This is a genomic window from Geomicrobium sp. JCM 19055, assembly GCF_000698185.1.
GTDB classification, from domain to species: domain Bacteria; phylum Bacillota; class Bacilli; order Bacillales; family Marinococcaceae; genus Geomicrobium_A; species Geomicrobium_A sediminis.
Genome location: NZ_BAXL01000015.1, coordinates 1 through 56,601 on the forward strand (window position 1 = coordinate 1; position 56,601 = coordinate 56,601).

The window sequence follows — 56,601 nt, forward strand, 5'->3', positions numbered from 1 at the left end:
AATGTTCAAGTCAGAATTAATGTTGCCGGAGTCGTTTCCGCTCCCGTTCAGCACATCGTTAAGAATTTGCGTAATGTCGTTCATGGAAAACACCTCCTTATTGAAATTCAATTATTATTTAAAGGATGTTCAAATCAAGGCCAATGTTGCCAGAGTCGTTCCCGCTCCCGTTTAGCACGTCATTAAGAATTTGTGTAATATCGTTCATGGAAAGCACCTCCTTTGTCAGGGTCGATTTTGTGATTTTGTTTCAACTAGAAAACTTTGTAATCTAGATCGAAAGTAGCTGAGTCGGTGCCACTCTCATTAAGCATCTCGTTCAAAATTTGTGTGATATCGAACATGAGAATCATCACCTCCATCGCATACTCTATTTTTTTCTTACAGAATACTAAGAGAAATTGTTACATTCCCAGATTCATTTCCACTCTCGTTTAATACATCATTTAGAAGTTGCGTTACATCTAAGATGGAAAACACCTCCTCAACTAGAGTACAGGCTCTGACTTGCAAACCGTTGTGTTTGTTTTTTTTGTGATGTTTCAAAGCCTAGTTGCCAAGCTAACGTTTCCTAAAATGATTTGGATCACTTTTTCCGTAATTTTTTTTAAAAGAATTATTGAGAGACGATTTCAGATGGCTCAGATTCAGTGCCACCCTCGGTCACAGATGTTACATAATAGTCAAATTGAGTAAGCTCTTCAACGGTATACGTTTTTCTTTCATTTTGTGCAATGCTGGCAACATGTTCGTCGCCATCTTCACCCACTTTGTAGATTCGATAACTGTCGATATCGTCATCACGAACGGCGTGCCAAGTAAGAAATGTACCCGTAATCTCCACTTGTTCTGGTGCTGGCGGAGTTTGTTCCCGTGATTCTGACTCATCGAGTGCGTCATCAGTTGAGTCACCTTCAGCTGATTGCTCGTGTACAACCTGACTGTCTTGAGGCTCTATTGAGTCTGAAGCAGGGTCGTTTGTTGTAACGAACGAAAACGCAACAAGAATGATAAGAAAACCAGTGAGAGTAAAAAGCGTCATCACTTTCATAGATATCGCCTCAATTATTTAGTTATCAATCTCATAAGGATTGAGAAATGCATATACCGTAGCTAACGAAATGGATACACGTTTGGATCATTTAAATCGTAATTTTTTAGGGAAAGGGACATCCAGATGAGGGTAAGGAAGTGAAACACCTGCGAGTAAGCTAGCTTGTGAAGGTATGAATAAATCGCTAAAAAGTAGATGCGAATTAAGAATGGTAGTGCGCGTTTTAAGAATGGTAGTGCGTGGATCAAGAGTGAGAGAGCGCGGATCAAGAGTGAGAGAGCGCGGATCAAGAGTGAGAGAGCACGGATCAAGAGTGAAGGAGCGTGATCAAGACTAAAACTATCCGCCTCCGCCCCCAACCTGATTACACAAAAAAAAGAGCAGCCCGCAGGCTGCTCTTTCTTTTATCGTTAGCTAGGTCACAACTTTCTCAGCGCCAATCATGAGTGCAAGGTACACACAAAGGACGAACATGAGTAGATATACCGGTACTGCCCACACGCTTTGACCATTTCCAACGTGGACGACGAATAGTGTAAGCACGAACAGTCCGGCTGCGAGTAGCAGGGCGGTTGGAATGGAGAGGCTCCAGACGATTTGATCGTCACCCCAGAATTCATCTGTAATCCAGTACATGCCGAGCTCTGACTTTTCTTCGAAGTATAATGTTTGTGCGACTTCGTGTGGTGGTTCTTGCTCGACCATACCTGCTGTTACGAGGAAAATCGCCACGAGTAGCACACTTTCCATGCGCATTGATGAGCGAACTTTGTTGTCGCTTAGTCCGTTGTTGATTCTTCGTTTCATTAAGAATCCGTGTGCGAATCCGTACAGGACGAGTGGGATGAAGAGCATATGCTTGAGCAGTTGCATCTGACCGTAGGTCATGAGCCAGCTGTTCGTGTATTCTGGCGTGATCAGGAGCATCATACCAATGCCTGTCCCAATCATAACGAGGACAACGCCAATGGCAAATGGGTGAACCAATTGAAAAAGGAATGCCATCCGTCATGTTCTTTTACCGAAAAGAACCCGACGATGAGTAACGTTCCTGCCCAAAACGCCGCGGCAAGGAAGTGCAAGGTGTTCAAATAAAACCCAGTATCAGCAAGTGAAGCAGCATGGGAACTCCAGCTTGCAGCGATGAATAATCCGACAGTGGGAATCATTTGCAGCCATGCTAATAAGTTGTCGTTACGTACCGCATAGCGCCAAATTAAGGCGACCAACACGAGTGCGACGGTTGCGACGAAGCTTTGACCGATTCGAAAGTTGAATAAAACGTCCCATAAGACGACTTGGAACGGTTCTCCGAACATTTGTGACGTCGACTCCACGATTAATCCGACTGGGATAAAGCTGAAGACGATAATAATTACGCCTAAAGCTGGTGCTAAAAACGACGGCACTTTGATGGGTGGCCGTCGTTTTGTCCCCATCGCTTCACTTAAGTGGAGTCCTGACCACAGGGTAAGTGCGATAAAGATCACAATGTTAGAGAAAATGACGAGTGTCATTATGAGCGGTTACGACGAGTAATTAAGAACACTACAGCACCTAGTACGACTATACCCGCGACAATGCCGACAATAAGACCTGTGTTGTTGTCAGATGTGTCTTCATCAGCCGTTTCAGAGGCGTTTTCTTCTACAACATCGTCTTCTTCAACGGCTTCTTCAATTGCGTCTTCCTCAATTGCATCTTCTTCTGTGACTTCTTCTTCTTCAACGACTTCCTCTTCAGGTGCATCAACAGAGAAATTAAATTCACCTTCAGTGCCGTGACCGTCAGCTCCGAGTGCTTGCCAGAAGACGTTGTAATCGCCACTTGGAAGAGGCTCTTCAAGCTCAACGATGAAATCGTCGCCTTCAACGTTTTCATCTTGAACGGCAAATTCTTCACCATCTTGGTCAGTAATTGTGACCGTTGTTGCAGGCTCAATTCCTGCATCAAAATGAAGCGTTAACGTCTCGACAGGTTCTTCGACCGTTTCGCCATCTGCTGGGATACTTTCATCCACGTAAGAGTGGGCATAAGTATTTGTAGCCATTGCAGCTGATCCCATAACGACAAGCAGACCTGCGAGTAATTGTTTTGTTTTTTTTCATAAAATCCTCCTACTAGAAATATCAATAGAATAAGTACAACCATAGTTAGTTTACGTGACAAAGGTACTGCAAGCAAGGAAGAACGTGTGAGGTGATTGTGAAGGAACTGTGAGGGAATCTTTGCCTGTCCTTTCCAACTTCGGTACACTATACTAGAGAAGACAATGAATTATGCATGATACGTCATAGAAAGAATAACTTCACGATAATAGGAGAAGAGTATCATGAAAAAAGCGAGATTAATTTACAACCCAACTTCTGGGCGAGAACAAATGAAAAAGAATTTACCATATATTCTAGATCGGCTTGAGCAAGCAGGGTACGAAGCTTCTGCGCATCAAACGAAACAAGAAGGATGTGCGAAAGAAGCGGCACATGAAGCTGGACTTCGTGGTTATGATCTTGTTATTGCTGCAGGTGGTGACGGGACAATCTTTGAAGTAATCAATGGTCTTGCGGAACTCGAGAATCGCCCAAGACTCGGTCTAATTCCTGCAGGCACAACGAACGATCTCGGTCGAGCGTTCAAGTTGCATGATCTAGATATGGAAGGCATTTGCGACGTGTTAACGGGAGATCACGTATCACCACTTGATGTCGGCAAAGCAGGTGATCAATATTTTGTGAACATTGCCGCAGGTGGAAGCCTCACCGAGTTGACTTATGATACACCGAGTCGTTTAAAGACGATGATGGGGCAAATGGCGTATTACGTGAAAGGCTTTGAGAAATTGTTCTTCTTAAAACCACGTGAAGCGCGGATCGAGTACGATGGCAGGCTGTTTGAAGGGAAGATCATGCTGTTCCTCATCGCGAACTCCAACTCTGTCGGGGGATTTGAGAAACTAAGCCCCGATGCGAAGCTTGATGATGGTCTATTTGATATGATTTTATTGAAAAAAACCAACCTTGCTGATTTCGTTCGAATTGGTAGTCTAGCACTGACTGGTCAGCACATTTACGAAGACAAAGTCATTTACATTCAGGCAAATCGAATTAAAATTGAAATTGAAGGCGAGATGCAACTGAATCTAGACGGCGAACACGGTGGCACAATCCCGAAAGAGTTCGTCAACTTGCATCATCACTTTGAAATGCTCGTACCAAAGCCAGAGGAAGACGAATAAAAAACACGATGGCCTCAGACCATCGTGTTTTCAAAAGAAGTTCTAGTTTTTGGCAACTACAATATTGAAGATCGACCATGCGACCACGCCTGCAGCGAATACTGCAGAAAAAAATAGCAAACCAATGCATCGTGCACTTCATCCTTCCTTATACTGTTAGATTCCTAGAAGCAACAGCCTATGTATTGCGCTGCAACGTAGAAGAAGGGTAACACTCTTACTAAAATCATACGAGTTTTCCACAATCACGTCAAGAGAATAAACTGGACAAGTCTCTAAAGGAGGAACAAATGGTACACCTCGTTATTGCACCGGATTCGTTCAAGGAAAGTATGACCGCTGAAGCGGCGGCCCATGCACTCGCTCGCGGTTTTCGCAACATTCATCCTAATCTAACGACAGACCTTATTCCGATGGGGGACGGCGGCGAAGGCACGATGGAAGCACTCACCGCAAGTCTTGAAGGAACGACGATCAACGTTGAGGTTGAAGGCCCAAACAAACAGACAGTCACTGCGACATACGCCCTTTCAAAAGACGGCGAAACAGCAATCATGGACATGGCATCTGCGAGTGGCATTCATTACAACACGAAAGAGAACCGAAATGTATTGGAAGCGTCTACATATGGTACCGGTGAACTGATTCGTCACGCTCTTGATCAAGACATTAAGAAACTGATTATCGGAATTGGTGGCAGTGCGACGAATGATGGTGGCGCGGGCATGATTGAAGCGCTCGGTGCAACGCTACTTGATCAGAACGATGCACCGATTAACCGCGGCGGTGCAGCTTTACAGCAGCTTGTTCACATTGACACGGAAGGATTGGACACACGGTTACAAAACGTAGACGTCGTTGTCGCCTGTGATGTGAAGAACCCACTTCTCGGACCCGAAGGTGCAAGTGCAATTTATGGACCGCAAAAAGGCGCAACAGACGAAGACGTCGAGCAACTCGATGCCGCATTAGCCAACTATCACAATTGCACGGTCTTAGCGACCGGAAACGATGTCAAAAACATTCCCGGCGCCGGTGCAGCAGGAGGACTTGGAGCAGGGCTACTCGCCTACTTAGATGCGAAGCTCGTCCCTGGCATAGAGCTCGTCTTAGAAGAAACGAACTTTAAAGAACGTGTCCAACACGCCGATCTCGTCCTCACTGGCGAAGGAAAAATCGACGGCCAATCGATCTATGGGAAGACCCCCGTAGGTGTTGCACTTGCTGCAAAAGAAGCGAACAAACCCGTGATCGCCGTCTGCGGAGCACTTGGCGAAGGATATAAAGCGGTTTACGAACATGGCATCGACGCGGTGTTTAGCATCGTCCCCGGTGCGATTAACCTCGAAGATGCACTAGCAAACGGTGAACAGTATTTAGAAGAAGCCGCTGAGAATATTGCGCGTGTGTGGAAGAAGTAAAATTGTAAAATTCTTCCTTATTGAAGATGGTCGATGATTCCATGTTCCAAGGCATTCTGCCATCTTCAATAAGTTATATTTGTAAAATCAGCTATTTGTTTTACAAATAGTTCCTATGCTACACTCAAGGTATAAGCAGGGGTGAAGTAGATGAGAGATTTTGAGGCGAACTTGATTGATAAGAAAGTAAAGCGAACGACATTAGCGCAACATGTTGAAGAAAGCATCGTCGATTTGTTAATGACAAATAAACTAAAGCCAGGAGATAAGTTACCTCCTGAGATGGAATTAATCGACATGCTCGGTGTAAGTCGACCGGTTTTACGAGAAGCAATTACTTCTTTAGAATCACTCGGTATTGTAAAACGGAAAACGAGAGATGGCACGTATTTTACAGAGCGTATTAGCAGTAAGCCTTTTAAAACAATGCTTTCATTAATGAATGATAACATTGAAGGCATTATTGAAGCGCGAATGACATTAGAATTAGGACTTGTTACGTTAGCTGCTGAGAAGATTACCGATGAACAATTGGAGGCTTTACACGAGACGATCATCGCAATCGAAACAAAAGAAGATAATGATTACGGGCAATATGATCTAGAGTTTCATCACATTATTGCGTCGAGCGTCGATAACCCCATCATGCAAGGAATGATGGATTCTTTATTGTTAGCGCATGAAAAAGTGAATAAGCAGATTCAATATCGCGAGAAAGAGAAGACGGTTGCTCATCATCGTGCCATATATGAAGGGCTCAAAGAGAGAAATCCACAAGCAACATTTCAAGCGATGTATCAACATTTAACATTTGTACGTGATAAAGTATTACATCGACAGTAGTGTGTGTCTTTTGATGCACACTACTTTTTGTGCAATTTCAAATTGACTTACAAGTTTATTTGTCTTACAATTGAACAAAATATCAAAGAGGTGATTCAGATGACCGAAATGTGCAAAGGAATTTTAGGATTTCCAGTAGCGCCACTAACGACAAATAATGAACTTGATGAAGATGCACTGTTTAAAAATATTGAATATTTAATCGACGAGAAATTAGACGCAATTTTTATTGCTTGTGGTTCTGGTGAATACCATGCGTTATCAACGGATGAATATCGTCGTATGGTTGAAGTTGCAATGAGTGCAACAAAAGGCGCTGTGCCTGTCTATACGGGTGTTGGTGGAAACATATCTCAAGCAAAAACGTGTGCACGAATATCTGAAGAGCTTGGTGCGAGCGGTTACTTAGTCTTACCACCTTATCTAATTGAGGGAAATCAAGAAGGATTACAACAGTACATTCAAGAGTTGCTTGAGTGTACAGATTTAAATGCAATCGTGTATCAGCGGGCGAATGCCGTCTTACAGAAACACACGTTAGAAGCGTTACTAGATTACCCACATCTTGTAGGTGTGAAAGATGGCATTGGCAATATGGATTTAAACATTGAGCTTACACAATCGTTTGGAGATCGACTCGGTTGGTTAAATGGAATGCCAATGGCTGAAGTAACGATGCCTGCGTATATACCACTTGGGTTTGATACGTATTCTTCAGCTATTTCAAACTATATTCCTCACATCTCCAGAATGTTTTATAATGCTTTGCTCGAAGGAGACGATGCAAAAGTTCGGGAGCTTTACCGTGATGTAATTTTACCGATCAATACGATTCGTAAGAAAAAGCCTGGGTATGCGGTATCGCTAATTAAAGCGGGAATGGAGATTATCGGATTGCCGGTTCAAGGCAAAGTTCGACCACCTATCACACCGGTAGCACCTGAACATTACCGTGAGTTGGAAGCAATTATTACACACGTTCATGATAAATATCCAAAAATTAATGCGTAAAGGAAGTGAAGAGATGATTACAGTAACGCCATATATCAATGCAAAATGGGAGACAGAACAAAAGCCAGAGCATACGGTTATCAATCCTGGCAATCTTGCCGATACGGTTGGGCAAGTAACGATTGCTACAAAGGAAGAAGTGAACGAAGCCGTACTTGCTGCGAAAAGCGCTCAAATGCAATGGGCATCACTCGCAGGTGCAGAGCGGGGAGAGTACTTGTATAAAGCTGCTGATGTGTTACGTGCAAATGCCGAAGAAATTGCACAGTTAGCAAGTCGAGAAATGGGCAAGACCATTGCTGAAACGAGAGGTGAAGTTCAGCGGGGCGTTGCGATCTTACGATACTACGCAAATGAAGGAATGAGAGCAGTTGGTGATGTAATTCCAGCCTCAGATTCTTCAGCGCTTATGTTTACAGCAAGAGCACCACTCGGAGTGGTTGGGGTGATTACACCTTGGAATTTCCCTGTAGCCATTCCTATTTGGAAGTTTGCGCCAGCACTGATATATGGAAACACGGTCGTAATCAAACCTGCCATTGAAACGAGCATCACATGTTCAAAAATCATGGAATGTTTTGAACATGCTGGTTTACCGAATGGCGTTTTGAACATGATTTGTGGCGGTAAGGAAGTCGGTAACCACCTTACAACACACGATGACGTATCCGGGATTACGTTCACTGGATCGAACGTAGCAGGAAAGGAGATCGGTGCAAAAGCGCTTGAACGTGGGGCGAAGTATCAACTAGAAATGGGCGGAAAGAATCCTGTTATTGTAAGTGATGACGCAGACCTTGATTTAGCGGTCTCAGCGACGATCTCGGGTGCATTCAAGACAACCGGTCAAAAGTGTACCGCAACGAGCCGAGTCATTGTTCTTGAGAACGTATATGAAGTATTTAAAGAGAAGCTGATTGCTGAAACGAATCGTATTGTCGTCGGAGATAGCCTTGATGAATCAACGTGGATGGGACCCTTTGCTTCTGAGCCACAACTTAAAAAAAGCCTTCGCTATGTTAAGCAAGGGATTGCAGAAGGCGGGCACCTTCTAACTGGTGGTAACCAAGTCCTTGAAGATCGGGGGTATTACTTGCAGCCAACCATTTTTGAGAATGTCGCCCATTCAAGTCGTCTAGCTCAAGAGGAGATTTTTGGACCTGTCATTACGTTATTTAAAGCCACAGATTTAGATGAAGCGCTCGAACTTGCAAATGATAGTGCATACGGATTAAGCGCATCAATCTTTACGAGTGACATCGGTGGTATGCTTTCATTTATAAAAGACATGAACGCAGGTCTAGTGAGAATTAATGCTGAAAGTGCTGGAGTTGAGTTACAGGCACCATTTGGTGGAATGAAAAATTCAAGTTCACATTCAAGGGAACAAGGAGAGGCAGCAAAGGAATTTTTTTACGAACATCAAGACGGTATTCGTTAAAGCATAGGTGGGGCTTAGTTGCCCCTTTTCTAATCCTAAAGAGGAAGTGATTTAATGCTTTCAGAACGAAAAAGCAATGTAATCACAGGTTGGTGCTTTTTGATCTTATCCATTGTTGTGTTTTTCTTATCACTAAATATGAATACGCTTTCAATTTTATCGATTGGTGTTAGCTCGAGCTTTTTTCCGATTGTTGCTTCAGTGGTTATGTTTGTTATTAGTGTAGCGTTGTTGCAGCTCGCGAGAAAGCAATCAAGTGGTGAAGAAGTTGCATCCAGTCAAGAACATGATGAGAGTAAATCGAAGGCAAAGCAAATGAATGTAGGCGTAACTTTTGTACTTATTTTATTCTATTTGTTACTCCTACCGATCTTAGGTTTTATCTTAGCAACGACCTTTTATTTAGTCGTTCAAAGCTTCTTATTGGCAACCAAAGAAAAACGGAATTTGCTCGTGATTAGTAGTTTGTCGTTAACGGCATCTGTCGTCATCTACCATGTGTTCCGAAGTGGCTTTGATTTGATGTTACCAGTTGGAGTATTGGGGTAGGGGGATCACAATGATTGATTTGTTTATGAATGGGTTCGCAAATGTTCTTAATCTAGAAACGCTCTTTATCATTTTAATTGGCGTTGCGCTAGGGCTCGTCTTCGGAGCTATTCCAGGGTTGACCGCGGTTATGGCGATTGCGATCTGTCTACCGATTACATTTGGCATGGAGCCATTAAATGGAATGGCGTTATTACTTGGTCTCTATATTGGTGGCGTTTCTGGGGGCTTTATTCCAGCCATGCTTCTCAATATACCAGGGACCCCGTCAAGTATTGCAACGACGTTTGATGGCTATCCAATGGCGCAAAACGGTGAAGCAGGTAAGGCATTTACGTTAACGATTATCTTCTCTTTCTTAGCAGGGTTATTAAGCTTTGCGATCTTAATTTTTGTTTCGCCGGTATTGGCTGCCGTTGCAATTGAATTTTCACCGTTTGAGTACTTCGCAGTGACAATCTTTGCACTAACGATGATTATAAGTTTGTCAGGCAACTCGATATTAAAAGGTGTACTAGCAGGTTGCTTAGGTGTAGTCATTGCCATGATAGGGATGGCACCAATCGATTCATATCCCCGGTTTACATTTGGCTTTAGTGATTTGGATGCTGGATTAGATGTATTGCCAGTATTAATTGGTTTGTTTGCTATCTCAGAAATCTTGAAAGCTGCGGAAGACAAAGATGAACAAAAGAAAAAACGAATTGAAGTGGCGTATAAGTTAAGAGACATCGGCATTTCGTTTCGTGAAGTGTTTCAACAAAAGTGGAATTGGTTACGCTCGACGTTAATTGGCGTCGGTGTTGGCATCTTACCAGGGTTAGGTGGATCGACGGCGAACATCATTGCTTACGCATCTGCTAAGAATCAATCCAAAACTCCTGAAAAGTTCGGGAAAGGAACTCCTTATGGCGTCGTTGCTACGGAGTCGTCGAACAACGCATCCATTGGAGGAGCGTTAGTTCCCTTACTTTCAATTGGGATTCCTGGTGATGGGGTTACGGCCCTGCTCATTGGAGGATTAATGCTTCATGGGTTAAACCCAGGTCCGCTATTGTTTGAACAACATGGAGACGTCATGTACGGGATTTTTGCAGCGTTATTAATTGCGAACGTATTTATGGCGTTGTTATTGATTATCGGAATGCGTTTCTTTATACGTATATTAAATGTTCCACAGTATTTGTTACTACCGATTATCATTGTATTGTGTGTCGTGGGTGCATTCGGAGTGAATAACCGACTCTTTGATGCGGTAATTCTTGTTGCGTGCGGTTTACTAGGCTATCTACTTATAAAATTAAAAATCCCAATCATGCCAGTCGTATTAGCATTTATTCTAGCACCAATTCTAGAACTAAACCTTCGTAGAGGTTTAATGCACTCGAATGGAGATTGGACGCCTTTTGTGACGTCCCCAATTGCATTTGTATTTCTTATTGTCGCGTTAATTTCAGTCATTTTTGCGATTCGAAATAACATGAAGCGAAGAAGAATAGTGGGTGATCAATCATGAAAACATCAGTAAAGTGGACATGTATTCTGTTACTCCTAACCTCAATTCTAATGATTGCATTTACAACGAGTGTTACTACACCGACTTTTGGAGAGAGCCAAGCGGTCGTCTCACAAGCAGCTGTTGAGTCATACCCGAACCAAACGATTGAAGTTGTTGTCCCGGCGGGAGCAGGTGGCGACACCGATTTAGGAGCAAGGTTATTAAGCCAATATGTTGGAGAAGAATTAGGTGTGAATATGGTCGTCTCCAACATTGCGGGAGCTGGTGGAAGCGTTGGTTCAAGGGAGATCCTAGATGCCAGACCTGATGGTCATCAAGTGTTGTTTTTTTCACAATAATCTATTAATCAATCAATTGTTCGGAGTATCGGACTTTGATCATCGCGACTTCAAAATTGCGGCCATTTCTACTTTTGATATGGGAGACACATTTATTATCAATGCAGATGCACCGTATCAAGATGCCAGTGAATTAGCAGAGTTTGCGACACAAAACCCTGATGAACTTTCTTTCGGTACGGAAGTTGGTGGTTACACCCACCTTCAGATGATGGCGTTTGAGCGTGAGACAGGCGCATCATTTCGCTTGATTGACGTTGGAGGTGCTTCGGATAAGATAGTCGCTCTCTTAGGAAATCAAGTTGATGTCATCCCGATTGCTTATGGTGTAACAACCGATTACATCGAAAATGGTGACTTCAGTTCAGTTGGTGTACTAGCAGAAGAAAGTAGAGAATTGTACGACAACACTCCATCCATGATTGAACAAGGGATTGACGTAGAATTCGAGAAGTTCTTCTTCTTTGCATTTCCTAAAGAAACACCAGATGAAATCGTGGAGACGTTCTCTCAAGCGGTTAAAGAAGTTGTCGAAAACAATGAAGAATATCAAAACCGTGCGGAATCTTACTACACCATTCCAGAGTATCTCGATGGAGAAGAGGCGTTTGAACATATGGAAGACGTAAGAGAATATTATACGGAATTGATTCAAACATTGGAGGCAAATGAAGAGTCATAGAATTAACAAAAATCCCTCGTACCGATCCGGTACGAGGGATTTTTGTTATGAACCATGAACTTCTGTCATCGCGTTAAGGAGTGCTCGAATATACCCGATCGAGTAGGCAAAGCCAACACTTTGGTAGCTCCAGCCTATGTTCGAGTATTGCCAATTTGTATCGAGATCAGGAACATCGCCTTGCATGACAGGAACATGATCTGGGTTTAGGCAACCTGAGAATCCAGTTTTCTTTAATTCATAGAGAACTTTATACATGTTCATGTCTCCATCATCTAATAAAGCTTCTTCAAATGCACCTGCTGTAGGAAGTGCACCACGAACATTCCTAAAGTGGATAAGGAATAAGCGTTTTTTTCCTACCGTATTGATTTAATTCATCCAGCACTAACGAACTGCCACCTTCTTCGGCGCGTGTTCCTGTACAATAAATGTATCCGACTTTTTTTACTTGGAAACTCGTCTATAATTCTTCGGTAGCCAAGACCTCCAAATGGTGTACCTTGTAACGGAGAATCAGATGGATGCATGCCTAGGAGGACGTTAGCTTCTTCACAAGCAGGTACAAGCTGTGAATAAGCATTCGTAAAGCGCTTCCAGTATTGCTCATGATCATCTAATGAATGAACTTGATACGGCTCATCACTAAACACGAGACTTTCACCTCGCGCGAGGGCACCTCCACGTTGTGTTGCTTTGTAGCTTTTCGTGAGATGATTAAATGTATCCCCAGCGAATCGCTGACGAACAATATTAACTCCAGCCTCTCCGAAGACTTTTACAGCTTTAACAGAATGCTCTAATCCAGTATTATCGTCACCACTCATATAGGATTCTGATAGATCTGGAAGAGTGACACGATTGATGTCTAGACCAAACGATTGAATACGTCGTCTTTCTTTAAGTAGTGCATCAAGGTCCGGAAACCCATCTTCTTTAACCCCAGGAAAAGAAGCACCCGTTCCAAAATCGATATAATCTACACCTAACTGTACCATTTGCTTTAAGTCATCATCAGATAAGTGGAAAGTCGTTGTAGTCACCGAAATATCCATGTATTCAACTCCTTATGTTTGTTAGTTTTATTGTAAGACAAATTAAATATTCGGTCAATTGAAATCATTGAATATTGCCTTTATATCGTACATAAAAGATATCAGCCTCAGTTCCGACGATCGACATAGAATTTTCTCTTCGCATTGTGTACAATAAGACTCTAAGACTATATGAAGACAGTGGAGTGAACCTGATTTGGCAAAGAAAATAAAAGCACCTGTAACGAAAAATGAATACCATCATGTCACCTTTGAAGATCTAACCCATGAAGGGGCAGGTGTCGCCAAGATCGATGGATACCCACTCTTCGTTCCGAACGGATTGCCTGGAGAAGAGGCAGAGATTAAAGTCATTAAAGCGGGGAAAGGCTTTGGCATCGGTCGACTCATCGAACGACACACGACGAGCGATGACCGTGTTGAACCGCCGTGCCCAATTTATGATCGTTGTGGGGGTTGCCAGTTGCAGCACTTGTCTCTTGATGCGCAAAGCAACTTTAAACGCCAACAAATCGTCAACGCGTTGCACAAGTATATGGGCAACAGTGACATTCCGGTCCATTCGACGCTCACGATGGACGAGCCATGGAGCTACCGCAATAAAGCGCAAGTGCCTGTCGGTGTGAACCGAGACGGTGAGCTAATCGCAGGCTTCTACGCCAAGCGCTCTCACCAAATTGTTGATATGGATCATTGCCTTATTACAGGTGAGCAGAATGATCAAGCCGTCCAAGTCGTAAAAGGATTGCTCAAGAAATTCAACATCCCACCTTATGATGAGAAAACCGGTGAAGGCAATGTCCGCCACATCGTTGCCCGTAGCTCTCACCATACTGGTGAAGTAATGGTCGTTTTCGTCATTAACAAAAAGCACTTGCCACATATCAATGAGATCATTGAAGAGATGCAAGCACAAATTCCGAAACTACGCTCCGTCGTGAAGAACGTCAATCGCGAAGATACGAACGTCGTTTTCGGTGAAGAAACTGAAGTGCTCTGGGGCGAGCGGACCATTGAAGATAAGATCGGCGACGTACGTTTCCTCATCTCGCCACGATCGTTCTTCCAAGTGAACCCAATGCAAACCGAAGTGCTTTACAACAAAGTGATGGAGTATGCGCAGCTGACAGGAAAAGAAACGGTGATCGACGCATACTGCGGCATCGGTTCCATCTCTTTGTTCCTTGCACAACAAGCGAAACACGTCTACGGCGTAGAAGTCGTTGGAGACGCAATCCGCGACGCGAAGAATAACGCAGAACTGAACAACATGAAGAACGTCGACTTCGTCGTAGGTAAAGCCGAAGAAGTCGTCCCATGGTGGCAAGCTGCCCACGGCATCCAAGCCGACGTCTTTGTCGTCGACCCACCAAGAAAAGGCTGCGATCCCGCCTTACTAGAGACGATGATTCAAATGAAGCCCGAGCGCATTGTCTATGTATCATGCAACCCAGCGACACTCGCTCGTGACTTAAAAGTTCTCGCTGAAGACGGAGGGTATGTAGTAAAAGAGATTACACCTGTGGATATGTTCCCGCAGACGACACATGTGGAGAGCGTTGCTTGGTTGGAACGGGTTTAGTCGAAGAATAAAGTTATACCAAAGGCTCGTATTTTGTGAGAATAACTTTCTCATAAGTCGAGTCTTTTTTTCTTGTCTAGACCACTAAGATGTCGCTAGCTTAAAAGTAACAAGAACAATGTATAAGCTTATTACTCTTAGAGTATAGGGGATTATACGTTGTTCTTATTTATTTGGAAGGTTAATCAAAGTGAGATCAATCTAAAGTTAAGAAAATTCTAAATAATAATTGTTATTTATATAAAACTATTGTATCATATCATATATAAAATATTTTTTTTGTATATAAAATGATAAAAGCATTATTGAAAGCGCTTACTAATGGAGGGGGAGAGTATTGAGGTACATGACTCGCTTTTTTACGAAGTTGATGAATCGCTATTTACCGGATGCTTTTGTAATTGCCATCATTTTAACAATGGTTACCATTGCTTTAGCAGTTACGTTACAAGGGGCAAACTTAATAGAGGTCACGTATTTTTGGGGTAGCGGATTTTGGGACTTATTAGAGTTTGCAATGCAGATGGCAATTGTTCTTTTGACAGGTTATGTGCTTGCAAAAGCGCCTATTGTTGATCGTGTAATCAATGCAATAATCTCACCAATTAAAAAAACCTTCTACTGCAATTGTAATTGCAACATTGGTCGGTGGTATTGGTAGTTTAATTAACTGGGGGTTTGGGCTAGTTGCAGGGGGAATCGTAGCACAAAAGCTTGCCATACGGGTAAAAGGGTCCATTATCCTTTAATTATTGCTGCTGCTTTTAGTGGTTTTTGTCTTTATCCGTTAGGAATTTCAGGTCCGGTTGCTTTGACGTTATCGACTGATGGACATTTTATCGAGGAAATTACAGGTGTAATTCCTTTAACAGAGACTGTTTTTTTCAATGCCAATGCTACTGACGACCCTGGTTATTTTAGTTACACTTCCTTTATTAAACGCTCGATTACATCCAAAAGATAAGCAACAAATTATACCAATCCATCAAAATATCGTACAGGAAGTGTCTGAAAATGTAGAAAGTGCATCTGTTATTGAGCAAGATCCTACACCTGCTAATCGTTTGAGTAATAGCAAGGTTCCTGGGGTGCTGATTGGTGTACTTGGTTTGATGTTTATTATCATCTATTTCAGCCAAGGTGAAACCTTAAATCTTAATATTATTAATTTTATTATGTTATTTCTAGGAATCATGCTTATTGGTTCGCCTGCGATTTACTTAAGAATTGCTGGGGACGGAATCAGAACGGTTACAGGTATTGTGCTGCAATACCCATTCTATGCAGGAATTATGGCAATTTTAGTAGGAACAGGGCTCGTAACCACTTTCTCGAATTGGCTAATTAGCTTTGCTAGTGAACAGACGCTACCACTGTTTACATTAATAAGTGCCTATTTTATTAATATCTTAGCACCTTCTGGTGGAGGGCAATGGATCGTGCAAGGACCAGTTATGATGCAAGCAGCATTAGACCTCGGTGCAGCATTTCCGCCGACTGCAATGGCTGTTGCATTAGGTGATTCATGGAATACGATCATTCAGCCTTTTTGGATATTACCGGTGCTTGCAATTGCGAAGTTACATTTAAGAGATGTAATGGGTTATCTTGTGACTATTATGTTTTGGGTTGGAATTGTGTTTGTATCAACATTTTTACTCTGGGGGTTCCTTGGATCTTAACTAGGAGATGGTAATTATGAAGATTACAGAAATTGAAGCGATACCTTACAGCATTCCTTATCATAAGCCATTAAGTTTTGCGACTGGTGTGTTGACGCATGCGAATCACGTTTTAATCAAAATCCACACGTCAGAAGGCTTTGTTGGAATAGGTGAAGCAGTGGAGCGTCCGATGATTTATGGTGAGTCTCAACAATCGATCGTAACTGCAATCTATAAATGGTTTGCTCCTTTGCTTGTAGGGATGGATCCATTCGCAGTTGAAATTGTTCAAGGGAAGCTCGGACAAATTGTAGCGAATAATACTGTGAAAGGCGCACTAGATATCGCTTTGCACGATCTGCGAGGAAAGGTGTTGCAACAACCTTGTTGGCGATTGTTCGGTGGGGACGGCGGTGAAATTCAAGTAACAGCAATGCTATCAATCGGAAAACCAGAAGAAGTTGCTCAGGAAGCACTTTCGATCAGAGAACAGAATGGCAGTAACGTGTTTAAAATTAAGGTCGGCCTTGATGAAGAGAATGATCTTGCGGTTGTCAAAGAAGTAAGGAATGTACTTGGGGATGATGCTAGACTTTATGTCGATGCGAATCATGGATACACGGCTGAGCAAGCATTGCGCATACTTCCGAAAATGATTAGCGAAAATATCGAGTTCGTTGAGGAACCGAACCCTGCAGAAGATTTTATTGGAAGAGCAAAATTATCAGCGATGCTCTCTGTACCTATTATGGCTGATGAAAGTGTCCCAACTCTTTCCGATGCTGTGCGGGAATTATACAATGATGCTGCTAGGATTATAAGTATCAAAACCACACGTACAGGATTTACAGAAAGTAGAAAAATCGTTGCGTTAGCTCAAGCACTTGGAGTTCGAACTGTTCTTGGAAATCAAGCCGATAGTGTTATAGGAACATCCGCTTCTTTGCAATTTGGTGGGGGATATCCATGGGTGAAACGTGAAGCAGGAGAATTTGACCTGTTCCAATTAATGAAGGATCAAGTTGCAAACGAAATGCTACACGTCCAAAACGGGAAGTTACAGGTTCCGAATAGTCCAGGAATTGGCGTATCTATTAACGAAGAAAAGTTAAAGTACTATCGGATCGATGACTAACTGCGTGCTCAAGTCATGTCCTGATCGTATAGCGAAAGGTATCTTCTTAAGTATTTACATTATCCTTTATGTTCAATTTCAGTTGTGACTTTGACTTAAAATAATTTCCACGAAGAGCCTCATACATATGTGGCTCTTTTTATATTGATCGAGTGGATTAATTATCATAATAGTCTATTATTTGACTTTGAATTATATAATAGTAAAGTATTATTTAAATATTTATTATATAGAGAATTATAATTGTATGTGTATGCTTGGTGTATTGTGTACGCAAGGGGGTCTTGGATAGTGAAGACGACGCTACGTGTTGCTGGGGTGTATGTAGGCGCGGTTGTTGGTGCGGGATATGCTTCAGGGCAAGAGATGTTGCAATTCTTTGTTAGTCACGGTGTGTGGGGAATTGTCGGTACTGCCGTTACGATGATTCTGTTGCCGATTCTCGGTTACCACCTCGTTAGACTCGGTGATCAGTTAAATGTGAAGAACCATAAGAAGGTTCTTTATCATCTGTGTGGAAAGTATCTTGGACCGGTGATTGACCTTGTATTAACCTTTTTCTTGTTTGGATTAGGCGCCATTATGATTGCTGGGAGTGGTTCGCTATTTGAGCAATCGTTCGGTCTTGCGCCAATTTGGGGTTATCTATTTATGAGTCTTGTGCTCATCTTAACTCTTGTGCTTGATACGAATAAAATCATTACCATTATTAGTTCGTTAAGTCCATACATACTCGTGCTATTGTTTATTATCGTTATTTATTCAATCTTTGCGAGCCAAGCCAATTTTTCGACTCTCGAAAGCTTAGCAAGTCAACAATTGACGGTATCCCCACATTGGACGCTGAGTACGTTGATTAGCGTATCCTTTAACTTTATGGTCGGGTTTGCTATTATGGTTGTCGTTGGTTCAGTTGAAAAAGATAAGCGAGGCGTTCGTAATGGTGCCATCTTAGGTGGGGTTGCCCTAGGGGTCATTGCGATTATTGTCGCCTTAGGGGTGTACTTGAACTTAGACCGCGTTCACCAAGCTGAAATGCCAATTCTCTTATTGGCTAATGAATTCAACCCAGTTGTAGGGTTCTTCATGGCACTTGGCTTACTCATGATGATTTATAGTACAGCAGCTACTTCTTTTTACACGTTCCTAGTACGCTTCTTTGAGCCGAAAACGAATGGTTACAGAGGAGCGGTCGTGGTTACATGTATTCTCGGTTTAAGCTTTGGGTTTATCGGCTTTGTTGATCTTGTGAATACGGTCTACCCGTTATTAGGCTATATTGGATTTATTGTGATTGTGAGTCTCATTGTTAATATTGTGAGATCGAGTAAGAGAGGACGTCAGACGTTGCAACCCTAGTTTAATCTTGATGGTTAAAATTAATATTCATAATCTGCCATACTCCCCAAAAGGCTTGACCTTGAGGGAGTATGTTAAAGGGGGACAGTAAGTTCAATGCACAAGCAAAGTATCATATAACTGCTACTGCTACATATCTAACCCCCTGATTTTTTTCCTTTTCATTAGTACTTTTATTAGTGGGATAAGCAGTATTGTCGCACTCATGAGTAAGAAAATTAACGAAATGGGCCTAGTAACAAAAATGTTTAATCCTTCGCTAGACATTAATAAGGACTGCGTAAAGTTTTCTTCTAACATTGGTGCAAGGATTACTGCTAGAACAAGAGGTGCGAGCGGGAAATTATATTTACGCAAAATGTATCCGAGCAAACCGAAAAAGATCATAAGCCCAACATCAAGTAGGCTGTTGTTTAACATGTAAATACCAATAATACACAAAACCGCAATAATCGGGTTAAGGTATGTGTTAATTTTTCGAATCATCGTAGCCAATAGTGGTACAAATGCTGTATTTACAATAAGCAACAAAATGTTTGCTAAAAACAATCCTGCAATTGTTGCCCAAATGATTTCGCCCGATTCCTGAAACATACGTGGTCCAGGTTGAAGTCCAAGCATCATTAGTGCACCTAAGAGAATAGCAGTGGTTCCAGAACCAGGTATTCCTAAACTGAACAATGGGATGAGGGCACCTCCCACGGTTGCGTTGCTTGCTGCCTCAGGACCACTAAGTCCTTTTGTTGCTCCTTTTCCAAATTCTTCGGGTTTCTTTGATAGTTTCTTCTCGATATCATAGACAATAAACGTTGTGATGGTTGCTCCTGCTCCTGGCAATGCTCCAAATAAAAATCCAATTAATGAACTTCTAGTGATCGTCCAAAAATCTTTCATAATTTCACTAAATTTCGGAAAAAGATCTCGCAATGCAACATTACTGTTTTTGTTGTCAATACTTAATTTCTTCTCAAGTCGGATAAATACTTCTGATAAGCCAAAAGCTCCAACAGCTACGACTACGAAATCAATACCATCCCAAAGTTCTAAAAAAAACCAAACATAAACCGTTCTGTACCCATGACCGGATCTGCGCCTACAACAGCGATAATGACGCCAATGAGCATTGCAATTAACGGCTTTAACGGACGGTTACCAACGAGTCCACTAGTAGCGATAAGCGCAAAAACCATTAAAGCGAAGTATTCAGGTGAACCAAATACTAAAGCTAATCCAGCAATGGGAGCTGTAAGGAAAACAAGACCGATAAATCCAATGGTTCCTCCAACAAATGAAGCAAAAGCACTTAACGTAAGTGCGTAACCCGCTCGTCCTTGTTGTGTCATTGGATAACCATCAAATGTGGTCACAACAGCGGGTGCGTCACCAGGAACATTTAATAAAATTGAACTAATTCGTCCTCCATACATTGCTCCTTGATAAATTCCCATAAGGAAGAGAAGTGCACTAATGGTATCCATACCAAATGTCATTGGTAATAAAATCGCCATTGTCGTAATTGAACCTAGACAGGTAATGCACCGGCAATTGTTCCTAACAGAACCCCAATTAGGCACCACATGAGCAATTCAGGTGTGAAAATGGTTACAAATCCACCGAATAATTCTTGAATTGGTTGCATGACTGTCCCCCTTTCTATCCACCAATGACGAATTCGAAGACCCCTGCAGGGAGTCTAGCATCTAACCATAATTCAAACGAAAGATAGATACCAATTGTCATAATCACACTAAAGGCGAATGACATAACAATTGATTTTTGCTCGATATAACGCATTGAAGCAAAAAGGACCAAGCCTATCGTGAAAATCATTCCAAACACATTAATTAAGGGAATTGACATAATTAATATCATCAAAAAAACTAAGCTGTTTTACAATTGCTTCACGACTGACCTTTCGATCTTTATGATCAACCTCTTGGCTCGAATTCATGGAATTCTTAACCAATAAACCAATGGAGAGAAACAATAATGTGCCTGCAGTTATAATTGGGATAAATCCCGCACCAACAACGCTATAGGATGAAAACATTGGATATTGTAACGCCGTTATAAAAATAAATACCGAGATGAAAAGGAAAATAAGTGAAAATGTTTTGTCTTTATAGAACATGTTCATCTCTCCTTTCATCATTTATGAGAGTAATCAAAGTGATCCAGTTATGAGATCTCCTCTTGAATCTTTTCGTAGAATTGTTGATAGGATTCACCGTCTGCAATAATTTGTTCTCGATACTCTTCTTGATTTTGGAACTCTGGTAATAAGCCTGATTGTTCTACATATGTTTGCCACGTCTCTGTTTCAACCATCTCTTCAAGTGCTTCCTCCCAAAATTCAACATAATAATCGGGTGCATCGCCGTTAATCCAGAATCCTCTCGGTCGATAATAGGTTACGTCCAATCCCTTTTCTCGTAAGGTAGGTAATTCAGGGAATTGCTCAGTTCGTTCATCTGTTAATACGGCTAACGGGCGGATGTTCCCTTCATCAATGTGTGGTTGTGCTAATTGGGGTACAACAAAGGTTGCGTGTGCATCACCCGCTAATACGTTTGTTAGTGCTGCATTTGACCCTTCTAATGGAAGCATCCGCACTTGTCCATCTATTCCATAATCATCAAATATTTCTTGCCAGCCCCAAGCTTCCATACCAACAATTGTTCCACCGACGCTAACAACATGTGATTCAGGATTCTCTTTAAGAGCATCTAAAAGTTGTTCAATGGTTTCATACGGCGAGTCTTTATGGACTGCGATTAAGTGATAATCTTGAGCTACTTGAGCAATCGGTGTTAATTCAGATAATTCTACTCCAGCTGTCCCATTCCATAAAACATCTCCAAACTCAGGTACTGCAGCTAATGTATGCTCATCACTTTCTGCAAGTTGTCTTATTGCTAAGGCACCCCCTGCTCCGACCTTATTTTCTACAAAGAATGATTGATCGATCACACCTTCTTGAGTCAGTGCTTGAACCATATTACGTGCTGATAAATCTGTCCCTCCTCCTGCACCATAACCTACAAGGATTTCCATTGTTCTTTCAGGATATTGTTCACGTATGTCTGCTTTTTCAGTTCTTAGAACTTCAGAAGACAAGTAAGAACCTGAAACAAAGAGAAGAAGAATGATAATCATAAGGATGACTGGTTCTTTTTTTTCTCATACGCACCACCTCGTTTGTAATCGCTTACATTTTTTTGGTTCGTAAATTTTTGTTCATTCATATCACTTACTACGATACTGCGCTGGATTAAACTTTCAATTTGACTTTTGCTGTAGCCTAGATTTTCCAAGATTAAATGGGAATGCTCGCCGAGTAATGGGGGAGCTGTTCTGGGTTGACCGGGTGTTCTTGATAGATGTAAAGGTAACCCGAGTGCTTTTAATTTCCCGTGTTTATCATGATTCGTATCAACTACCATTCCTCGTTGCAACACGTGTTCATCGTTTAGCACTTCTGATAGTTGATTTACGGGTCCAACTGGGATTTTAAGTTCTGAAAAGAATATTTCCCATTCGTTCCTCGTTCTTTCTAAAAACAAATCTCTAAGAATAGTTAACAATTTTTCTCGATGCAACACCCTCCCTTCGTTATAACGAAACTTTTCGTCTTTTAACACTTCGATACCGATCTTATTTACAAATAACTCCCACATGTAATCTCTTGCAATGGCGACGACAAAGTACCCATCCGCAGCTTCAAAAGCTTGATAAGGAACAATGTTTGGATGTTCTGTACCAATAGGTCCTGGATCTTTTCCAGATGCAAAGTAATTACTTGCCAAATACGTTTGCCACGAGACAATCGTATCTAGTAATGCCGTGTCAATCCATTGGCCTTTTCCTGATTGTTGCCTTTCCCATAATGCAGTTAAGATTCCTATCGCTGCCCACATACCAGTTCCTAAGTCAGCAAACGAATATCCTGCTTTTAATGGCGCACCTCCTTTTTCACCAGTGACTGACATAAGACCGCCCATTGCCTGTGCTAAAACGTCATACCCTGGTTTTTGGGAATCTCTACCAAACTGACCAAATCCAGAAATTGAGGATAAGATAATTTTAGGGTTTACTTTCTTTAAATCTTCATAAGCTAAGCCAAGCCTTTCCATTGTCCCCGGTCTAAAGTTTTCAATGACCGCATCTGCAGTTTTCACTAACTTTAAAAACACTTCTTTTCCTTCATCCGTTTTTAAATCTAAGCTAATGCTTTTTTTATTTCGATTTACACTATAAAAATAGGCACTCCAATCATAATAATTAGGAGGACCTAAACTCCTTGTATCATCCCCCGAAGGTGATTCAACCTTAATCACCTCTGCTCCCAAATCTGATAACATCATTGTTGCGTACGGTCCACTTAATAACCTCGAAAGATCTATAATGGTAACATTTCTTAATGGCATAGTTACTTCCTCCCTCTACGGTTTTTAAAAATTAGGAATTCGATTCTCTTTAAAGGATTGAATTCCTTCTTTAATATCTTTAGCTTCGTAGGAGTGCTCAATCATTCGAGTAATGTCTTCGCTGGTGTTCTCAGAAGAATCAAGGAACTGTAGAATTTGCTTTGAAGCACGGATAGATAATTGGGATCGGCTAGCTAATAAACGTGCGTAACTGTATGTCTCTTCAACAATGTCTTCTGAGTTAAACACTCGATTAATTAGGCCGATATGGTGGGCTTCTTCTGCATCAAATAATCGACCTGAATATAACATATCTTTTGCATACGATTTCCCAACTGCATTCATAAGTCGTCGCGTCTGCCCTACTCCATAGACTAAGCCTATCTTGGAAGGTGGGATCCCAAATGTACCTGTATTAGAAGAGAATCGTAAATCACAAGCCAGTGCTATTTCGCATCCTCCACCTATGCAAACGCTTTCTATTAATGCAATAATTGGCTTAGGAAACTGTTCTAAAGCATCACCTGCCTGATTTAATAAGCGATCGTAGTTTGACGCCTTTTCAACGTTTTCCCTCTCTACACTAAACTCTTTTATATCGGCTCCGGCAGAAAAAGCAGTATGATCAACACCACGAATAATTACGACCCGAACGTCTACACATTCTTTTAATTCATCTAAAAGTTTAGGAATTGAGTTCCACATAGCTAATGTCACTGCATTCTTTTTTTTCTGGTCGATTCATGAAAATCGTTGCAATCTCCCCATCTAACGTATAATAAATGTCTTGATTCATCGGTCAACCTCCTTGTCGTTTGATTATTATGAATGCAATAGTTATGCCAATTAGAAAAGTTCACACCCTTGGGAATTCTACTTATAGCAAAAAGTTTGTCTCGTATATTTTGTATCAAATTGAAAAACGGCCTGTTTTATTTTGAAACACAGGAGTGATAGATAGTATGTACCCAAAAATTTTAATTACTGGATCTAACCATTTACTCAAGCTTGCAAACCAGTTTCTAGAAACGTTTGATGTCCCTAATTGGATTGAAATAAAGACGTCTTCCTATCTTATGGAAACCCTGCATTCTGTTACGAAACCAAAAAAATTTACAAGTTCAATACGAACCAGCAACCATTATTATTAGTGGTGAACAAAGCGCTAACTACTTAAGCAAGCGATTGTCCAAAAACATCTTTATTCCGGTAAAAGTCGATGAGCTAGCAATTTTACAGACTATCTTTTCGGACTACTCAAAGAAAGCAATCATCAATTATCGGACCCATCTTCATCCAATAGATAACTTTACCAAAGCTTTAAAACATCAAAGATTGAAACAATACCACTATACTTCTGAATCTTCGCTTGGTGAACTTCTTACAGCCCTTCGCAAAGACGGAACAGAGTTAATCGTTGGGGGAAGCTATGCTTGTGAGCTGGCATTAGAGCAAGGATTCGAAACGCAATTCTTTTATACGCTTCGCACACTAGAGGACGCCGTTGTGACGGCAATCAAGTATGTAGAGATTTATCGAAAAGAATTGGAACAATCAAGCTTATTTCATGAATCTGTTCACTTAAATGAAAGTGGGATTATGAGTACGGACGTGTCTCAGTGTGTCACAACGGCAAATAATGCTGCATACAAGCTTCTAGACATTCCAGAAGCTAATTTAATCAATAAAGACCTTTCGCAACTTTTTAATAAGTATTGGCCCATATCAAAAAAATCCAAGCCATCCTTCGATCATGAATTGGAATGGCAGAAGGTTAGCGGTTTCTCAATCCATTGTTCGATTAAATCACCTCATGATCGGCTCCATTATTTCTATTGATGATGTAGATGCCGTCCAAAGAAAAGAATTGTATATCCGTAAAGAAATTAATCAAAAACCATTACAATCTCAATATACTTTTGAAGATATTCTTGGTAATAGTGAAGGCATGGAAAATGTAAAAAAAAGATGCTGTGAAATTTGCAACCACGCAAACTTCTATTTTAATTGAAGGTGAATCCGGCACTGGCAAGGAACTTTTTGCCCAAAGCATTCACAACTCAAGCAAACGTAAACACAATGCCTTTGTAGCGATAAATTGTGCTGCTCTTCCCGAGACGTTACTTGATAGTGAACTATTTGGATACGAAACAGGGCGTTTACAGGTGCAAGTAAAGATGGGAAGAAAGGATTGTTTGAACTTGCAGACAAAGGAACAATCTTCCTTGATGAGATTAGTGAAATGCCAATACATTTACAGTCAAAATTGTTGAGGGTGCTTCAAGAGCGAGAAGTCATGCGTATTGGTGGCAATAAAATCATCCCCGTCGATGTTCGAATTATTGTAGCAACAAACAAAGACTTGGTCGAAAGCATTGCACAGAAGAATTTTCGTGAGGATTTATACTACCGAATCGGTGTGTTGCAACTATTTATCCCTCCATTACGAGCTCGAAAGGATGATATCTTAGACATTGCATTTCAATACACCAAAAAAGAAAAAGAAGATACTAAGTTACTTGAAAACCCTACTGTTAAAGAACTTTTAAAAACTTATTTGTTTCCAGGAAACGTACGAGAGCTCATTAATGTACTCCAAAGATATTATGTCTATTGCAAAGACGAGGAATTAAATGAAAAGACACTAGCTCTCTTCATGCAGAAAGCGTTAACACCTGGTGGAAGTAAGCAACAATCGGATAGCTTCCACTTAAAAGAGCCTTCATTAAACCTTAAAAATAATGAAATAATTCTCATTCAAAAGTCTTTAGTTAAACAACAAGGAAATAAACAAGCTGTTTCAGAAGAATTAGGAATTAGTCGCTCCACCTTATGGAGAAAGATTGAGGAGTATGGGTTATAAATTATACGTTCTGTAGAAGAAAGATAGTTGAGTTTACTTTCATAGTAGTACTCTTAAAATAAAATATTAAGTAGAAACAGACAATCCTCCCAACGACATTTACAAAGTATCCACAATTCAGTATCCTAATAATTATATTCAGAAAATTAACGCGAAAGAAGGTAGAGAGAATGTATGCAGCGGTAAATGGGACAAGGTTGTATTTTGATGTGGATGGTGCTGAGGTCGAGGTGAGGGAAGGGGAGTTGGTGAGAAAGCCGGTATGCTTTGTCCTTCACGGAGGTCCTGGTGGAAATCATATTGGGTTTAAGCCGTCTTTTGAGGCGTTGACGGGTACAATGCAACTGATTTACGTAGATCAGCGCGGATGTGGATTCTCTGACGATGCGCCTGAGGATACGTTACATATTGATAATAATGTGGAAGACTTGGAGGCGCTTAGGCAACATGTCGGGTTGAAGAAAGTCTGGATTCTCGGGCATTCTTATGGCGGAATGGTTGCTCAAGCGTATGCGAAAGAGTACGGGGAGAATCTTGCTGGGTTGTTGCTCGTCACGACGGCTCCGAATTCAACGTTTCTATCGGATGCGAAAGCGATTGTTGAAGAGAAAGGAACACCTGAACAAGTGGCAATTTGTGAGAAGTTATGGGCGGGGGATTTTCAATCGGATGAAGAGTTGAGTCGATTCTATGAATTGATGGGTTCGTTCTATTCCGTGCGTGAGCAAAGTGAAGGAGCGAGTCCAAGGCCGAAGACGAATCGTAATTTCCGTGCGTTAAATCAAGGGTTTGGCGGTTTTATGAAGACGATGGATTATACGAAGAGCAATGCGGCCATTACGGTGCCGACGCTTGTCATTGCAGGTGCTCATGATTGGATTACCCCTCCTGTCGCAAATGAAGCGGTCGCAGCCTCGATTCCAGGCTCAAAGTATGTGTTGTTTGAACAAAGTAGTCATCGCGTCATGTTCGATGAGTACGAGCGGTTTATGGAATTGGTCAAAGGGTTTGTACTTGAAGCGTCACTTCAAGGTGTAAAGTGATGAGGACACTGTGGAAGGTTGGCGCACTCATCAGTGTGATTGGGCTCATCGGTGCATGCAGCGATGATGTAGAGAATCAAGACGATGCAAGTTCTTCAACGACGACCGAGGAATCTGGTGAAGATCTGATCTTTGCCATGTCTAGTGATGCGGTCGATTTAAGTCCGCACGGATCAAACGATACGGCATCAACGCAAGTGAGAAGTCAAATTTATGAAAGTCTCACGATTATGGATGAGAACATGGACGTGCAACCTCACTTGGCACAATCGTTTGAACAAATCGATGAGCATACGTGGTCTTTTGAACTTCGAGAAGGTGTGACATTCCACGATGGAGAAGCATTAACAGCGGAAGCCGTGAAGCGTTCGCTTGAGCGGGTAATTGATCCTGATGTTGCCTCACCGCGTGCGTTTTTGTTTGATATGATTGAGTCAATTGAGGTGGAAAGTGATGATGAAGTGACGATCACGACGTCGTATCCTTTTGCTCCTTTACCGGCGCATTTAGCCATAATGGCGGGAGTATCATTAGTCCGAAGGCGTTAGATGCGGTAGAGAATGAGGAATTTAACCTTGATACAGAGACAGCGGGTACAGGACCCTTTACACTAACGCATTGGTACCAAGGAAATGAAGCGGTTCTTACAAGAAATGCTGATTATTGGGGCGACGACGTTTCCATTGAGACAGTGACGTTCAAAGTCGTACCAGAAGAATTAACGCGAATTGGTATGGTCGCAAATGGCGAAGCTCATGTTGCGGATACGATTAGTCCTCTCAATACGAACCAAGTGGAAAGCACAGACGATGTTGAACTCGTGAGTGGACCGAGCTTAGGCATGACCTACCTCGGATTCAATAATCAACATGAAACGTTTGCAGATGCGGACGTTCGTCGAGCGATTTCAATGGCGATTGATAAGGAAGTTTTACTTGAAGGGATTTTGCAAGGAAATGGGAAGTTAGCAACCGGGCCAATTAGTGATCTCATCTTCGGCTATGATGAAGAATTAGAAGGCATCGATTACGATCCAGAAGCTGCTGCATCACTATTACAAGACATCGGTCAAACTGACCTTCAGTTTACACTGTGGGTCGGTGATGCGGATGAAGTGACGCAGCAGATGGCGGTTATTATTCAAGATCAACTATCTGAAGTCGGTGTCCACGTCGACATCGAATCGTTGGAGTGGGGGACATTGCTTGATGGAACGGCAAATGGCAGTCATGAAGCGATGATCATGTCTTGGACCGCCGTTTCTGGGGATAGTGATAACGGATTGTACAACCCGTTCCACTCGGATAACTGGGGCGGTTCAGGAAACCGGACGTACTACGAGAATGACGAAGTTGATGAATTGCTCTTTCACGCTCGTCAAGAAACAGACGTGAACACGCGTGAACAAATGTATCATGATGCGCAAGCCATTATCGTAGAAGAAGCGCCGATGGTGTACCTCGCTCACCAAGATAACATCTACGCGAAAGCAGAGAACGTCGAGGGACTAATTAAAATGCCGGATAACTTGTATCGGCTGTTCGTAACGACGGTAACAGACGACGAATCGTATTAAATTGCAAAAAAAACGAAAGTCCCGCTCAATCACAATGTTGGCGGGACTTTCGTTTTCTTATTTTCTGCGAATGCCCATCGGCACGTTAGCACCTTTTGGCCAGTCGGCTTGATCTAATGCGGGTAATTGTTCAATGGCTGCTTTCACGTCTGTAGGAAATGGTCCTGGTCTGCCAGTTGATTCATCCATCCCCATCACCATTTGTTCACTCGTTGCAATGACATCACCGGTTGCATTCTTCATTTGAAACCAAAGGTGCATCCGTTTAGCATCTTGATCTAAGACCGTTACGGTTGTCGACAAAGGCGCCTGGTCATGAGCTTCTTGCAAGTACTTAATGTGCGCTTCTAACGTAAAAATCGTGTAGGTATGCTTCTTGCGTCCAGCTGCATCAAGCCCGATCGTCTCCATAAGGGCGTCTAAGCTATGGCTAAACACTGTGGCATAGGCGGCATCGGTCATGTGGCCGTTGTAATCGACCCACTCAGTGAGCACACTGCCATTCCAAACTGTCTTACTTTCGCTCATAAGCAATCAACCTTTCTGATGGCCAGAACCCTTCTTCTTCGAGTAGGTCCATCAATTTGATCAAAAAGCGGTCACGACGGTGTTCGAGATCTTGTACAGGTACGGTGCCACATTGCTCACTCGTTCCTTGAATGACTTTTTCACTTAATTCTTCCGTTAATTCTGGGGCAACAAGTCGCGTCCATGGAAGCTTTAGTGCTGGGCCGAACTGCTCCAACATGTGACGCATGCCTTCATTTCCTCCAGCGAGGTGCAAGGTCATGAAAGGTCCCATCAGTGCCCAACGAAGACCGGGTCCATAAACGATCGCTTTGTCGACTTCTTCGGTCGTTGCTACACCGTCGTTGACGATGTGCAGGCTTTCTCTCCAGAGAGCTTCCATCAACCGGTCACCGATATGCCCATCAATTTCGCCACTCATCATCAGTGGTTTCATATTCATATGATCATAGAGTTCTTGGGCTTTCTCCATGTAAGCACGGTCTGTCTGTTTCCCGCCAGCAATCTCAACGAGGGGGATTAAATAAACCGGGTTAAACGGATGTGCAACAATGACCCGTTCAGGGTGTTTCTCACAAGCTTCTTGAAGAACAGAAGGCATGTACCCTGACGTGCTGGATGCAATGATGGCATCCGGTTTTGTTGCCGCATCGACTTGTTTCAACACAGACTTCTTTAATTCTTCGCGCTCAGGAACGTTCTCTTGGATTAAATCCGCGGATTCCACGGCTTCTTCCAATGTTTCAAAGAACGTTAGATTGTCGAGCGTCGCTTCCTCGGAAGTTCCATATTCAGCGAGTGTTGGCCAAATATCGGTTAATAATGATCTTGTTTTCTCTTCGGCACCTGGTGCTGGATCAAATGCGTGTACGCGGTGGCCATTCGCTAGAAAGCGAGCGATCCAGCCGTTACCAATTACTCCAGTTCCAATTACTGCAAATGTCTTCATACTTCCACCTCTATTGATTAAATGCTGTTAAGTTCAGATGTTGACGAGCTTCTGCCGGTGTCATTGGTTCCAGGTTCACACTATTTAGAACCGATACAGCTTTATCGACGAGTTGTTCGTTCGAACCGAGTACACCTTTTTCGAGATATAGGTTGTCTTCAAGACCGACACGAACATTTCCGCCAAGTAACGCCGATTGTGCAACCATAGGTAGTTGCATACGTCCAATTCCAAAGGCAGACCAATGCGCGCCTTCCACGATGCGTTTTCTCATGTAGTCTACGGTTTCTGCATCAGCATCGGCGCCCCAAGGAATTCCTAAGCAGAATTGGTACATCGGTGTGCCTTCAATTAACCCTTCTGAGATCAATTGATTCGCCAAACGAATGTGACCTGTATCAAAGATTTCCATCTCAGGTTTTACGCCGCTATCTTTAATGAGCTGTGCATGCTCACGAAGCCAACCAGCAGGTCCGAAGTACACCTCATCACCAAAGTTCAAGCTTCCGCAGTCAAGTGTACAAATTTCTGGAAGCAGCTTACCAACCGGCTCGTGGCGCTCTTTCGGCGTTTGGATATCCGTTCCAGGACCGCCAGCGCTAGGAGTTTCAAGGCTTGGAACGAAATCGCCACCGCCACCCGCGGTAATGTTAATGATAACGTCAGTGTCCGCTTCACGGATACGCTCTACTGTTTCTCTAAATAATTCAACGTCATGGCTCAGTTTGCCTGTTTTAGGATTGCGAACGTGAAGGTGAGCGATCGCTGCACCAGCTTTGGCAGACTCAATGGCAGAGTCTGCGATTTCTTTCGGTGTTACTGGTACGTGCTTGCTTTTATCTGCTGTATCTCCTGCACCGGTAAGGGCAGCTGTAATAATTCGTTTATTTTTCATGATGATTGTCCTCCTTTTGGTTGCCGTGAATCGGAACGTGATCAAAGATCTTGCCACTTTCGAAGAAATCTACGAGACGGTCGATCCAGTTGTAATACGCTTGCCATGCATCAAGTTCATTGGATAGCGTTTCTATTCGTTCGACGATTTCCGTAGGGGTAGCGTCCGTAACAGAGTGACTCATCTGATCGACACGCTCTCGCAATCGTCGTTCAAGTGTCATGTTGCGTGAAACAACGTCTTTCCAATTCGTCGTAAACAAGGAGATGAACGTTTGCGCATAGTCGCTTTCCACATTGTAATGTTCTTTGCGACTTCCTTTGACGAATTCTTTTTCAGCAATATTTAATGCAAGCATTTGGCGCATCACTTGACTCATCCGTGTTTTACTCATGCCAGTTTCTTCGGCTAATGAATCGAGCGTCATCGCTTCACGATTCATATAGATGATGCCAAGCAGTCTTCCGACGGTTGATGACACGCCGAATGTTTCCATGTTATCCGCAATGCGGTCTGTAATTTGATCTTCCGCAGATTGTAATTCTTCAAGTAGTCGATCATTTGATAATGATTCCACGGACATGCCTCCTTTTATCACTGTGACTAACTGTAACATTCCACAATTCATTTGCAAAAAAAACAAGTAAGGTAGAAAAAAAAGAGCAATTGCTAGTAATTCTAAGATATAACCCTGCGTAAACTTTGTAAAGTTTAAATTGCACAGATTATACAAACTGTATCGCTTTTTTCAGACTTTAGTTTTTTTAGATACTTATTATTATACTGAGAAAGTTGCTAACAAAGCGCAATAATCGATGGAGGTGCTTGATTTGCTAGAATTTAAGGAAGTTACGAAAACTTTTGAAGGCAGTGCGAAGCCTGCTGTTAATAAACTAAATCTATCTATTAATAAAGGAGAGTTTGTCGTTTTTATCGGACCGAGTGGGTGTGGGAAGACAACAACGATGAAAATGATTAACCGTCTTGTTGAACCGACTGACGGTCAAATTCTCGTAGAAGGTACGAACGTTTTAGAGCAAGATTCTGTTCAGTTACGCCGATCAATCGGTTACGTCATTCAACAAATTGGATTAATGCCACATATGACAGTAGGAGAGAACATCTCTCTCGTTGGTTCTTTATTGAAATGGAGTAAAGAGAAACAACGAGAGCGAGCAAAAGAACTGATCTCCTTAGTAGATTTGCCAGAAGAATACTTAAACCGCTATCCCCATGAATTGAGTGGGGGACAGCAACAACGAATTGGTGTCCTACGTGCACTTGCTGCGGATCCACCACTCATTTTAATGGACGAGCCGTTCGGTGCACTTGATCCAATTACGCGTGACGGACTACAAGAAGAATTCAAGAAGTTACAAAAAGAGGTCGACAAAACGATCGTATTTGTCACGCACGATATGGATGAAGCGATCAAGCTTGCCGATAAAATTGTCATTATGAACGCCGGTGAGATTGTTCAAGTCGGAAGTCCGGATGAGATTCTAAAACATCCTGCTAATGAATTTGTGGAAGATTTCATTGGGAAAGACCGTTTGCTTCAAAGTAGACCAGATGTAACACGCGTTGAACAAATCATGAATGCAAACCCAATTACGGTAAAAGAAGAACGTACTTTAAAAGAAGCCATACAAGTGATGCGTGACAATCGAGTCGATTCGCTCCTTGTTATTGATGAAATTGGTACGCTTAAAGGGTATATCGATATCGAAATGATTGACGCGCAGTATAAGAAACGCTCCTACGTCTATGAAGCGATGGATACCGAAGAATATTCTGTTCATAAAAATGACTTACTCCGCGACACAATGTACCGCATGTTACGACGTGGAAGTGCGTACGTTCCAGTTATCGAAGAAAGCGATCGACTCGTTGGCATTGTGACGAGAGCCGCTCTCGCTAACATGGTTTATGACACGATCTGGGGTGACGAAACAGCTGAAGTGGCCGCAGCGGATTAAGGAGGGAAAAGACGATGGAAGCGATTATTACGACGTTATCTGCTTACGGATGGGACTTGCTTGAGAAAACAGGCGAGCACATGTTCATCTCATTAGCAGCAATTTTATTAGGCGTGAGTGTTGCCATCCCGGCAGGCATTTTACTCACGAGAATACCGAAAGTGGCAGACCGCATCATTTCTTTTGTCGGCGTGTTGCAGACCGTTCCGAGTCTAGCCATTCTTGCATTTTTGATGCCGTTTTTAGGTGTTGGTATATTGCCAGCGATTATTGCTCTTTTTATCTATTCAGTACTTCCGATCTTAAGAAATACGTATACCGGTGTGATGGAAGTGGATCGTAATTTGAAAGAAGCAGGTAGAGGCATGGGAATGAGCAACTGGGAAACCGTTCGTAAGATTGAATTGCCCCTTGCTTTACCTGTCATTATGTCAGGCATTCGATTTGCGACCGTGTACTTAATTGGTTGGGCAACGCTTGCAGCATTTATTGGTGGCGGAGGTCTAGGTGACCTAATCTTCGACGGGTTGAACTTGTATCAACCAGAATTAATTATATTAGGTACCATTCCAGCAACGCTCCTTGCATTGCTCGCAAATGGGGGCCTTTCACTCCTAGAAAAGAAACTGACGCCGGTTGCCATGAGAGGTGAGACTGCATGAAAAAAATGATACCGACTGCGATGGCATCAGCGCTCGTTCTCTCGGGTTGTTCATTGCCAGGTCTTAGTGGACCCTCTGAACAAACGATCAGAATCGCAACGTTGGATACCATTGAGTCAGAAATATGGGGATACACCCTATCACATATGATCGAACATTATACCGATCTTGAAACAGAACTCGTCACGAACCTCGGATCAACGATGGTCTTACACCAAGCGATGATGCAAGAAGAAGTTGATATTACAGCGACGAGGTATACCGGAACTGACATTGCCGGTGTCTTAAATTATGAAGATATTACAGATCCAGACGAAGCGATGGATATTGTCCAACGGGAATTCGATGAGAAGTTCGACCAAACGTGGGCAGAATCCTACGGATTTGATAACAGCTATACCGTCTCTGTTACAGAAGAGTTTGCTGAACGAGAAGGTATTGAGCATGTGGATGATTTAGAACCATTCGCAGATGAATTGAATTTCGGAGTCGATAATGCCTGGGTCAACCGTACAGGTGACGGTTACGCTGCATTTACAGAAACACACTTTGCCTTTGGTGATGTGTACCCAATGGCAATTGGTCTCGTCTATGAAGCTGCTGCTTCAGGCAATATGGATGCCGTGCTCGGTTATTCTTCAGACGGCAGAATCGCTGCGTATGACTTAACTGTATTAGAAGATGATTTCTTCCCGCCGTATGATGCTTCACCTGTCGTACGAAATGAAGTACTCGACGATCATCCAGAGATTGAAGTGATCCTTAGTAAGTTAAGTGATACGGTAACAACCGAAGACATGCAAGAGATGAACTACATGGGAGACGTTGAGCTCGTTGGGCCTTCAACGATTGCTCGAAATTTTCTAGAAGAACACAATTACTTTGAAGATGGGGAGGATGAGTAATGGAAACGTTTATTACCTATGTTTCACAAAACGGCTTTTACATTTGGGAAGAGTTTTATCGTCATTTTCTAATGGCAGCATACGGCGTTCTCTTCGCTCCATTATCTCTATTCCCGTCGGTATCCTCATTGCTAGATACGGGAAGCTAAGCTCGTGGGTACTCACCTTCGGAAGCATTATCCAAACGATCCCCGTACTCGGGTTCATGGCAATTACGATGGTCGCGATGGGGTTAGGAACAACCACCGTCATTACGACCGTGTTCTTCTACTCGCTCCTTCCGATCATCCAGAACACATACGTCGGCATTAAAGGTGTTGATTCCACAGTAACGAGTGCAGCCTACGCTTCCGGGATGACAAGACTGCAATTACTTACAAAAGTCGAACTCCCCCTTGCCGTGAGCGTCATTATGGCAGGGATTCGTACCGCCCTCGTCGTCGGAATCGGAATTGTTGCGATCGGTACATTCGTCGGTGCCGGCGGACTCGGCGCCATCATCGTCCGCGGTACAAACGCAACCGACGGAACGGCAATCATCCTCGCGGGTGCCATCCCAACCGCTCTAATGGCGATCGTCGCAGACCTCGTCATGGGTAAAATCGAGCGCAAGCTGAACCCAGTGAATAAAACAGCAACGGCATAAATGATTATAGAGCCATTTCCTGCCTCTTTCGAGAGCAAGGAGTGGCTCTTCTTTTTGGATTTTACGCGGAGAGCAGAGGAGTGTAGCAAGCGAAGCGGGTAGTGTAGCAAGCGGAGCGGGTAGTGTAGCAAGCGAAGCGGGTAGTGTAGCAAGCGGAGCAAGGAATGCATCCAGACTAGAGTAAATTCGTATTTTTCTAACACATATATTAGAATAAGTAACAGATTATTGTCGCATCCGTATAACGACTAATCATGTATAAAGGGGGGATATGTATGGCTTCATCAAAAGATGTAGCTAAGCGGGCGGGGGTGTCGCAACCGACGGTATCGCGGGTGATTAATGGTTCGACGAACGTTAATAAAGCAACGATTGAAAAAGTACGGCGAGCGATGGAAGAGCTGAACTATCGTCCGAATTTAATTGCTCGTAGTTTGAAGCAAAAAAAGACGAAATCGATTGCGTTAATTTCGGGTGCGCTGCACAATCCTTTTTTTTGTTGACTCGACAACGACGATCGTAAATGTGGCAAAGGCACATGGGTATCGGACGCTGGTTTACTTTGAGGAACAAGGTAACAACGAGGTGTTTACGAAGAAGTATTAAAGCAACAAGTGGATGGTATCGTGTTATCGTCGATTTTTATTGATGACCCTATCTTTAAGGAATTGGAACATTCGAAGATTCCATTTGTTATGTTCAATCGTCGCCATCAGGCTGGTGGGAATTTTGTTGAAATTGACAATGAGCAAGCGGGTGCGCTTGCGACTAATCACTTGTTAGAGCTAGGTCATTCGAAGATTGCTTGGATTGGTGGACCGACGAATTGTTCAACGTTCCATGGTAGGCTTCTTGGATATAAGAAAGCATTAGGAGAAATGGGACGAACATCGTGGATCAAAGAGACGGATACGACTGAATCAGATGTAATCATTGCCGTCGATCAGTTACTTGCAACAGACGAACCACCTACGGCAATCTTTGCAGCAACGGATGCAATGGCTTTGAGTTGTCAAAATCACCTTATGAATAAGGGGTACCGTATTCCTGAAGACGTGAGCATCTGTGGTATGGACGACATTCCGATGAGCCGTCACGCCGCGATTCAATTAACAACGGTGACTCATGTAGCAACAAAACCGATGGGACAGTTTGCGGTTGAACATCTATTACATTTGATTGATTCGCCGAAAGCAGTAAGTGAAACGATGCAAGTCACATTAAAACCGAAACTCATTGCGAGACACTCCAGTGGGATGAAAAATTAAAATTCGAACAATTTCGTTTGTAAGTGTTTACAAAAAAGTGTGATGAAGATATACTTACGCTAAGATAAATGAATACGTATTCACGACTCTTTTTTTCTCTTTTGTGAATACGTATTCATGAAACTAGGAGGCACACCAAATGGCAGAGGTACTTAAGCTCGGTAAGAGTGAATCAGAGATTCAAGAAACGAGTGCAAAGGTTCAAGAAACGGTTGCAGGTCTAATCGAACGAATTAAGACTGATGGAGAAAAAGCCGTGCGCGAGCTATCTGAACAATTTGACAAGTGGAGCCCGACGGAATTTCGCTTATCAAAAGAGCAAATTGAGGAAGTTGTTGCTTCGGTTTCTGATGAAGTGAAAGAGGATATTCTGTTTGCGCAAGAGCAAATCCGTAACTTTGCACAAAAACAACGAGAATCGATTCAAGATATCGAAGTAGAAACTCGTCCTGGTGTTTTCCTTGGTCATAAGAACATTCCAGTCAATAGTGTAGGTTGTTACGTTCCTGGTGGACGTTATCCGATGGTGGCTTCATCGCACATGAGCATCCTGACCGCAAAAGTGGCAGGTGTAAAGCGGGTAATCGGTTGTACACCACCGCTGAATGGAGAGATTCCAGCAGCGACGGTCACGGCGATGCACTTTGCGGGGGCGGATGAGATTTATATATTAGGTGGCGTTCAGGCGATGGCATCGATGGCGCTTGGCACAGAGAATATGGATTCCGTTGATATGATTGTCGGACCAGGGAACGCGTTTGTCGCAGAGACGAAGCGTCAACTTTTCGGAAAAGCAGGCATTGACTTGTTAGCGGGGCCGACAGAAGTGTTAATTGTTGCAGATGAGACGGCTGACGCTGAAATGGTGGCAACCGATATTCTCGGTCAAGCCGAACATGGACCGACATCACCAGGCGCTTTAATTACGACATCACGATCGCTTGCGGAAGAAACGGTAAAAGAAATTGAGAAACAACTTGAAACACTATCAACAGCAGACATTGCACGAGTTGCATGGGAAGAGAACGGATCAATCATTCTCGTTGATTCCCATGAAGAAGCAGTCATTGAAGCGGATAAATTGGCTTATGAACATGTGCAGATTCTTACTGAAGATCCGAACTATTATTTAGACAACATGACGAACTACGGCGCGTTGTTCCTCGGACCAGAAACGAACGTCGCATACGGAGACAAAGTGATCGGTACGAATCATACGCTACCAACGCAAAAGGCCGCCCGTTATACAGGTGGACTATGGGTCGGGAAATTCCTGAAAAACTGTACGTATCAACGATGTACAGAAGAAGCAAGTGTGGAAATTGGTCGTTATGCGGAACGTTTATGCGAGCTTGAAGGATTTATGGGACACAAAGCTCAAGCAACGTTACGTGTTAATCGCTATAGCAAGTAGATCACCGAAGTAAAGAAGCTGAACGATGAGGATTCCTCCATCGTTCAGCTTTTTCGTGTGATCGTAAATGTTTTTGTAAAAGACTCAAGAATGTCGATCAATTGTTGTGACATCTCTGCTGGTGGAATGGGGTACTGTTTTTCAATCCAATCTACAAGGAGTCCAGCCGTGCCATGAGCCATATACAATTTATGAGCGTCGTGGTTAATGTCGTGGTCTTGATTGATCGCATAGAGATGAAATTGTTCTTTTAACACTTCGTAGATCGCTTGCGGTAAATCCCTGAGAAGACTAGGTAATGTGTCATCCAATAAGTACAAGTTAAAGAACGATTGATTCGCATAAATAAATTCAGTTAGCTCAAAAGAGGACGGACCCATCGATAAGGTCACGATGCTTTTTCCTTCCTCATAGTTACTAATACTCGTTTGCTTAATTTGTTGGAACATTTCTCTTCTTAACTCATCAGCAAGACAAAATTTATCTTGATAATGTAAGTAAAATGTCGAGCGATTATAATCGGCCTTACGAATAATATCAGTCACTGTAACATGGCTGAATCCTTTTTCATGAATCAGTTCAATGAATGCTTCTTTAAAAGATTTCTTCGTCCGTTCGCCTTGTTTTGATGATCGGTGATCACTTGAGACCATGTATGTTTCCTCCAAAAATCAACATATTAAGTAAAGGTGTCGATTGTATAGACAGATCAGAGAGGATTAACGATTGTTGAGGGTCATGAATCCGTTTACACTTAAATCGTTAAAACCGTTTCGCTTAGTATAGCATCAACGGAAGGAGAAGGTTTTATGAAGCGTTTTGAAGGTAAAGTATCAATTATTACAGGTGGAGGCTCTGGTTTAGGAAGAGCTGCTGCAAAGCAAATTGCATCTGAGGGAGCCAAGCTCGTTCTCGTTGATTTAAATAAGGAAGGTCTTGAAGAGAGTAAGCAAGAAATTCTAAAAGACACACCAGAAGCGATTGTTGAATTGGTTGAAGCGAATGTAGCGAAAGAAGAAGACGTTGAGAAGTACGTTCAATTCACAATGGATACATTTGGACAAATTGATAGCTTCTTTAATAACGCAGGTATCGAAGGGAAACAAAACCTAACCGAAGATTATGGAATTGAAGAGTTCCAACGAGTGGTTGATGTGAACTTAAACGGTGTCTTTTATGGTATGAAGCACGTGCTGAAAGTGATGAAAGAACAAGGCCATGGTTCCGTCGTAAATACTGCATCTGTCGGAGGTATTCGTGGGGTTGGGAATCAATCTGGTTATGCCGCAAGTAAACATGGGGTTGTCGGGCTAACGAAGAACTCTGGAATTGAATACGGTCAATTCGGAATCAGTATTAAGGCGATCGCGCCAGGTGCCATCATGACCGCAATGGTTGAAGGATCGTTACGCCAAATGGGTGGAGACAACTGGAAGAATCAGGGAAAGAGTTCGTCAAAGCAAACCCAATGCTTCGCTTCGGAAAGCCTGAAGAAGTCGGCTACCTAGTTGCTTTCTTATTATCAAACCAAGCGGACTTTATTAATGCCGTCGTTGTCCCAATTGACGGTGGACAGTCGTATAAATATTAAAGAATAGTAAGTGTAACGGCATGGCTATTAACAAGCTATGTCGTTTTTATTTCTTAGATACATTGACATTACCCCAACAAACTCTTATGATAATGAGTATTACAAAAATTGAATACATGATTACTTATCTAGAGTGACCGAGGGAAAGGCCCGATGACGTCCAGCAACCTCCTGAAATAGGAAGGTGCCAAATCCTACAGAATGAATTCCATTCTGAAAGATAAGTCGATAGCCGATCGAGATCGGTCATATAGACTTTTTTTTCAATGGAAAAAGGGTCTTTTTTTTATTGGATTGGAGGAAGAAGATGATCGATATTAAGCAAGTCACCAAGGTATACCATACTAAAAAGAAAAGCGTTACTGGTGTGAAAGATGTTTCCTTGACGATTCATAAAGGTGATGTTTTTGGGATTGTTGGGTATTCTGGCGCTGGTAAGAGTTCGCTACTTCGTTGTATTAATATGCTCGAAAGACCTTCTAGTGGAACGATCAGCGTAGACGGTATGGAGATGACGAAGTTAAAGGGAGAGGCACTTCGTCAGCAGAGACTTAAAATTGGCATGATCTTTCAGCATTTCTACTTAATCAATCAGAAAACGGTCTATGAGAATATTGCGTTTGCCCTGCGTGCTGCGGGGGCATCGTCTGATAAGATACCTAGTCGCGTAGAAGAGCTACTACGAGTCGTTGAGCTTTCTGATAAGCGTGATGTGTATCCTGCACAATTAAGCGGTGGTCAGAAACAACGGGTCGGTATTGCTCGAGCATTATCCAATAATCCGACTGTGCTGTTGTGTGATGAAGCAACATCAGCGCTTGACCCGACAACAACGCAATCGATCTTACGATTACTAAAATCATTGAATAAAGAGCTTGGCTTAACGATTGTGCTTATCACACATGAAATGGGTGTCGTAAAAGAGATCTGCAATCGGATGGCGATTATGCAAGATGGTGAAGTTGTCGAACACGGAAATGTGTACGATTTGTTCGCAGATCCAAGGAACACGTTAACGAAGGAATTTATCACGAATGTTGTTTCCTTTGATGTTCCAGAAGAAACCCTTGCGAAGTGTACAGGAACGATCATTAAAGTGATGTTCCAAGGTTCATCTGCAGGTGAAGGAATTATCGGAGATATGTTGCAAGAAGTCGATGTTAGAGGGAATTTCTTGCACGGTGCCATTGAGTATATTGAGGGCAAACCACTTGGGATTTTCATTCTGGAGCTTACGGGTGATCCTGAACAAGTGAATAAAGCGATGGATTACATCCAAAAACGTCACGTACGAGTTGAGGTCATCTCCCATGGATATTGAACAACTTATTGATTTACTACCAGAAATGACAGAAGCATTTTTAGAAACGATGCAAATGATCGGGATTTCAACAGCGGTTGCGATACTGATCGGACTTCCACTAGGCGTGATTTTGTTTGTGACGGATCGAGGATTGTTTTGGCAAAATCTTGTAGTGCAACAAATCTTAAGTTTTATCGTCAATGTCGTTCGTTCCATTCCTTATATCATTTTACTCGTCTTACTATTTCCAATTACGGGATTACTTGTCGGGACGACGACGGGACCGATTGCTGCAAGTGTATCGCTTTCTGTTGCGGCCATTCCGTTTTTTGCACGAATTGTGGAAACCGCACTTCGTGACATTGATAAAGGCATGATCGAAGCCGCGATTGCCACGGGTGCAACGCCGTGGATGATTATGAAAGATGTGCTATTTCCAGAAGCTCGTTCAGCATTATTCAAGGGCTCACACTTACGATCATTAGTCTCATTGCCTACTCAGCAATGGCTGGTGTCGTTGGTGGTGGCGGTATTGGTGATTTGGCAATCCGTTACGGTCATTATCGCTACGATACGACCATTATGATTTCGACGGTTGTGCTACTCATCGTACTCGTTCAATTAATTCAACAAATTGGTGATGTTGTTGCAAAACGATTAGATCGAAGATAAAGAAAAGGAGAGAAATCAAATGAGAAAACAGTTAGGAGCAATTGTAGGAGGTCTACTCATCTTAACCGCTTGTAGTGGTGAGGAGGAAGCAGGGGGTACGATGATCAGCAAGACATTACAATCGGAGCAACAGCAGGACCCTATAGCGACATGCTATCATCAGCCATCGTCCCAGGCTTAGAAGAGAAAGGTTATACCGTTGATATCCAAGAGTTTTCCGATTATGTGTACCCGAACAATGCGTTAGCGAATGAAGAAATTGATGCGAACCTTTTCCAACACACCGTGTATTTAGAGAATTTCACCGAGCAAAACAATCTAGATCTCGTTGGACTCATTGCGGTGCCGACAGCGCCGATGGGATTGTATTCTGAGGCGTATGAAACGATTGAAGATATTGAGAATGGTGATGAAATTGCCATCCCGAATGATCCGACGAATGCGGCAAGGGCATTTATGATTCTAGAAGAGGCTGGTCTTATCGGTTTCGAAGACGGTATTGATGAACTAACGGCATCCGCTCGTGATATTACAGATAATCCGTTAGATTTGCAATTTGTGGAACTTGAGGCCGCACAGTTGCCTAGACAAGTAGGAAGTTCAGAAATTACAGCTGTGCCAGGGAACTTTGCATTAAGTGCCAATCTAGATCTGTTAGAGGCACTAGAGTTAGAGAACATGCCAGATCAGTATCGAAACGTTGTTGCTGTTCGTGCAGAGGATGAAGAAAGTACATTAGCGAATGATATCGTTGAAGTCATTCAATCCGAACAATTTGAAGAAATAATTGATGAAGAATTCGAAGGTTTTGGAAAGCCAGAGTGGATGGAGTAATTTAATTAAATGGACACACGAAAAAGTTCGAACGAAGCTATACTCGTTCGAACTTTTTCATTTTGTAGATGTTATAAACGGTCGTTACAATACAAATAATCGTAACAAGGAGCGGCATATAGAATGATAAGAAGAGCGATGAATGTGTAGAAGTCGTTCCCCAATACAAAAAGATTCCTGGTGAAACAATGACACTTGATATAACACGTAGTCTGTACTTTTCAATCGTTCCTTTTAGTAACGAGTGGACAATGAAATTAGCAAAGATTATAAAAGCAATCGCAAAAATGGACCAAGCTTCAATATCCATAAATAGCATCACTCCAGAAACGTACTTAGTGTAATGGTTACCCGTAAAATAATGTAAATAATCAAGAATTATCATCTGTGTACATTGAAAAAAAAACGGGTCTTTTACATAATTACTATGATTTACGTGTTAGAGCTTTATGTAGATTACGGTGTTAGTAAATCGTTGTATGCTAAGGAACATTGTATAGAATGTCTAAACTTAAATGAGTCCATTGAACAACTATCTTGTTCAATGGACTCATTAGTTATTGCTATTTAAGCTTCTACTAAACTTCCTGTTCCACGATTTTTATCTTTGGTTTTCATAAAGTAAGCGATTGCAAGTATTCCAAGAACAATACCTGTAATGGATGTAGTTAGATCTGGGAGAATTACGAGAATGGCGCATAGTAACATGAATCCTCGCTCGAATACTCCATACAATGGTCGAATCATATAACCGGAGACTGTAGCGACTAAGAATACCGTTCCAATTAATAAAATGATAGACGCTTGAATGGTCTGCCAAGGAGTTCCAATTAATAGCAATTCTGGCTTAAAGACAAATACAAATGGAACCAAAAATCCAACGAGGGCATAACGGAAAGCAAGCAGTCCCGTTTTCCATGCTGGTGCTTTTGCAATTCCTGCGGCTGCAAATGAAGCTAAGCAAACAGGTGGTGTAATTTGTGCGATAATTGAAAAATAAAAAACGAACATGTTTGCTGGTAATGGTGCGATTCCGAGTTCTGTTAGAATCGGCACGAATAAGATGAACGATGCTAGATAAGCTGCGACAGTTGGTAAGGCAAGACCAATGAGTATACAGCCAATACCAGTTATGAGTAGTGGTAAGTATAGTCCCCCTGAGCCAAGATCAGCGATCATATCTCCTGCACTTGAAGAAAGCCCTGACATAATTACTACACCAATTATAATTCCACAAGCGGCTGTAGGAATTGCAATTTGAGCGACTTGTTTCGTTCCTTCTAAAAAGGTTTCAAATAGTTCTTTGAGACGAATACGGGACTTAAATCGAAAGAGATTGATTAGTAAGATCGCTGCAATGCCTGATAATGCGGCGTACATTAATGACGTTCCACTCAAAATGTTATAAATTACAAGTAACATTGGTGCAAGTAAGTAAAGGCGTTTTAAGATAGGGTCAGTATCAATGACAATTTCTCTAGAGAGTTGGGTGATTTTATTTTTTCTAGAAATAAAGTCTACTAAAATGAACAACGACAGTAAGTAAGCAGCGGCAGGTATAATGGCTGCAATGGCAATCTCACTATAAGGAACACCAATCATATCTGCCATAATAAACGCACCTACACCCATGATTGGTGGTAAGATTTGACCGCTTGTTGACGCAGATGCTTCAATGGCCGCAGCTTCTTCAGGCTTATACCCAGCCCGTTTCATTAATGGAATGGTCAACACACCAGTTGAGGTTACATTGGCAACTGCGCTTCCGTTTACAGTTCCAAGCAATGCGCTGCTCGCAATAGACGCTTTTGCAGGACCACCGCTACTATTGTTACCGATTTTCATGCCGAGATTTATAAGCACGTTTCCGCCACCACAAACTGCAAAGAGCGTTCCAAAAAGGATAAAGTAATACAAAAAGCCCGCCGAAGCATTCAAAGGTGCACCAAAAATACCATCTGCCCCCATGATCATCAAATCCGTAAAATGATTTAAGTTCGTTCCCGCATGACTAAAGATAGAAGGTAAAAAGCCCCCGACCCATAAGTAAGCAATAAATAGTAAAATAAAGAATAATAGATTCCAGCCAATGGTTCGACGAACCGATTCAAGTAAGATAAGGATCGTTGCAAACATTATTACGTAATCCAATAATAGTAAGCTATCAAGATATTGTATACGGTTCATCAGCCGTTCTGCTTGTGAGAAGAAATAACCGACCATAGACAAAAGTGTTACTAATATGACGCCATCAATTATGTTACCAACCCGTTGATACTGTTTGTTTACAGGCTCATTTTCTTTTGGCCTATACAAAGGAAACCAAAGAATGGCGACCGCCAATGCAAGTATTAGATGAATCGGGTTTTGCAAAAGTGGCGGAAGTGGTTGAATAAATGCCAGATACAATTGAAACAGCAAGAATGACACGGAAACAAATATAATTAGTGAACGTCGTAGCGGGAACGCCATGCCCATACCTCCTAGGTTCATGATTCTAAACATCCAGATTCTTTATAGTATTGCTCCGCCCCAGGATGAAGTGGTGCACCAGCTCTCGTTGGTTCACATGCATTCTCCGGTTCAAAGTCTTGAAATGCGGAAAAGCTGCTCACAAGTGCTTCCTTATTCTCTGCCATTTCTTTAGCCAATATATAAGCATGATCGTCGGGCATGGATTTATGAACGAGAAGTGTTGTAGGTGAGCCTACAGTTTGCATATCTTCTGATACGACACCGTTAAAGCTTCCAGCTGGGATCGTTTGCCTTGCATAACCTTGTTCAAATAACCGATCTTGCAATGAGTCACTTAGTTGTGCGAAATGTAGTCCTGTCGTAAGAGACAATTCTACATAGTTCGCTTGGTTGAGATTGGTGTGATCAATCGTAATATCAGCTCGATTATCTCGTAACATATCAATGACATTACTAGAGTCAGTGAGCGTAATGTTCCCGCCCCAAGAACGAATATCATCATACGTGACACCGAGTTCTGAAAGGATGACATTTTGGGTCACTTCACCAAATGAACCGGTATCTTTGGATGCAATTCTCACGGGGTATTCGTCATCGATCACTTCTTCTAGCGTCGTATATCCGGTCCTGTTGACGAAATTCTCTGTAAATACAACGATGGCAACCGGAGCATCTAAACCACCTCCGACGGAGCGGACGTCTTGAACTGGTGGTCGGTCGAGGATGCCATCTTCATATGCCCAGATTGCCGGAGCAGCATTACCGATCGTAATGTCTGCAGTTTGTTGTTCAATGATGTACGAGGCGGCAATTCCGCCAGGTGACGTCGTTTGTGAATGGATTTCTGTACCATCATTAAACTTCTCATCATAAATAGTAGTAAATGCATTCGTCATCGTATTAAAAGAAGTTCCTAAACCTTGAGTGGAGAACACATATTGATTTCCTGATTCGTTCGCATTACTCTCATTTGAACACCCAGTAATCACAAAGAAGATGCTTAAGAATAGGAATAATACCATTTGGAATTTCATGATTCTTTACACCTCTCGCTTATGAGATTTTGTATTGGCAAGGGTAATCGCAGTGAGGAGTGCTTGTACCATGCTTTGCTCATCTGCGAGGTTTTTGCCCGCAATGTCAAACGCTGTGCCGTGGTCAACGCTCGTTCGAATAATCGGTAAACCGATCGTAATGTTGACGCCATCGTCGATTCCAAGCACTTTAATTGGTGCGTGACCTTGATCGTGATACATAGCAATAACAGCATCATAATCACCACGTTGCGCTAAATAAAACAATGTGTCAGCAGGTAGTGGACCAACAGCATTAATACCAACAGCTTTCGCTTTCTTTATAGCAGGTTCAATCTTTTCTTCTTCTTCGCCGTACCCAAACAATCCATTTTCTCCAGCGTGAGGATTAATACCACATACGCCAATCCTTGGAGAGGAGATATCCATTGCTTTAAGTGTTTGATGTGCAAGTTCAATGGTCGTCAGAACACGTTCAGGTGTAATCCGTTGAATGGCATCGATCAGTCCCATGTGCGTAGTCACATGCATGACGTTTAATTTAGGAGAACTTAGCATCATAGAAAAGTCATCGGTGCCTGTTAAAGTGGCTAGAATCTCTGTATGACCAGGGTACACATGCCCACCAAGATGGAGGGCTTCTTTGTTAAGCGGAGCTGTGCAAATGGCATCAATGTCACCATTAAGAGCTAACTGTACTGCTTTTTCCACATAGTGATAAGCGGCGTTTCCGCATGCAGCTGATACTTTACCAAGCGACCATTCGTCTGGTAGTAGATTTAGATCGAGAAAAGGGATGCCTTCTTTTGTATCCTGGATACCAGAATGATAACGTTGAAACTGTAATGGAGTACCGATGTTTTTCATGGCTTTTTCTATAGCTTTTAAGTCGCCGATGACAACTGGTAAACAGCGTTCCAAGATTTCAGGTCGTTGTAATGCGTTTACGATGATTTCAGGACCGACGCCAGCTGCGTCTCCCATCGTAATGCCAATTACTGTTTTGTTCATTTTGTATCCCTACTTTTCACATGATTGTATGCATGTACAAGTGATCGTTCATTGCCATATGCACCAGCTTTTGTAATGATCGTGCACGTAGTTTCACCGATCAATGTCCCAAGAGGAATTCCGTCTTCGACTTCTTTAACCAAGGTTATTCCTTTTACGCCAAGCTTAGATACAATTGCTTTAGCGGTATCTCCGCCTGTTAAGACTAAGTTACTCACGTGCCCAGAACCTACACCTTGTGCCGTAATGGCTGCGAGTGTGTGTACAATAACGTAGCTGATATCTTCTTGAGGGTGTTCTGGTACTTTGTCTACAGTGAGCAACACATCTCGTCTTTGAGATAACATGTATTCTAATGTTCTTATATACTCACTTATACAAGCAGGATTCGTGGTGATTTCTGTCATATTAATAGAAAGCGTTTCGATGTCACAGTCTTGCTTGAGGTGTTCAATTTGTGTAGCAGTTCTTCCGCTAGCACTACCTGAAACGAGTAGCGTTTGACCTTCTTGTGGCAGTGATTTGCTTTCTGTTTTTGTTATCTCAAATGGTGAAAAGAGATAATCATAGAGCATTTCAATTAGCCCTGCTGAACCTACCCAAAGTGTACGATACGGTAGGGTAGAGTGAAGCATTGCGATTTTTTTGAAGTTCTTCGTCGCTAGTTGCATCACACACAACAAAAGGTGATGTAGTTAGGAGACGTTCAACTTCTTCTTCCCATTGCACTGAATTCTCGTATAGTGAAGGGCGAATATGATTGACTACTTGATTTAATTGTTGTGTTAATAAGGTTGGAATATGTGACTCGTAAACGGGTGTTTTTGGATCGGTACGTACTTCTGTATAATGAAGCAATTGATCATGAACGTAATGGAAACCTTCTTTCGTTAGACGTCCAGCTTTTGGATAGGCCGGTGCAATAATCACAACATCAAACGCGCCAGAATCGTATAATGCGTTAATCTCTGCCCCGAAATTCCCCCGTAAGGTGGAATCAATTTTTTTATAAAAGTGAGGAGTCGGGGTGATTTCTTTTAATTCATTGATTAACGATGCGATGCAATGGTAGGCGATGGAGGGAGAGAGTGCCCTAGAGTCTGTATCAAGGATTGTGACATCCTCCCATGTTCAATGGCATCTTCAGCGTTAAAAAAGACTTTTGCACACCTTCCTTTTTTGGCAAGTTGTATACCGCTATCATTCGCACCAGTTAAATCATCGGCAATAATAACGAGCTCATGAGGTCTTTTCATAATGATCTCTCCACATAGTTAAGGTTTGAGTTTCCTCCATAATGTTGAACGACTAATCCCAAGCTGTTCTGCCGCTTTTGATTGATTCATTTCATAGTGTTGCAGTGTATTTTCAATGATGATCTTTTCCATCTCATCAAGTGAAAGGTTGTTTTCAAGCATAATATTGTTTGCATACGCTAGAGATGTTGTTTGTTCAATCCCATCCCGTATAGCAGTAGATGTAATATAAGAGGAATCGGTATTCATTACTGCATACTCAATCACTTCTTCTAATTGATTGAAATTCCTTGGAAGATCGGTTGTCGTTAAAACGTCAATTGCTTCTGGTTGAAAGCCTGAGATTTGTTTCCCGTGTTTGAAATTAAAATGCGCCACAAACAGTTTACTAATACTTGAGACGTCTTCTTTACGTTCGGTCATTGTTGGAAGATGGAGCGTTTGTTTTTGTAACCAGCGTTTCAGGTAGATGCTTTTAATGTTCTCAGTTGAACTAGTGGCAATGATTTTGCACTGTTGTTCTGTCGATTCTAGAACTCGACAAAGTGTAGTGCCATCTTCTTCAGTGATATAATCAATATTTTTTTATATGAATGGTTCCAAATTTAAGATGAGGTATTGTCTTCGTAAATGAACCGATGAACCAACGACAGTCAATGGTCATATAAATACTCTCATTTCCATGTGCATGCGTGTCGTGAATTGCGCGGGCAAACATGGACTTCCCGGTACCAGGCTTACCGATAATCCAGATCGGTTTAGGGTTTACACTGCATTGTTTGGCACGAGCAATGGTTTTTTTGAATCAATGATTGGTCAGAAGCAATCATTTTTGAGAACGAAGCAACATCTGTTTTTCTCGTGCGTGTGATGCTGATTCCTTGTTCTTTATCCAGTAAATCCAAATTACTCTGGATGTGTGAAATCCAAAAATACGATTGAGACCCCTTCGTAAAAGGAATACGTTGGAAGCTCATGGTTTCACCATGAATTTCATAATGGAAGGTGCCGGGATGTTGTTCAGTTGCAACTTTATAGAAATCTGGATATAAGGAAGCAATTGAATCGTTTTTCTTCAGTTTCATCGGTTGTTGAAATGTAGAAGTTTTGACGTTGCCAAACTGATCGATGATAAATGCATGATCGCAAGATCGATTGACATGTTCTTGTAACAGTTGAACATCTTCAAGGAGTGCTTGTTTGAACGAGGTCATCTTCTTGGCTGTTTGCACGGCTTCATTTACAGCTTCAAATCCAGAAGTGATGAGAATACCGTTCAGACCAAGATGATGAGCTGTGCGTACGGTAATGGCATCCCCGATAATGACATTAAAGCTTGGTTGCAACCTTTGAAGTTGTTCTAGAGCAGAAGACTCATCGTAAATCGTATGAACATCATAGTGACGATTCATAATCTCCGAGATAACGGTTGCACCTTGCGTGATGTTTTTGAATCCGACAATCGCAACACCTTCTGAAAACTCTTCCATTAACTTCATGCTACGAATAATGTCATAAGCAGACACTTGAATATCTATGACTGGGATGGTCACTTGTTGTTCGATGAGTGTCGCAGTACCACCACGGCTAATAATAGCATCGTATCCGTTGGCTTCAGCCAACTTCGCAAGCTCAAGTCCTTCTACTAAATCCCCTTGTTGAACGTCGAACTGAATATGAGGTTCCTCAGCTGCTACTTTCCACATGACTTCTTTAAGCCCTGGATAAGGGGCAATGCCCATGATCTTCATGGTCATCTTCCTCCTTACACTTCAATGAGTTTACGATAAATGTTCTCGATTTCTGGAATGTTTAATGGTTTTGGGTTGTTGTTGAGTAAGCGTTTCACGTTAAATGCTGCTTCTGCTAGTGCTTTAATATCCTGTTCTTTCACACCAAATGATTGCAAATTTTGTGGGATATGAAGTTCGTTTGTTAAGCGTTTAATCTCTTCCACAACGGACGAAGCTGTTGCTTCATCGTTTTGAAGTTTAGGAAGGTTCATCGCTTCTGCTACGTTAACAAGCTTTGTTGTTATCGCTTCTTGGTTTACATCCATAACATGGGGGAGAAGCATGGAATTGGCAACTCCATGGGTAATGTGGAACGTGCCTCCTAATGGATAGGCAAGTGCATGAACCGCGGCAGTTCCAGCACTTGTTAATGCCATGCCACCGTACATAGACCCAATCAAAAGATTTTCACGATCTTCAAGTGATGATCCATTAAGATACGTGGGTACGATACTTTTAGAAATGCGACGTATAGCCTCCAATGCGAACATATCACTAATCGGATTTGCTTTTAGTGAGATGTACGATTCTAATGCGTGGGTAAACGCATCCATCCCAGTAGCTGCTGTTATTTCTTTAGGCAGTGTTAAGGTTAAAACCGGATCAATAATAACAAGTTCAGGTAAGAAGTACGGGCTAACAATTCCAACTTTTAATTGTTGGTCTGGGATGGTGACAATGGCATTCGGTGTCACTTCTGAGCCAGTTCCAGAGGTTGTTGGGATCAAGATTGTCGGTAAACCTTTAGATTGAACACCGTTTTCAAGCATTTCCTCAACCGATTGCAATTCGTCGTTCAAGACAGCAAGTATCTTTACTGCATCGAGAACACTGCCACCACCGATTCCAATGATTGCGTCCCAATCTTTGCCGCGCACCATTCTTCAAACGTGTTTTCGATATTCGCAATCGTAGGTTCTGGCTGAATGCTTACGGTGAAATCGAATTCTATTTGGTAATCAGATAAATTGTGTTTCATGGTTTCAAATTGTGATTTGTTTACCATTGAAGGTTGCGTAACAATGAGGACCGATGTGCCTGAATCGCTTCTTGTAGTTCAATGGCTAATTGTTCAAAACGATAAGCACCGGCGATTATTTTATCTGCTGTTTGAAATTGATACTGTGTTTGCATGAGAAGTATCCCCTCGCTTAATAGTTGTAGTGCTGTTTAAGTACATCGTGCAATTCAGTAACCAAAGCAGGTGAAATTTCTTTTGTTGGAAGGCGTGGTGGACCGATTGGTAAACCTAATAACTCCATCGCCTTTTTATTAACAGAAGGAATGCTTGCTTTTTGCATCATGTGACGAATAGGTCCTAATTGTTCTTGTGCTTTGTTTGCTCCTTCAATGTTACCGCTTTGATATTGTTGATAGATTGAGACGACAAGTTCAGGAAAAAGGTTAGACGTAGCAGCAATTCCACCATGACCACCTATGGAGAGTGTATCGAGAATCAGTGAATCGTTTCCAGATAATAGTACGAACGTTTCATCGCACCGTGCTTTGTATTGTTTCATGGTTTCGAAATCGCCACTGCTGTCTTTAATACCGATAATGTTTGGGTGTTTTGAAAGTGCTTGAACCGTTAAAGGTTCAAGGTGATTACCAGTTAATCCAGGAATGTTGTAAAGCATAATCGGTACATTAACGGCATCAGCTATTCGTTCAAAATGTTCTTGCAATTCATCTTGTGATAATTTTACAAAGTAAGGAGTAATAACAGAAAAAGCATCGATAAAAACTTCTTCGAGTTGCTTAGAAAATGCAATCGTGGCTTCAGTGCTTATTCCGCCAGTTCCAACGATTACTGGAATTTGACCATTCACTTCGTGAACGACTGTTTTTGTAAATTCGATTTTTTCTGAAGATGATAACGTATGGAATTCCCCATTTGTTCCAAGTGCGAACAATCCGTGTACACCTGAATTAACGAGATGACGAACGAGAGAACGTGTTTGATCATGATCGATGGTTTGATTGTGGTTCATTGGTGTCATTAGTGCAGTAAGTATACCGTGAATCATAGAAACACTCCTTTCAATTAAAACGCTTACAAGTTACGTTAACGGACAGTGTTTTATTTTGCAATTAGAGATTGAAGAAGAACGGTTGTATTTAGTGATTTAACTAAAAATGATTGAGCGATTTGCATGTTTGTGTTTCATTTTGAATCATTTTAATGCAAGGAAGGACTTTAGGTATAGAGTGAGAAGATTGAAGTGAAACGAATAGTAACACTCGATAATAAAAACTAGAATTAAAGAAAAGTACTACTGATTTACAATAATTGTAAATGAAACAGCTATTTAGCCGAAAGAGAAGAGTCGATAGATTGCCTGAGTATTAGGCCGATTAGGATGTCTGTAAGTTATTAATAGGAAAAATATGTAATAGTAGATAGGAATACGATTTAGGACAAGACTCAAAAGTGTGATTAATGACGATCTGATCGATGTTAACTTATCTTACACAAAATGTTGTAAATTATAGTAACATTCTATAAAGTGTGTCGTAATCGATCGAAAGGGAGAAGATTATGATACTAAAACAGAGACGTTCGTTGTATTTATTGATTAGTGTACTTGCATTTGCTATTTTAAGTATCGTTGGAATTTCGGCTTCAATCGCACAAGCCGACAGTAATGAGAAGCCTAAAGTAACGATTGTTGCTACTGGTGGTACGATTGCCGGTGAAGCATCGTCGCGTGCGAGTTTTACGAGTTATCGTGCTGGCTCAATTCCCATGGATGAGATGCTTGAGTACATCCAACCGGAGATTAGTGAACACGTTGATGTTGATGTGATTCAGTTTGGAAACAGCGGTTCAGGCGGTTATACGTTAGAAGAATTTCATGAACTTACACTTGTCGTAGAAGATGCACTTGAAGAAGCTGACGGTGTCGTTGTTACGAGTGGAACAGACACGATGGAGGAATTTGCATACTGGCTTGATCTCACCGTACAAAGTCAGAAGCCTGTCGTTATGACCGGTGCGATGCGTCCTTGGAGTTCTGAAGGGGAAATGGTTCTTGGAGCGGATGGTCCTGCGAACTTATACAATTCAATTCTTCTGGCAGGTAGTCAATCAACGTTTTGTTTTGGAACGGTTTTAATGTTAAATGATGAAATTCACGCGGCAAAAGACGTGACGAAAGCTGATACATACCGAATGGATACGTTTGAATCACCGAACAACGGTCCACTTGGATTTATTGATGGTACGAATATTTCAACAGACCGTGCACCAGCACGTGTTCAGTCTTGTGGTGACCTCGATGAATGGATGACCCCATTTGATATGACCGAAGTGGAAGCTGACGATTTGGCAAGAACAGAGATTGTTTATACGTATCAAAATGCCGGTGGTGAAGCAATCACAGCATTTGCTGAAGCGGGTGTAGACGGAATTGTTACTGCAGGCACAGGTGCTGGTGGGATTTCTTCAGCACAACGTGCAGCACAAAACGATGCGATTGAGAACCATGATGTTGTCTTTGCAACATCAAGTCGAACAGGTGCTGGGAATGTCTATGGTGGTCGTGATCAAATTATTGCGGCAAACGATTTAATCCCTCAAAAAGCGAGAATTTTACTCACGCTCGGATTAACGTACGCACCAGATAACACTGAGCAAGTTGCAGAATGGTTCCATACGATTGGTAATCCACAGTTTAATGCATCGAATGTAGACAATGATGATGAGTATCCAACATGGCAAAACAACGCCATTTATGTTGCGGGTGATCGCGTTTGGTATGATGACGTGTTGTACGAAGCAAAATGGTGGACAGTTAATGAAATTCCAAGCGAATCGGGTGAGTGGGACGTTTGGAAAGTCGTAGAGTCAGAGGTAACTGCGAGTTAGGTGTATGTTGTGTGAAAGCAGGCTTGTTCTAGGACAGAGCCTGCTTTTTGTTTTGGATTGCTTTTCATCTGAATGAGTGCGATGCTAGCATGAATGAGAGATTGAGGTGTTACGATCATGAACGGATTATCCAACGTAAAAATCCCTAAAGAAGCTTATGATGCATTAACGGTCGTAAAAGAAGTAATCGGTGACGGTGTTATTGCGGTTACGCTTTATGGTTCAGCTGTTAGTGGTGGGTTAAAAAAAAGAATAGTGATGTTGACGTTCTTGTTGTTGTTCGTGAATTACTAACTGAAAAGACTCGTAGAATACTTACTGAGCGATTGTTGCAAATCTCAGGTGAGATTGGTAACGAAGAAGGTAAGCGATATCTTGAACTGACCGTAATTCAAAAAGTATATGATGCGCAGTGGCAGTACCCACCAAGAAGTGAATTTTTGTATGGGGAATGCTTCGCCAAGAGTTTGAAGTTGGACAACTACCTGAACCGGCGGCTAATCCTGATTTGACAATCGTGCTCGCGCAAGCAAGAGAATACGGCCTTTCGTTATTTGGTCCTGAACTTTCAACGATTCTTGATCCAATTCCTATAGAAGATCTAAAAAAAGCCATTCTCGATTCGTTGTCGTCGTTAATAGAAAACCCCAAAGGTGATGAGCGGAATGTACTATTAACACTCGCTCGCATGTGGCAAACACTAGAGGACGGTACGATCTCATCGAAAGATATCGCTGCAAAATGGGCAATTCCACGTCTTTCTAAAGAACATGGAGTGATTCTTGATTTCGCTCGACGAGCTTATCTTGATCAGGTGAACGATCATTGGGACGATAAGCAGACTGAAGTGAAGTCCCTGATTAAGCAGTTAGTAAGTATTATTGAGGGTTATCGTTAAGTTGTTGGTACGCCAAATGAGGCAAAAAAAGTTCAGGTTATCACTCCTTGATGACCGTACTTTTATCCTTAGATTCATGGAGCTAATTACTATTTTTCATAAGTTCTTATTGTGTAAAACATATACTAGAGGGTACTATAAAGGAATAATCATGACATGATGAGGGGGCGGTTGCGAATGATGCATGGATTGAAAAAAAAGCTATGAAAGAAAAGGATCAGGAAGATGAAACGCCAAAGAAAGTTTAGAAATCACTAATTTAACTAGTGAATTTACGCATTAAAAAAAATTAGAATATTTAGAATTAAAAAAATCGAAAGGTTTTGTTAACCATTCATGTTCAAATTAAGGGAGGTAAGTTCATGGTCAAGAAGGTAGGAAGCTCAGTCGTTACATTAATGCTATTCGGATTACTTATGGGATGTGCGTCAGACACTGATACAGAAGAGGTGTCTGAAGGAGCGATTGAAGAGGGTGGGGAACTTAACGTTGCTTATGGTGTACAACCACCGAGCCTTGATCCCCATTCAGTAACGGATGTATCTACTCGTGATATTTCTCAGCATATGTTTGAGCCACTCGTAACATTAAATAGTAGTCTAGAAGTAGAACCCATGTTGGCTGAGTCTTATGAAGTTAATGAAGATGAAGAAACCGTTACGTTTTATCTCCGTGAAGGGATTCAATTTCATAATGGTGATGAAATGACTGCCCGTGATGTTATTGCCTCTATGGAAAGATGGCATGATTACTCTTCGCAAGCACAAGAATATTTAGATGGAACAGAATATGAAGCAATAGACGATTATACGGTTGTTGCTCACCTTGAAGAATATACGACGATTGACATGTTTATCTTTGCAGACATGACTCAGTTTGCTGCAATTATGCCTGAAGAAGTTATTACAAATGCTGGAACAAACCTCGTTGATGAACTTATTGGGACTGGCCCATTTCAGTTGGAAGAGTGGCGACAAGATCAATTTATACACTTTAAAAAAATTCGAAGATTTTCAATCTCGAGAAGAACCAGCAGACGGTTTATCTGGAGCAAAAGAGCCTAAAGTCGATGATATCTATTTTCATCATGTAGGCGATGCATCAACTCGTGTTTCAGGTATTCAATCCGGAGAATATGATATTGCGACAGCTATTCCACAGGATAATGCTGAAATGCTAGAAAGCAATCCAGATCTGCATAATGAACTCATTTCGAGTTCATACCCAGCACTCATATTCAATAAAGCGGAAGGCATTTTCACAGAGCAAGCCGCTCGTCAGGCGGTTAATGCAGCAGTGAATACTGAAGATATGTTACTTGCCGCTTATGGAAGTGAAGAATTCTACATTAATGACCATTCGTTGGTTCAAGAAGAACAAGAAGGCTGGTACTCTGAGGCTGGTAGTGATGTACACGCTACGTTTGATTTGGATCTAGCAGAAGAGTTGTTAGAGGAATCTGGGTATGATGGAGAAGAGATCGTTATTCTCGCGTCGCGTGAAGTTCCGGATGAGTATAATATGACGATCGTTCTACAGCAACAATTAGAAGCGATCGGAATGAATGTCGACTTACAAGTGAGCGACCGTGCAACCGTGTTAGATGTGCGTGATGACTCTGAAGTATGGGATATTACGTTTTCACCGTTTGCCTTTCGCCCGATGCCAGTTCAATATCTTTATTTAAATTCAGGTTACCACGGGTGGACAGATAGTGAGGAGCTATCACAATTGACCGAGGATATTTTATATGCGGGTACGCCAGAAGATGCACAGGCATACGCCGATGAATTCCATGAAGCGTTTTGGGATTACCTTCCTGT

Annotated in this window: 61 protein-coding genes, 8 pseudogenes and 1 riboswitch (1 of these 70 only partly in view); of the genes and pseudogenes, 38 read left to right on the forward strand and 31 right to left on the reverse strand. The window is 42.0% G+C overall.

Going from position 1 to position 56,601, the window contains the following annotated elements:
* Positions 1-616: 616 nt before the first annotated feature.
* The 4 genes from JCM19055_RS13525 to JCM19055_RS13540 form a co-directional block, all read right to left on the reverse strand.
* Positions 617-1,051, reverse strand: a complete 435-nt coding sequence (locus tag JCM19055_RS13525) for a hypothetical protein (protein WP_042360105.1) — start codon at positions 1,049-1,051, stop codon at positions 617-619.
* A gap of 417 nt (positions 1,052-1,468) precedes the next feature.
* A complete protein-coding gene (locus JCM19055_RS13530) occupies positions 1,469-2,041 on the reverse strand; it encodes a copper resistance D family protein (protein WP_265182163.1) in 573 nt (190 codons plus the stop codon).
* Complete coding sequence (locus JCM19055_RS13535) at positions 2,002-2,571, reverse strand: hypothetical protein (protein ID WP_042360107.1); 570 nt, start codon at positions 2,569-2,571, stop codon at positions 2,002-2,004. Before JCM19055_RS13535 ends, JCM19055_RS13530 begins: the two co-directional genes overlap by 40 nt.
* Positions 2,571-3,104: a copper resistance protein CopC gene (locus JCM19055_RS13540; RefSeq protein ID WP_052366334.1), complete on the reverse strand. Its 534-nt coding sequence runs from the start codon at positions 3,102-3,104 to the stop codon at positions 2,571-2,573. Before JCM19055_RS13540 ends, JCM19055_RS13535 begins: the two co-directional genes overlap by 1 nt.
* Positions 3,105-3,386: 282 nt before the next feature.
* Here JCM19055_RS13540 and JCM19055_RS13545 point away from each other — a divergent pair, with 282 nt between their 5' ends.
* The 9 genes and pseudogenes from JCM19055_RS13545 to JCM19055_RS13580 all read left to right on the forward strand — a co-directional run bounded on the left by JCM19055_RS13545 (position 3,387) and on the right by JCM19055_RS13580 (position 12,093).
* A complete protein-coding gene (locus JCM19055_RS13545; RefSeq protein WP_042360109.1) occupies positions 3,387-4,289 on the forward strand; it encodes a diacylglycerol kinase in 903 nt (300 codons plus the stop codon).
* Between the two features lie 290 nt (positions 4,290-4,579).
* Positions 4,580-5,710 carry a glycerate kinase gene (locus JCM19055_RS13550; RefSeq protein WP_042360110.1) on the forward strand — a complete coding sequence of 377 codons (1,131 nt, stop codon included), beginning with the start codon at positions 4,580-4,582 and terminating at the stop codon, positions 5,708-5,710.
* Positions 5,711-5,860: 150 nt separating this feature from the next.
* Complete coding sequence (locus JCM19055_RS13555) at positions 5,861-6,553, forward strand: FadR/GntR family transcriptional regulator (RefSeq protein WP_042360111.1); 693 nt, start codon at positions 5,861-5,863, stop codon at positions 6,551-6,553.
* A gap of 90 nt (positions 6,554-6,643) precedes the next feature.
* Complete coding sequence (gene kdgD / locus JCM19055_RS13560) at positions 6,644-7,564, forward strand: 5-dehydro-4-deoxyglucarate dehydratase (protein ID WP_042360112.1); 921 nt, start codon at positions 6,644-6,646, stop codon at positions 7,562-7,564.
* A pseudogene (locus JCM19055_RS13565) lies at positions 7,557-9,012 on the forward strand (aldehyde dehydrogenase family protein). Before kdgD ends, JCM19055_RS13565 begins: the two are co-directional and overlap by 8 nt.
* 47 nt (positions 9,013-9,059) lie before the next feature.
* Complete coding sequence (locus JCM19055_RS24055; RefSeq protein WP_052366335.1) at positions 9,060-9,554, forward strand: tripartite tricarboxylate transporter TctB family protein; 495 nt, start codon at positions 9,060-9,062, stop codon at positions 9,552-9,554.
* Positions 9,555-9,564: 10 nt separating this feature from the next.
* Positions 9,565-11,070 carry a tripartite tricarboxylate transporter permease gene (locus JCM19055_RS13575; RefSeq protein ID WP_042360113.1) on the forward strand — a complete coding sequence of 502 codons (1,506 nt, stop codon included), beginning with the start codon at positions 9,565-9,567 and terminating at the stop codon, positions 11,068-11,070.
* Positions 11,067-11,411, forward strand: a complete 345-nt coding sequence (locus tag JCM19055_RS24060) for a tripartite tricarboxylate transporter substrate-binding protein (protein ID WP_052366336.1) — start codon at positions 11,067-11,069, stop codon at positions 11,409-11,411. Before JCM19055_RS13575 ends, JCM19055_RS24060 begins: the two co-directional genes overlap by 4 nt.
* Complete coding sequence (locus tag JCM19055_RS13580) at positions 11,368-12,093, forward strand: tripartite tricarboxylate transporter substrate-binding protein (protein WP_081833699.1); 726 nt, start codon at positions 11,368-11,370, stop codon at positions 12,091-12,093. Before JCM19055_RS24060 ends, JCM19055_RS13580 begins: the two co-directional genes overlap by 44 nt.
* A 45-nt stretch (positions 12,094-12,138) precedes the next feature.
* Here JCM19055_RS13580 and JCM19055_RS29800 read toward each other — a convergent pair whose 3' ends face one another.
* The gene (locus JCM19055_RS29800) at positions 12,139-12,465 is read right to left on the reverse strand and encodes a mannonate dehydratase (RefSeq protein WP_370543160.1); all 327 of its coding nucleotides are present in this window, start codon (positions 12,463-12,465) and stop codon (positions 12,139-12,141) included.
* A 5-nt stretch (positions 12,466-12,470) separates the two neighbouring features.
* Positions 12,471-13,148: a mannonate dehydratase gene (locus tag JCM19055_RS13585; RefSeq protein ID WP_265182164.1), complete on the reverse strand. Its 678-nt coding sequence runs from the start codon at positions 13,146-13,148 to the stop codon at positions 12,471-12,473.
* Between the two features lie 196 nt (positions 13,149-13,344).
* On the opposite strand from JCM19055_RS13585, the gene rlmD reads away from it, so the two are divergent.
* The 6 genes and pseudogenes from rlmD to JCM19055_RS13605 all read left to right on the forward strand — a co-directional run bounded on the left by rlmD (position 13,345) and on the right by JCM19055_RS13605 (position 18,888).
* A complete protein-coding gene (gene rlmD / locus JCM19055_RS13590; RefSeq protein ID WP_042360114.1) occupies positions 13,345-14,730 on the forward strand; it encodes a 23S rRNA (uracil(1939)-C(5))-methyltransferase RlmD in 1,386 nt (461 codons plus the stop codon).
* Between the two features lie 346 nt (positions 14,731-15,076).
* The gene (locus JCM19055_RS29805) at positions 15,077-15,391 is read left to right on the forward strand and encodes a TIGR00366 family protein (protein WP_265182165.1); all 315 of its coding nucleotides are present in this window, start codon (positions 15,077-15,079) and stop codon (positions 15,389-15,391) included.
* Positions 15,372-15,694 (forward strand): annotated as a pseudogene (locus JCM19055_RS31920) (TIGR00366 family protein). Before JCM19055_RS29805 ends, JCM19055_RS31920 begins: the two are co-directional and overlap by 20 nt.
* A complete protein-coding gene (locus JCM19055_RS29815) occupies positions 15,618-16,412 on the forward strand; it encodes a TIGR00366 family protein (RefSeq protein WP_265182167.1) in 795 nt (264 codons plus the stop codon). The pseudogene JCM19055_RS31920 and the gene JCM19055_RS29815 overlap by 77 nt, the downstream one beginning before the upstream one ends.
* Positions 16,413-16,428: 16 nt before the next feature.
* On the forward strand, positions 16,429-17,529 hold the full coding sequence (locus tag JCM19055_RS13600; RefSeq protein ID WP_042360115.1) for a mandelate racemase/muconate lactonizing enzyme family protein: 1,101 nt from the start codon (positions 16,429-16,431) through the stop codon (positions 17,527-17,529).
* 291 nt (positions 17,530-17,820) lie between these two features.
* Positions 17,821-18,888: a hypothetical protein gene (locus JCM19055_RS13605; protein WP_042360116.1), complete on the forward strand. Its 1,068-nt coding sequence runs from the start codon at positions 17,821-17,823 to the stop codon at positions 18,886-18,888.
* Positions 18,889-19,017: 129 nt separating this feature from the next.
* Here JCM19055_RS13605 and JCM19055_RS24065 read toward each other — a convergent pair whose 3' ends face one another.
* From JCM19055_RS24065 to JCM19055_RS13635, 7 genes are all read right to left on the reverse strand, one after another.
* Complete coding sequence (locus JCM19055_RS24065; RefSeq protein WP_081833701.1) at positions 19,018-19,917, reverse strand: tripartite tricarboxylate transporter permease; 900 nt, start codon at positions 19,915-19,917, stop codon at positions 19,018-19,020.
* 14 nt (positions 19,918-19,931) lie between these two features.
* The gene (locus tag JCM19055_RS24070) at positions 19,932-20,396 is read right to left on the reverse strand and encodes a tripartite tricarboxylate transporter permease (protein WP_052366339.1); all 465 of its coding nucleotides are present in this window, start codon (positions 20,394-20,396) and stop codon (positions 19,932-19,934) included.
* Between the two features lie 145 nt (positions 20,397-20,541).
* Complete coding sequence (locus JCM19055_RS13615) at positions 20,542-20,760, reverse strand: hypothetical protein (protein ID WP_370543149.1); 219 nt, start codon at positions 20,758-20,760, stop codon at positions 20,542-20,544.
* Complete coding sequence (locus JCM19055_RS27450; RefSeq protein WP_042360118.1) at positions 20,729-21,019, reverse strand: tripartite tricarboxylate transporter TctB family protein; 291 nt, start codon at positions 21,017-21,019, stop codon at positions 20,729-20,731. Before JCM19055_RS27450 ends, JCM19055_RS13615 begins: the two co-directional genes overlap by 32 nt.
* A gap of 47 nt (positions 21,020-21,066) precedes the next feature.
* Entirely contained in the window at positions 21,067-22,044 is a 978-nt protein-coding gene (locus tag JCM19055_RS13625; protein WP_042360119.1) for a tripartite tricarboxylate transporter substrate binding protein, read from the reverse strand.
* Complete coding sequence (locus tag JCM19055_RS13630; protein WP_081833702.1) at positions 22,041-23,315, reverse strand: CaiB/BaiF CoA-transferase family protein; 1,275 nt, start codon at positions 23,313-23,315, stop codon at positions 22,041-22,043. The genes JCM19055_RS13625 and JCM19055_RS13630 overlap by 4 nt, the downstream gene beginning before the upstream one ends.
* Before the next feature lie 24 nt (positions 23,316-23,339).
* Entirely contained in the window at positions 23,340-24,020 is a 681-nt protein-coding gene (locus JCM19055_RS13635) for an enoyl-CoA hydratase/isomerase family protein (RefSeq protein WP_052366340.1), read from the reverse strand.
* Positions 24,021-24,407: 387 nt separating this feature from the next.
* Here JCM19055_RS13635 and JCM19055_RS13645 point away from each other — a divergent pair, with 387 nt between their 5' ends.
* The 7 genes and pseudogenes from JCM19055_RS13645 to JCM19055_RS24090 all read left to right on the forward strand — a co-directional run bounded on the left by JCM19055_RS13645 (position 24,408) and on the right by JCM19055_RS24090 (position 28,797).
* Complete coding sequence (locus JCM19055_RS13645; protein WP_265182195.1) at positions 24,408-25,154, forward strand: PrpR N-terminal domain-containing protein; 747 nt, start codon at positions 24,408-24,410, stop codon at positions 25,152-25,154.
* Positions 25,129-25,326, forward strand: a complete 198-nt coding sequence (locus tag JCM19055_RS29820; protein WP_052366341.1) for a hypothetical protein — start codon at positions 25,129-25,131, stop codon at positions 25,324-25,326. Before JCM19055_RS13645 ends, JCM19055_RS29820 begins: the two co-directional genes overlap by 26 nt.
* A pseudogene (locus tag JCM19055_RS25595) lies at positions 25,289-25,749 on the forward strand (sigma 54-interacting transcriptional regulator); the annotation flags it as partial. The gene JCM19055_RS29820 and the pseudogene JCM19055_RS25595, both read left to right, overlap by 38 nt.
* Positions 25,750-25,971: 222 nt before the next feature.
* Entirely contained in the window at positions 25,972-26,178 is a 207-nt protein-coding gene (locus tag JCM19055_RS29825; protein WP_265182196.1) for a helix-turn-helix domain-containing protein, read from the forward strand.
* 170 nt (positions 26,179-26,348) lie between these two features.
* Positions 26,349-27,221, forward strand: coding sequence for an alpha/beta fold hydrolase (locus JCM19055_RS13655; protein ID WP_042360122.1), 873 nt, complete (start codon positions 26,349-26,351; stop codon positions 27,219-27,221).
* Entirely contained in the window at positions 27,221-27,769 is a 549-nt protein-coding gene (locus JCM19055_RS24085) for an ABC transporter substrate-binding protein (RefSeq protein ID WP_052366343.1), read from the forward strand. The genes JCM19055_RS13655 and JCM19055_RS24085 overlap by 1 nt, the downstream gene beginning before the upstream one ends.
* Positions 27,751-28,797, forward strand: coding sequence for an ABC transporter substrate-binding protein (locus JCM19055_RS24090; RefSeq protein ID WP_265182197.1), 1,047 nt, complete (start codon positions 27,751-27,753; stop codon positions 28,795-28,797). The genes JCM19055_RS24085 and JCM19055_RS24090 overlap by 19 nt, the downstream gene beginning before the upstream one ends.
* 57 nt (positions 28,798-28,854) lie before the next feature.
* Here JCM19055_RS24090 and JCM19055_RS13665 read toward each other — a convergent pair whose 3' ends face one another.
* The 4 genes from JCM19055_RS13665 to JCM19055_RS13680 are packed head-to-tail and all read right to left on the reverse strand — an operon-like array spanning position 28,855 to position 31,752.
* Positions 28,855-29,325, reverse strand: coding sequence for a thioesterase family protein (locus tag JCM19055_RS13665; protein WP_042360123.1), 471 nt, complete (start codon positions 29,323-29,325; stop codon positions 28,855-28,857).
* Positions 29,312-30,274, reverse strand: coding sequence for a 3-hydroxyacyl-CoA dehydrogenase NAD-binding domain-containing protein (locus tag JCM19055_RS13670; protein WP_042360124.1), 963 nt, complete (start codon positions 30,272-30,274; stop codon positions 29,312-29,314). The genes JCM19055_RS13665 and JCM19055_RS13670 overlap by 14 nt, the downstream gene beginning before the upstream one ends.
* Positions 30,275-30,284: 10 nt before the next feature.
* Positions 30,285-31,169 carry a 3-keto-5-aminohexanoate cleavage protein gene (locus JCM19055_RS13675; RefSeq protein WP_042360125.1) on the reverse strand — a complete coding sequence of 295 codons (885 nt, stop codon included), beginning with the start codon at positions 31,167-31,169 and terminating at the stop codon, positions 30,285-30,287.
* Positions 31,159-31,752, reverse strand: a complete 594-nt coding sequence (locus JCM19055_RS13680) for a GbsR/MarR family transcriptional regulator (protein WP_042360126.1) — start codon at positions 31,750-31,752, stop codon at positions 31,159-31,161. The genes JCM19055_RS13675 and JCM19055_RS13680 overlap by 11 nt, the downstream gene beginning before the upstream one ends.
* 247 nt (positions 31,753-31,999) lie before the next feature.
* On the opposite strand from JCM19055_RS13680, the gene JCM19055_RS13685 reads away from it, so the two are divergent.
* The 7 genes and pseudogenes from JCM19055_RS13685 (at position 32,000) to hisD (ending at position 38,043) form a co-directional block, all read left to right on the forward strand.
* A complete protein-coding gene (locus JCM19055_RS13685) occupies positions 32,000-33,148 on the forward strand; it encodes a betaine/proline/choline family ABC transporter ATP-binding protein (protein WP_042360197.1) in 1,149 nt (382 codons plus the stop codon).
* A gap of 14 nt (positions 33,149-33,162) precedes the next feature.
* The gene (locus JCM19055_RS13690; protein WP_042360127.1) at positions 33,163-33,810 is read left to right on the forward strand and encodes an ABC transporter permease; all 648 of its coding nucleotides are present in this window, start codon (positions 33,163-33,165) and stop codon (positions 33,808-33,810) included.
* Entirely contained in the window at positions 33,807-34,715 is a 909-nt protein-coding gene (locus tag JCM19055_RS13695) for an osmoprotectant ABC transporter substrate-binding protein (RefSeq protein ID WP_042360128.1), read from the forward strand. Before JCM19055_RS13690 ends, JCM19055_RS13695 begins: the two co-directional genes overlap by 4 nt.
* Positions 34,715-35,361: pseudogene (locus JCM19055_RS13700) on the forward strand (ABC transporter permease). Before JCM19055_RS13695 ends, JCM19055_RS13700 begins: the two are co-directional and overlap by 1 nt.
* Positions 35,362-35,636: 275 nt before the next feature.
* Positions 35,637-35,864, forward strand: a complete 228-nt coding sequence (locus JCM19055_RS24095) for a LacI family DNA-binding transcriptional regulator (protein ID WP_052366345.1) — start codon at positions 35,637-35,639, stop codon at positions 35,862-35,864.
* A gap of 96 nt (positions 35,865-35,960) precedes the next feature.
* Positions 35,961-36,629 (forward strand): annotated as a pseudogene (locus JCM19055_RS13705) (LacI family DNA-binding transcriptional regulator); the annotation flags it as partial.
* A 139-nt stretch (positions 36,630-36,768) separates the two neighbouring features.
* Positions 36,769-38,043 (forward strand): histidinol dehydrogenase, encoded by a 1,275-nt coding sequence (hisD, locus tag JCM19055_RS13710; protein WP_042360129.1) that lies wholly within the window; start codon positions 36,769-36,771, stop codon positions 38,041-38,043.
* A 44-nt stretch (positions 38,044-38,087) separates the two neighbouring features.
* Here hisD and JCM19055_RS13715 read toward each other — a convergent pair whose 3' ends face one another.
* Positions 38,088-38,696, reverse strand: a complete 609-nt coding sequence (locus tag JCM19055_RS13715) for a TetR/AcrR family transcriptional regulator (protein ID WP_042360130.1) — start codon at positions 38,694-38,696, stop codon at positions 38,088-38,090.
* Positions 38,697-38,852: 156 nt separating this feature from the next.
* Between JCM19055_RS13715 and JCM19055_RS13720 the strand changes: the two are divergent.
* From JCM19055_RS13720 to JCM19055_RS13735, 5 genes and pseudogenes are all read left to right on the forward strand, one after another.
* A pseudogene (locus JCM19055_RS13720) lies at positions 38,853-39,634 on the forward strand (glucose 1-dehydrogenase).
* Between the two features lie 121 nt (positions 39,635-39,755).
* Positions 39,756-39,861: riboswitch (SAM riboswitch) on the forward strand.
* A gap of 80 nt (positions 39,862-39,941) precedes the next feature.
* Entirely contained in the window at positions 39,942-40,955 is a 1,014-nt protein-coding gene (locus JCM19055_RS13725) for a methionine ABC transporter ATP-binding protein (RefSeq protein WP_042360131.1), read from the forward strand.
* A pseudogene (locus JCM19055_RS13730) lies at positions 40,945-41,609 on the forward strand (methionine ABC transporter permease). The gene JCM19055_RS13725 and the pseudogene JCM19055_RS13730 overlap by 11 nt, the downstream one beginning before the upstream one ends.
* Positions 41,610-41,628: 19 nt before the next feature.
* Complete coding sequence (locus JCM19055_RS31925; RefSeq protein WP_370543151.1) at positions 41,629-41,790, forward strand: hypothetical protein; 162 nt, start codon at positions 41,629-41,631, stop codon at positions 41,788-41,790.
* Positions 41,760-42,443, forward strand: a complete 684-nt coding sequence (locus JCM19055_RS13735) for a MetQ/NlpA family ABC transporter substrate-binding protein (protein WP_152549896.1) — start codon at positions 41,760-41,762, stop codon at positions 42,441-42,443. Before JCM19055_RS31925 ends, JCM19055_RS13735 begins: the two co-directional genes overlap by 31 nt.
* A 37-nt stretch (positions 42,444-42,480) precedes the next feature.
* Here JCM19055_RS13735 and JCM19055_RS13740 read toward each other — a convergent pair whose 3' ends face one another.
* The 13 genes from JCM19055_RS13740 to dapA form a co-directional block, all read right to left on the reverse strand.
* Positions 42,481-42,753: a hypothetical protein gene (locus tag JCM19055_RS13740; protein ID WP_042360132.1), complete on the reverse strand. Its 273-nt coding sequence runs from the start codon at positions 42,751-42,753 to the stop codon at positions 42,481-42,483.
* 257 nt (positions 42,754-43,010) lie between these two features.
* Complete coding sequence (locus JCM19055_RS13745) at positions 43,011-44,915, reverse strand: TRAP transporter fused permease subunit (protein WP_265182169.1); 1,905 nt, start codon at positions 44,913-44,915, stop codon at positions 43,011-43,013.
* Between the two features lie 17 nt (positions 44,916-44,932).
* The gene (locus JCM19055_RS13750; RefSeq protein WP_052366347.1) at positions 44,933-45,952 is read right to left on the reverse strand and encodes a TAXI family TRAP transporter solute-binding subunit; all 1,020 of its coding nucleotides are present in this window, start codon (positions 45,950-45,952) and stop codon (positions 44,933-44,935) included.
* 6 nt (positions 45,953-45,958) lie between these two features.
* Positions 45,959-46,963, reverse strand: coding sequence for a 4-hydroxythreonine-4-phosphate dehydrogenase PdxA (pdxA, locus tag JCM19055_RS13755; RefSeq protein WP_042360134.1), 1,005 nt, complete (start codon positions 46,961-46,963; stop codon positions 45,959-45,961).
* Positions 46,960-47,538 carry a nucleotide-binding domain containing protein gene (locus JCM19055_RS13760; RefSeq protein ID WP_042360135.1) on the reverse strand — a complete coding sequence of 193 codons (579 nt, stop codon included), beginning with the start codon at positions 47,536-47,538 and terminating at the stop codon, positions 46,960-46,962. Before JCM19055_RS13760 ends, pdxA begins: the two co-directional genes overlap by 4 nt.
* A gap of 1 nt (position 47,539) precedes the next feature.
* Positions 47,540-48,076, reverse strand: coding sequence for a four-carbon acid sugar kinase family protein (locus JCM19055_RS24100; protein WP_081833709.1), 537 nt, complete (start codon positions 48,074-48,076; stop codon positions 47,540-47,542).
* Positions 48,013-48,219 (reverse strand): four-carbon acid sugar kinase family protein, encoded by a 207-nt coding sequence (locus tag JCM19055_RS24105; RefSeq protein ID WP_052366349.1) that lies wholly within the window; start codon positions 48,217-48,219, stop codon positions 48,013-48,015. The genes JCM19055_RS24100 and JCM19055_RS24105 overlap by 64 nt, the downstream gene beginning before the upstream one ends.
* A gap of 18 nt (positions 48,220-48,237) precedes the next feature.
* Positions 48,238-48,642 carry a helix-turn-helix domain-containing protein gene (locus tag JCM19055_RS13770; RefSeq protein ID WP_081833710.1) on the reverse strand — a complete coding sequence of 135 codons (405 nt, stop codon included), beginning with the start codon at positions 48,640-48,642 and terminating at the stop codon, positions 48,238-48,240.
* A gap of 151 nt (positions 48,643-48,793) precedes the next feature.
* Entirely contained in the window at positions 48,794-49,012 is a 219-nt protein-coding gene (locus JCM19055_RS31930) for a sigma 54-interacting transcriptional regulator (protein WP_081833711.1), read from the reverse strand.
* Entirely contained in the window at positions 48,978-49,970 is a 993-nt protein-coding gene (locus tag JCM19055_RS24110; RefSeq protein ID WP_052366350.1) for a PrpR N-terminal domain-containing protein, read from the reverse strand. The genes JCM19055_RS31930 and JCM19055_RS24110 overlap by 35 nt, the downstream gene beginning before the upstream one ends.
* 14 nt (positions 49,971-49,984) lie before the next feature.
* Positions 49,985-50,893 carry an iron-containing alcohol dehydrogenase gene (locus JCM19055_RS13780; RefSeq protein ID WP_265182170.1) on the reverse strand — a complete coding sequence of 303 codons (909 nt, stop codon included), beginning with the start codon at positions 50,891-50,893 and terminating at the stop codon, positions 49,985-49,987.
* A 118-nt stretch (positions 50,894-51,011) separates the two neighbouring features.
* The gene (locus tag JCM19055_RS29830; RefSeq protein WP_265182171.1) at positions 51,012-51,146 is read right to left on the reverse strand and encodes a hypothetical protein; all 135 of its coding nucleotides are present in this window, start codon (positions 51,144-51,146) and stop codon (positions 51,012-51,014) included.
* A gap of 17 nt (positions 51,147-51,163) precedes the next feature.
* Positions 51,164-52,039 (reverse strand): 4-hydroxy-tetrahydrodipicolinate synthase, encoded by an 876-nt coding sequence (gene dapA, locus JCM19055_RS13785; protein WP_042360137.1) that lies wholly within the window; start codon positions 52,037-52,039, stop codon positions 51,164-51,166.
* Positions 52,040-52,551: 512 nt separating this feature from the next.
* Here dapA and JCM19055_RS13790 point away from each other — a divergent pair.
* The 4 genes and pseudogenes from JCM19055_RS13790 to JCM19055_RS24120 all read left to right on the forward strand — a co-directional run.
* On the forward strand, positions 52,552-53,880 hold the full coding sequence (locus JCM19055_RS13790) for an asparaginase domain-containing protein (RefSeq protein ID WP_193745436.1): 1,329 nt from the start codon (positions 52,552-52,554) through the stop codon (positions 53,878-53,880).
* A 117-nt stretch (positions 53,881-53,997) separates the two neighbouring features.
* Positions 53,998-54,778 (forward strand): annotated as a pseudogene (locus JCM19055_RS13795) (aminoglycoside adenylyltransferase family protein).
* A 362-nt stretch (positions 54,779-55,140) separates the two neighbouring features.
* Positions 55,141-55,842 carry an ABC transporter substrate-binding protein gene (locus tag JCM19055_RS29835; protein ID WP_052366351.1) on the forward strand — a complete coding sequence of 234 codons (702 nt, stop codon included), beginning with the start codon at positions 55,141-55,143 and terminating at the stop codon, positions 55,840-55,842.
* A protein-coding gene (locus JCM19055_RS24120; RefSeq protein ID WP_265182199.1) for an ABC transporter substrate-binding protein crosses the window boundary here: on the forward strand, positions 55,757-56,601 show its 5' portion. 106 nt of this gene lie beyond the right edge of the window; the window shows 845 of its 951 coding nt (coding positions 1-845); it begins with the start codon at positions 55,757-55,759; its stop codon lies beyond the right edge, outside the window. The genes JCM19055_RS29835 and JCM19055_RS24120 overlap by 86 nt, the downstream gene beginning before the upstream one ends.

Bases quoted from the DNA above. Each gene is read 5' to 3' on its own strand.
- JCM19055_RS13550 (WP_042360110.1), top strand. From the start codon at position 4,580: ATGGTACACCTCGTTATTGCACCGGATTCGTTCAAGGAAAGTATGACC.
- JCM19055_RS24055 (WP_052366335.1), top strand. From the start codon at position 9,060: ATGCTTTCAGAACGAAAAAGCAATGTAATCACAGGTTGGTGCTTTTTG.
- JCM19055_RS13690 (WP_042360127.1), top strand. From the start codon at position 33,163: ATGGAAGCGATTATTACGACGTTATCTGCTTACGGATGGGACTTGCTT.
- JCM19055_RS13745 (WP_265182169.1), bottom strand. From the start codon at position 44,915: ATGGCGTTCCCGCTACGACGTTCACTAATTATATTTGTTTCCGTGTCA.
- pdxA (WP_042360134.1), bottom strand. From the start codon at position 46,963: ATGAACAAAACAGTAATTGGCATTACGATGGGAGACGCAGCTGGCGTC.
- JCM19055_RS13790 (WP_193745436.1), top strand. From the start codon at position 52,552: ATGATACTAAAACAGAGACGTTCGTTGTATTTATTGATTAGTGTACTT.
- JCM19055_RS13680 (WP_042360126.1), bottom strand. From the start codon at position 31,752: ATGTCCGTGGAATCATTATCAAATGATCGACTACTTGAAGAATTACAA.
- JCM19055_RS13575 (WP_042360113.1), top strand. From the start codon at position 9,565: ATGATTGATTTGTTTATGAATGGGTTCGCAAATGTTCTTAATCTAGAA.
- JCM19055_RS13760 (WP_042360135.1), bottom strand. From the start codon at position 47,538: ATGCTCTATGATTATCTCTTTTCACCATTTGAGATAACAAAAACAGAA.
- JCM19055_RS13670 (WP_042360124.1), bottom strand. From the start codon at position 30,274: ATGAAGACATTTGCAGTAATTGGAACTGGAGTAATTGGTAACGGCTGG.
- JCM19055_RS13655 (WP_042360122.1), top strand. From the start codon at position 26,349: ATGTATGCAGCGGTAAATGGGACAAGGTTGTATTTTGATGTGGATGGT.
- JCM19055_RS24110 (WP_052366350.1), bottom strand. From the start codon at position 49,970: ATGAAGATCATGGGCATTGCCCCTTATCCAGGGCTTAAAGAAGTCATG.
- JCM19055_RS13735 (WP_152549896.1), top strand. From the start codon at position 41,760: ATGCTATCATCAGCCATCGTCCCAGGCTTAGAAGAGAAAGGTTATACC.
- JCM19055_RS13535 (WP_042360107.1), bottom strand. From the start codon at position 2,571: ATGACACTCGTCATTTTCTCTAACATTGTGATCTTTATCGCACTTACC.
- JCM19055_RS13725 (WP_042360131.1), top strand. From the start codon at position 39,942: ATGATCGATATTAAGCAAGTCACCAAGGTATACCATACTAAAAAGAAA.
- JCM19055_RS29830 (WP_265182171.1), bottom strand. From the start codon at position 51,146: ATGCAAACACAGTATCAATTTCAAACAGCAGATAAAATAATCGCCGGT.
- JCM19055_RS31925 (WP_370543151.1), top strand. From the start codon at position 41,629: ATGAGAAAACAGTTAGGAGCAATTGTAGGAGGTCTACTCATCTTAACC.
- JCM19055_RS13580 (WP_081833699.1), top strand. From the start codon at position 11,368: ATGCCAGACCTGATGGTCATCAAGTGTTGTTTTTTTCACAATAATCTA.
- JCM19055_RS13750 (WP_052366347.1), bottom strand. From the start codon at position 45,952: ATGAAATTCCAAATGGTATTATTCCTATTCTTAAGCATCTTCTTTGTG.
- JCM19055_RS13675 (WP_042360125.1), bottom strand. From the start codon at position 31,169: ATGAAAAATAAACGAATTATTACAGCTGCCCTTACCGGTGCAGGAGAT.
- JCM19055_RS13665 (WP_042360123.1), bottom strand. From the start codon at position 29,325: ATGAGCGAAAGTAAGACAGTTTGGAATGGCAGTGTGCTCACTGAGTGG.
- JCM19055_RS13525 (WP_042360105.1), bottom strand. From the start codon at position 1,051: ATGAAAGTGATGACGCTTTTTACTCTCACTGGTTTTCTTATCATTCTT.
- JCM19055_RS13625 (WP_042360119.1), bottom strand. From the start codon at position 22,044: ATGATTATCATTCTTCTTCTCTTTGTTTCAGGTTCTTACTTGTCTTCT.
- JCM19055_RS13715 (WP_042360130.1), bottom strand. From the start codon at position 38,696: ATGGTCTCAAGTGATCACCGATCATCAAAACAAGGCGAACGGACGAAG.
- JCM19055_RS13635 (WP_052366340.1), bottom strand. From the start codon at position 24,020: ATGTGGAACTCAATTCCTAAACTTTTAGATGAATTAAAAGAATGTGTA.
- JCM19055_RS13555 (WP_042360111.1), top strand. From the start codon at position 5,861: ATGAGAGATTTTGAGGCGAACTTGATTGATAAGAAAGTAAAGCGAACG.
- JCM19055_RS13540 (WP_052366334.1), bottom strand. From the start codon at position 3,104: ATGGCTACAAATACTTATGCCCACTCTTACGTGGATGAAAGTATCCCA.
- JCM19055_RS13770 (WP_081833710.1), bottom strand. From the start codon at position 48,642: ATGACCGAACGTAAAGAAGACGTCTCAAGTATTAGTAAACTGTTTGTG.
- JCM19055_RS29820 (WP_052366341.1), top strand. From the start codon at position 25,129: ATGATCGGCTCCATTATTTCTATTGATGATGTAGATGCCGTCCAAAGA.
- JCM19055_RS13545 (WP_042360109.1), top strand. From the start codon at position 3,387: ATGAAAAAAGCGAGATTAATTTACAACCCAACTTCTGGGCGAGAACAA.
- JCM19055_RS24105 (WP_052366349.1), bottom strand. From the start codon at position 48,219: ATGAAAAGACCTCATGAGCTCGTTATTATTGCCGATGATTTAACTGGT.
- JCM19055_RS13600 (WP_042360115.1), top strand. From the start codon at position 16,429: ATGAAGATTACAGAAATTGAAGCGATACCTTACAGCATTCCTTATCAT.
- JCM19055_RS29825 (WP_265182196.1), top strand. From the start codon at position 25,972: ATGCAGAAAGCGTTAACACCTGGTGGAAGTAAGCAACAATCGGATAGC.
- JCM19055_RS24085 (WP_052366343.1), top strand. From the start codon at position 27,221: ATGAGGACACTGTGGAAGGTTGGCGCACTCATCAGTGTGATTGGGCTC.
- JCM19055_RS13695 (WP_042360128.1), top strand. From the start codon at position 33,807: ATGAAAAAAATGATACCGACTGCGATGGCATCAGCGCTCGTTCTCTCG.
- JCM19055_RS13615 (WP_370543149.1), bottom strand. From the start codon at position 20,760: ATGATATTAATTATGTCAATTCCCTTAATTAATGTGTTTGGAATGATT.
- JCM19055_RS13780 (WP_265182170.1), bottom strand. From the start codon at position 50,893: ATGGTGCGCGGCAAAGATTGGGACGCAATCATTGGAATCGGTGGTGGC.
- hisD (WP_042360129.1), top strand. From the start codon at position 36,769: ATGGCAGAGGTACTTAAGCTCGGTAAGAGTGAATCAGAGATTCAAGAA.
- JCM19055_RS13585 (WP_265182164.1), bottom strand. From the start codon at position 13,148: ATGGATATTTCGGTGACTACAACGACTTTCCACTTATCTGATGATGAC.
- JCM19055_RS13740 (WP_042360132.1), bottom strand. From the start codon at position 42,753: ATGGATATTGAAGCTTGGTCCATTTTTGCGATTGCTTTTATAATCTTT.
- JCM19055_RS29815 (WP_265182167.1), top strand. From the start codon at position 15,618: ATGCCAATGCTACTGACGACCCTGGTTATTTTAGTTACACTTCCTTTA.
- JCM19055_RS29805 (WP_265182165.1), top strand. From the start codon at position 15,077: ATGACTCGCTTTTTTACGAAGTTGATGAATCGCTATTTACCGGATGCT.
- JCM19055_RS24060 (WP_052366336.1), top strand. From the start codon at position 11,067: ATGAAAACATCAGTAAAGTGGACATGTATTCTGTTACTCCTAACCTCA.
- JCM19055_RS13630 (WP_081833702.1), bottom strand. From the start codon at position 23,315: ATGCCATTAAGAAATGTTACCATTATAGATCTTTCGAGGTTATTAAGT.
- JCM19055_RS24095 (WP_052366345.1), top strand. From the start codon at position 35,637: ATGGCTTCATCAAAAGATGTAGCTAAGCGGGCGGGGGTGTCGCAACCG.
- JCM19055_RS27450 (WP_042360118.1), bottom strand. From the start codon at position 21,019: ATGTTCTATAAAGACAAAACATTTTCACTTATTTTCCTTTTCATCTCG.
- dapA (WP_042360137.1), bottom strand. From the start codon at position 52,039: ATGATTCACGGTATACTTACTGCACTAATGACACCAATGAACCACAAT.
- JCM19055_RS24070 (WP_052366339.1), bottom strand. From the start codon at position 20,396: ATGGCGATTTTATTACCAATGACATTTGGTATGGATACCATTAGTGCA.
- JCM19055_RS29835 (WP_052366351.1), top strand. From the start codon at position 55,141: ATGGTCAAGAAGGTAGGAAGCTCAGTCGTTACATTAATGCTATTCGGA.